The organism is Euryhalocaulis sp., from assembly GCF_013911995.1.
GTDB classification, from domain to species: Bacteria; Pseudomonadota; Alphaproteobacteria; order Caulobacterales; family Maricaulaceae; genus Euryhalocaulis; species Euryhalocaulis caribicus.
On record NZ_JACESD010000016.1, the window covers coordinates 1 to 51,344 of the forward strand.

Annotated in this window: 63 protein-coding genes; 37 read left to right on the forward strand and 26 right to left on the reverse strand. The window is 65.1% G+C overall.

Annotation, left to right across the window (positions count from 1 at the left end):
- The 4 genes from H2040_RS05935 to H2040_RS05950 form a co-directional block, all read left to right on the forward strand.
- Positions 1–319 (forward strand): hypothetical protein (locus tag H2040_RS05935; RefSeq protein ID WP_287155949.1); only part of this gene is annotated, 319 nt, incomplete at its 5' end.
- A gap of 54 nt (positions 320–373) precedes the next feature.
- Entirely contained in the window at positions 374–823 is a 450-nt protein-coding gene (locus H2040_RS05940; RefSeq protein WP_287155950.1) for a VOC family protein, read from the forward strand.
- Positions 824–870: 47 nt separating this feature from the next.
- The gene (rlmN, locus tag H2040_RS05945) at positions 871–2,034 is read left to right on the forward strand and encodes a dual-specificity RNA methyltransferase RlmN (RefSeq protein WP_022698463.1); all 1,164 of its coding nucleotides are present in this window, start codon (positions 871–873) and stop codon (positions 2,032–2,034) included.
- A gap of 68 nt (positions 2,035–2,102) precedes the next feature.
- Positions 2,103–2,438 carry a hypothetical protein gene (locus H2040_RS05950; RefSeq protein ID WP_287155951.1) on the forward strand — a complete coding sequence of 112 codons (336 nt, stop codon included), beginning with the start codon at positions 2,103–2,105 and terminating at the stop codon, positions 2,436–2,438.
- Here H2040_RS05950 and ligD (H2040_RS05955) read toward each other — a convergent pair.
- From ligD (H2040_RS05955) to H2040_RS05965, 3 genes are read right to left on the reverse strand one after another with little or no spacing between them, the layout of a single operon-like run.
- Complete coding sequence (gene ligD, locus H2040_RS05955; RefSeq protein ID WP_287155952.1) at positions 2,435–3,331, reverse strand: non-homologous end-joining DNA ligase; 897 nt, start codon at positions 3,329–3,331, stop codon at positions 2,435–2,437. The genes H2040_RS05950 and ligD (H2040_RS05955) overlap by 4 nt on opposite strands.
- Positions 3,328–4,323 (reverse strand): non-homologous end-joining DNA ligase, encoded by a 996-nt coding sequence (gene ligD, locus H2040_RS05960; protein WP_287155953.1) that lies wholly within the window; start codon positions 4,321–4,323, stop codon positions 3,328–3,330. The genes ligD (H2040_RS05955) and ligD (H2040_RS05960) overlap by 4 nt, the downstream gene beginning before the upstream one ends.
- Positions 4,320–4,997, reverse strand: a complete 678-nt coding sequence (locus H2040_RS05965; protein WP_287155954.1) for a DNA polymerase ligase N-terminal domain-containing protein — start codon at positions 4,995–4,997, stop codon at positions 4,320–4,322. The genes ligD (H2040_RS05960) and H2040_RS05965 overlap by 4 nt, the downstream gene beginning before the upstream one ends.
- On the opposite strand from H2040_RS05965, the gene H2040_RS05970 reads away from it, so the two are divergent.
- Positions 4,996–5,523 (forward strand): GNAT family N-acetyltransferase, encoded by a 528-nt coding sequence (locus H2040_RS05970; protein WP_287155955.1) that lies wholly within the window; start codon positions 4,996–4,998, stop codon positions 5,521–5,523. The two genes, H2040_RS05965 and H2040_RS05970, sit on opposite strands and share 2 nt — an antisense overlap.
- Positions 5,524–5,583: 60 nt before the next feature.
- On the opposite strand, the gene H2040_RS05975 is transcribed toward H2040_RS05970, so the two are convergent.
- The 3 genes from H2040_RS05975 to H2040_RS05985 form a co-directional block, all read right to left on the reverse strand.
- On the reverse strand, positions 5,584–5,892 hold the full coding sequence (locus H2040_RS05975) for a penta-EF hand family protein (protein ID WP_287155956.1): 309 nt from the start codon (positions 5,890–5,892) through the stop codon (positions 5,584–5,586).
- 237 nt (positions 5,893–6,129) lie between these two features.
- Entirely contained in the window at positions 6,130–6,423 is a 294-nt protein-coding gene (locus H2040_RS05980) for a calcium-binding protein (RefSeq protein ID WP_022698469.1), read from the reverse strand.
- Positions 6,424–6,567: 144 nt separating this feature from the next.
- Positions 6,568–7,167, reverse strand: coding sequence for a DNA-3-methyladenine glycosylase I (locus H2040_RS05985; protein WP_287155958.1), 600 nt, complete (start codon positions 7,165–7,167; stop codon positions 6,568–6,570).
- A gap of 48 nt (positions 7,168–7,215) precedes the next feature.
- Here H2040_RS05985 and H2040_RS05990 point away from each other — a divergent pair, with 48 nt between their 5' ends.
- The gene (locus H2040_RS05990; RefSeq protein ID WP_287155959.1) at positions 7,216–7,524 is read left to right on the forward strand and encodes a putative quinol monooxygenase; all 309 of its coding nucleotides are present in this window, start codon (positions 7,216–7,218) and stop codon (positions 7,522–7,524) included.
- Positions 7,521–7,928, forward strand: coding sequence for an HIT domain-containing protein (locus H2040_RS05995; RefSeq protein ID WP_287155960.1), 408 nt, complete (start codon positions 7,521–7,523; stop codon positions 7,926–7,928). Before H2040_RS05990 ends, H2040_RS05995 begins: the two co-directional genes overlap by 4 nt.
- Here the strand turns inward: H2040_RS05995 and H2040_RS06000 are convergent.
- Positions 7,925–8,305, reverse strand: coding sequence for an ArsR/SmtB family transcription factor (locus tag H2040_RS06000; protein ID WP_287155961.1), 381 nt, complete (start codon positions 8,303–8,305; stop codon positions 7,925–7,927). The genes H2040_RS05995 and H2040_RS06000 overlap by 4 nt on opposite strands.
- Positions 8,306–8,372: 67 nt before the next feature.
- Between H2040_RS06000 and H2040_RS06005 the strand changes: the two genes are divergently transcribed.
- On the forward strand, positions 8,373–9,116 hold the full coding sequence (locus H2040_RS06005) for a 3-oxoacyl-ACP reductase family protein (RefSeq protein ID WP_287155962.1): 744 nt from the start codon (positions 8,373–8,375) through the stop codon (positions 9,114–9,116).
- Between the two features lie 110 nt (positions 9,117–9,226).
- Positions 9,227–10,018: an SDR family NAD(P)-dependent oxidoreductase gene (locus H2040_RS06010; protein WP_287155963.1), complete on the forward strand. Its 792-nt coding sequence runs from the start codon at positions 9,227–9,229 to the stop codon at positions 10,016–10,018.
- A 4-nt stretch (positions 10,019–10,022) separates the two neighbouring features.
- Here H2040_RS06010 and H2040_RS06015 read toward each other — a convergent pair whose 3' ends face one another.
- On the reverse strand, positions 10,023–11,801 hold the full coding sequence (locus H2040_RS06015; RefSeq protein WP_287155965.1) for a DUF885 domain-containing protein: 1,779 nt from the start codon (positions 11,799–11,801) through the stop codon (positions 10,023–10,025).
- A gap of 47 nt (positions 11,802–11,848) precedes the next feature.
- A complete protein-coding gene (locus H2040_RS06020; protein WP_287155966.1) occupies positions 11,849–12,727 on the reverse strand; it encodes an SDR family oxidoreductase in 879 nt (292 codons plus the stop codon).
- A gap of 231 nt (positions 12,728–12,958) precedes the next feature.
- On the opposite strand from H2040_RS06020, the gene sdhC reads away from it, so the two are divergent.
- From sdhC to H2040_RS06045, 5 genes are read left to right on the forward strand one after another with little or no spacing between them, the layout of a single operon-like run.
- Positions 12,959–13,366, forward strand: coding sequence for a succinate dehydrogenase, cytochrome b556 subunit (gene sdhC / locus H2040_RS06025; RefSeq protein ID WP_287155967.1), 408 nt, complete (start codon positions 12,959–12,961; stop codon positions 13,364–13,366).
- A gap of 4 nt (positions 13,367–13,370) precedes the next feature.
- Positions 13,371–13,757: a succinate dehydrogenase, hydrophobic membrane anchor protein gene (sdhD, locus tag H2040_RS06030; protein WP_022698479.1), complete on the forward strand. Its 387-nt coding sequence runs from the start codon at positions 13,371–13,373 to the stop codon at positions 13,755–13,757.
- 7 nt (positions 13,758–13,764) lie between these two features.
- On the forward strand, positions 13,765–15,552 hold the full coding sequence (sdhA, locus tag H2040_RS06035; RefSeq protein WP_022698480.1) for a succinate dehydrogenase flavoprotein subunit: 1,788 nt from the start codon (positions 13,765–13,767) through the stop codon (positions 15,550–15,552).
- A complete protein-coding gene (locus tag H2040_RS06040) occupies positions 15,552–16,334 on the forward strand; it encodes a succinate dehydrogenase iron-sulfur subunit (RefSeq protein ID WP_287155968.1) in 783 nt (260 codons plus the stop codon). The genes sdhA and H2040_RS06040 overlap by 1 nt, the downstream gene beginning before the upstream one ends.
- A gap of 39 nt (positions 16,335–16,373) precedes the next feature.
- Positions 16,374–17,021: an RDD family protein gene (locus H2040_RS06045; RefSeq protein ID WP_287155970.1), complete on the forward strand. Its 648-nt coding sequence runs from the start codon at positions 16,374–16,376 to the stop codon at positions 17,019–17,021.
- A 101-nt stretch (positions 17,022–17,122) separates the two neighbouring features.
- Here H2040_RS06045 and H2040_RS06050 read toward each other — a convergent pair whose 3' ends face one another.
- Positions 17,123–18,103 carry a glycerophosphodiester phosphodiesterase family protein gene (locus tag H2040_RS06050; RefSeq protein WP_287155971.1) on the reverse strand — a complete coding sequence of 327 codons (981 nt, stop codon included), beginning with the start codon at positions 18,101–18,103 and terminating at the stop codon, positions 17,123–17,125.
- Positions 18,104–18,212: 109 nt separating this feature from the next.
- Between H2040_RS06050 and H2040_RS06055 the strand changes: the two genes are divergently transcribed.
- The 3 genes from H2040_RS06055 (at position 18,213) to H2040_RS06065 (ending at position 21,764) form a co-directional block, all read left to right on the forward strand.
- On the forward strand, positions 18,213–18,803 hold the full coding sequence (locus H2040_RS06055) for a hypothetical protein (protein WP_152485881.1): 591 nt from the start codon (positions 18,213–18,215) through the stop codon (positions 18,801–18,803).
- Positions 18,804–18,876: 73 nt separating this feature from the next.
- Entirely contained in the window at positions 18,877–20,727 is a 1,851-nt protein-coding gene (locus tag H2040_RS06060) for a cation:proton antiporter (RefSeq protein ID WP_287155972.1), read from the forward strand.
- 44 nt (positions 20,728–20,771) lie between these two features.
- Positions 20,772–21,764: a complex I NDUFA9 subunit family protein gene (locus tag H2040_RS06065; protein WP_287155973.1), complete on the forward strand. Its 993-nt coding sequence runs from the start codon at positions 20,772–20,774 to the stop codon at positions 21,762–21,764.
- Here the strand turns inward: H2040_RS06065 and H2040_RS06070 are convergent.
- Positions 21,759–22,643, reverse strand: a complete 885-nt coding sequence (locus H2040_RS06070; protein ID WP_287155975.1) for a CPBP family glutamic-type intramembrane protease — start codon at positions 22,641–22,643, stop codon at positions 21,759–21,761. The genes H2040_RS06065 and H2040_RS06070 overlap by 6 nt on opposite strands.
- Positions 22,644–22,691: 48 nt before the next feature.
- Positions 22,692–23,489 carry an undecaprenyl-diphosphate phosphatase gene (locus H2040_RS06075; RefSeq protein WP_287155976.1) on the reverse strand — a complete coding sequence of 266 codons (798 nt, stop codon included), beginning with the start codon at positions 23,487–23,489 and terminating at the stop codon, positions 22,692–22,694.
- An 88-nt stretch (positions 23,490–23,577) separates the two neighbouring features.
- Between H2040_RS06075 and H2040_RS06080 the strand changes: the two genes are divergently transcribed.
- Both H2040_RS06080 and fzlA read left to right on the forward strand, forming a co-directional pair.
- Positions 23,578–24,552, forward strand: coding sequence for a cation diffusion facilitator family transporter (locus H2040_RS06080; protein ID WP_287155977.1), 975 nt, complete (start codon positions 23,578–23,580; stop codon positions 24,550–24,552).
- A gap of 33 nt (positions 24,553–24,585) precedes the next feature.
- Entirely contained in the window at positions 24,586–25,254 is a 669-nt protein-coding gene (gene fzlA, locus H2040_RS06085) for an FtsZ-binding protein FzlA (protein ID WP_022698491.1), read from the forward strand.
- Positions 25,255–25,261: 7 nt separating this feature from the next.
- On the opposite strand, the gene H2040_RS06090 is transcribed toward fzlA, so the two are convergent.
- A complete protein-coding gene (locus tag H2040_RS06090) occupies positions 25,262–26,626 on the reverse strand; it encodes a cytochrome P450 (RefSeq protein WP_287155978.1) in 1,365 nt (454 codons plus the stop codon).
- 62 nt (positions 26,627–26,688) lie between these two features.
- Between H2040_RS06090 and queG the strand changes: the two genes are divergently transcribed.
- The 9 genes from queG to H2040_RS06135 all read left to right on the forward strand — a co-directional run bounded on the left by queG (position 26,689) and on the right by H2040_RS06135 (position 34,321).
- The gene (gene queG, locus H2040_RS06095) at positions 26,689–27,831 is read left to right on the forward strand and encodes a tRNA epoxyqueuosine(34) reductase QueG (protein WP_287155979.1); all 1,143 of its coding nucleotides are present in this window, start codon (positions 26,689–26,691) and stop codon (positions 27,829–27,831) included.
- Positions 27,831–28,544: a monofunctional biosynthetic peptidoglycan transglycosylase gene (mtgA, locus tag H2040_RS06100; protein WP_502709329.1), complete on the forward strand. Its 714-nt coding sequence runs from the start codon at positions 27,831–27,833 to the stop codon at positions 28,542–28,544. The genes queG and mtgA overlap by 1 nt, the downstream gene beginning before the upstream one ends.
- Positions 28,545–28,661: 117 nt before the next feature.
- Entirely contained in the window at positions 28,662–28,907 is a 246-nt protein-coding gene (locus H2040_RS06105; protein ID WP_022698495.1) for an aa3-type cytochrome c oxidase subunit IV, read from the forward strand.
- 42 nt (positions 28,908–28,949) lie between these two features.
- Complete coding sequence (locus tag H2040_RS06110; RefSeq protein WP_287155981.1) at positions 28,950–30,077, forward strand: Re/Si-specific NAD(P)(+) transhydrogenase subunit alpha; 1,128 nt, start codon at positions 28,950–28,952, stop codon at positions 30,075–30,077.
- Between the two features lie 8 nt (positions 30,078–30,085).
- On the forward strand, positions 30,086–30,394 hold the full coding sequence (locus H2040_RS06115) for a proton-translocating transhydrogenase family protein (protein WP_022698497.1): 309 nt from the start codon (positions 30,086–30,088) through the stop codon (positions 30,392–30,394).
- A 19-nt stretch (positions 30,395–30,413) separates the two neighbouring features.
- Positions 30,414–31,343: a sulfotransferase domain-containing protein gene (locus H2040_RS06120; protein WP_287155982.1), complete on the forward strand. Its 930-nt coding sequence runs from the start codon at positions 30,414–30,416 to the stop codon at positions 31,341–31,343.
- A gap of 4 nt (positions 31,344–31,347) precedes the next feature.
- A complete protein-coding gene (locus H2040_RS06125) occupies positions 31,348–32,244 on the forward strand; it encodes a sulfotransferase domain-containing protein (RefSeq protein ID WP_287155983.1) in 897 nt (298 codons plus the stop codon).
- Between the two features lie 36 nt (positions 32,245–32,280).
- Positions 32,281–33,690, forward strand: a complete 1,410-nt coding sequence (locus H2040_RS06130) for an NAD(P)(+) transhydrogenase (Re/Si-specific) subunit beta (RefSeq protein ID WP_287155984.1) — start codon at positions 32,281–32,283, stop codon at positions 33,688–33,690.
- 10 nt (positions 33,691–33,700) lie between these two features.
- Positions 33,701–34,321, forward strand: coding sequence for a class I SAM-dependent methyltransferase (locus H2040_RS06135; RefSeq protein WP_287155985.1), 621 nt, complete (start codon positions 33,701–33,703; stop codon positions 34,319–34,321).
- 4 nt (positions 34,322–34,325) lie between these two features.
- On the opposite strand, the gene H2040_RS06140 is transcribed toward H2040_RS06135, so the two are convergent.
- The 4 genes from H2040_RS06140 to H2040_RS06155 form a co-directional block, all read right to left on the reverse strand.
- Positions 34,326–35,300, reverse strand: a complete 975-nt coding sequence (locus H2040_RS06140; RefSeq protein ID WP_287155986.1) for a zinc transporter ZntB — start codon at positions 35,298–35,300, stop codon at positions 34,326–34,328.
- A 51-nt stretch (positions 35,301–35,351) separates the two neighbouring features.
- Positions 35,352–36,299 (reverse strand): sensor histidine kinase, encoded by a 948-nt coding sequence (locus H2040_RS06145; RefSeq protein ID WP_287155987.1) that lies wholly within the window; start codon positions 36,297–36,299, stop codon positions 35,352–35,354.
- Entirely contained in the window at positions 36,296–36,856 is a 561-nt protein-coding gene (locus tag H2040_RS06150; protein ID WP_287155988.1) for a heme NO-binding domain-containing protein, read from the reverse strand. Before H2040_RS06150 ends, H2040_RS06145 begins: the two co-directional genes overlap by 4 nt.
- 96 nt (positions 36,857–36,952) lie before the next feature.
- The gene (locus tag H2040_RS06155) at positions 36,953–37,270 is read right to left on the reverse strand and encodes a TraR/DksA family transcriptional regulator (protein ID WP_287155989.1); all 318 of its coding nucleotides are present in this window, start codon (positions 37,268–37,270) and stop codon (positions 36,953–36,955) included.
- Positions 37,271–37,397: 127 nt separating this feature from the next.
- On the opposite strand from H2040_RS06155, the gene H2040_RS06160 reads away from it, so the two are divergent.
- Positions 37,398–38,348, forward strand: coding sequence for an ABC transporter ATP-binding protein (locus tag H2040_RS06160; RefSeq protein ID WP_287155990.1), 951 nt, complete (start codon positions 37,398–37,400; stop codon positions 38,346–38,348).
- Positions 38,345–39,790 carry an ABC transporter permease gene (locus H2040_RS06165; RefSeq protein WP_287155992.1) on the forward strand — a complete coding sequence of 482 codons (1,446 nt, stop codon included), beginning with the start codon at positions 38,345–38,347 and terminating at the stop codon, positions 39,788–39,790. The genes H2040_RS06160 and H2040_RS06165 overlap by 4 nt, the downstream gene beginning before the upstream one ends.
- Positions 39,791–39,911: 121 nt before the next feature.
- Here H2040_RS06165 and rpsU read toward each other — a convergent pair whose 3' ends face one another.
- Positions 39,912–40,133, reverse strand: a complete 222-nt coding sequence (gene rpsU, locus H2040_RS06170; RefSeq protein WP_027068482.1) for a 30S ribosomal protein S21 — start codon at positions 40,131–40,133, stop codon at positions 39,912–39,914.
- Positions 40,134–40,307: 174 nt separating this feature from the next.
- Here rpsU and H2040_RS06175 point away from each other — a divergent pair, with 174 nt between their 5' ends.
- On the forward strand, positions 40,308–40,976 hold the full coding sequence (locus tag H2040_RS06175) for a COQ9 family protein (RefSeq protein WP_022698509.1): 669 nt from the start codon (positions 40,308–40,310) through the stop codon (positions 40,974–40,976).
- A 23-nt stretch (positions 40,977–40,999) separates the two neighbouring features.
- Here the strand turns inward: H2040_RS06175 and H2040_RS06180 are convergent, their stop codons facing one another.
- On the reverse strand, positions 41,000–42,079 hold the full coding sequence (locus tag H2040_RS06180; RefSeq protein ID WP_287155994.1) for a 5-(carboxyamino)imidazole ribonucleotide synthase: 1,080 nt from the start codon (positions 42,077–42,079) through the stop codon (positions 41,000–41,002).
- Positions 42,079–42,567 carry a 5-(carboxyamino)imidazole ribonucleotide mutase gene (purE, locus tag H2040_RS06185; RefSeq protein WP_022698511.1) on the reverse strand — a complete coding sequence of 163 codons (489 nt, stop codon included), beginning with the start codon at positions 42,565–42,567 and terminating at the stop codon, positions 42,079–42,081. The genes H2040_RS06180 and purE overlap by 1 nt, the downstream gene beginning before the upstream one ends.
- Positions 42,568–42,716: 149 nt before the next feature.
- Between purE and H2040_RS06190 the strand changes: the two genes are divergently transcribed.
- On the forward strand, positions 42,717–43,397 hold the full coding sequence (locus tag H2040_RS06190) for a GGDEF domain-containing protein (protein ID WP_287155995.1): 681 nt from the start codon (positions 42,717–42,719) through the stop codon (positions 43,395–43,397).
- A gap of 20 nt (positions 43,398–43,417) precedes the next feature.
- Here the strand turns inward: H2040_RS06190 and H2040_RS06195 are convergent, their stop codons facing one another.
- Positions 43,418–43,621, reverse strand: a complete 204-nt coding sequence (locus tag H2040_RS06195) for a YdcH family protein (RefSeq protein ID WP_022698513.1) — start codon at positions 43,619–43,621, stop codon at positions 43,418–43,420.
- Between the two features lie 184 nt (positions 43,622–43,805).
- On the opposite strand from H2040_RS06195, the gene H2040_RS14295 reads away from it, so the two are divergent.
- Both H2040_RS14295 and H2040_RS06200 read left to right on the forward strand, forming a co-directional pair.
- On the forward strand, positions 43,806–43,961 hold the full coding sequence (locus H2040_RS14295; RefSeq protein WP_353844809.1) for a YdcH family protein: 156 nt from the start codon (positions 43,806–43,808) through the stop codon (positions 43,959–43,961).
- Positions 43,962–44,056: 95 nt separating this feature from the next.
- Positions 44,057–44,869, forward strand: coding sequence for an SDR family NAD(P)-dependent oxidoreductase (locus H2040_RS06200; protein WP_022698515.1), 813 nt, complete (start codon positions 44,057–44,059; stop codon positions 44,867–44,869).
- On the opposite strand, the gene H2040_RS06205 is transcribed toward H2040_RS06200, so the two are convergent.
- Positions 44,836–45,303: a MerR family transcriptional regulator gene (locus H2040_RS06205; protein WP_287155996.1), complete on the reverse strand. Its 468-nt coding sequence runs from the start codon at positions 45,301–45,303 to the stop codon at positions 44,836–44,838. The genes H2040_RS06200 and H2040_RS06205 overlap by 34 nt on opposite strands.
- 83 nt (positions 45,304–45,386) lie before the next feature.
- Between H2040_RS06205 and H2040_RS06210 the strand changes: the two genes are divergently transcribed.
- The gene (locus H2040_RS06210) at positions 45,387–45,956 is read left to right on the forward strand and encodes a methyltransferase family protein (protein ID WP_287155997.1); all 570 of its coding nucleotides are present in this window, start codon (positions 45,387–45,389) and stop codon (positions 45,954–45,956) included.
- A gap of 32 nt (positions 45,957–45,988) precedes the next feature.
- Here H2040_RS06210 and H2040_RS06215 read toward each other — a convergent pair whose 3' ends face one another.
- Positions 45,989–46,675 (reverse strand): DUF1013 domain-containing protein, encoded by a 687-nt coding sequence (locus H2040_RS06215; protein WP_022698518.1) that lies wholly within the window; start codon positions 46,673–46,675, stop codon positions 45,989–45,991.
- A gap of 187 nt (positions 46,676–46,862) precedes the next feature.
- On the reverse strand, positions 46,863–47,840 hold the full coding sequence (locus H2040_RS06220; RefSeq protein ID WP_287155998.1) for an NAD(P)H-quinone oxidoreductase: 978 nt from the start codon (positions 47,838–47,840) through the stop codon (positions 46,863–46,865).
- A 94-nt stretch (positions 47,841–47,934) separates the two neighbouring features.
- On the opposite strand from H2040_RS06220, the gene H2040_RS06225 reads away from it, so the two are divergent.
- Positions 47,935–48,120 (forward strand): DUF1192 domain-containing protein, encoded by a 186-nt coding sequence (locus H2040_RS06225; RefSeq protein WP_022698520.1) that lies wholly within the window; start codon positions 47,935–47,937, stop codon positions 48,118–48,120.
- Between the two features lie 121 nt (positions 48,121–48,241).
- Positions 48,242–48,763: a protease adaptor protein RcdA gene (gene rcdA, locus H2040_RS06230; RefSeq protein ID WP_353844810.1), complete on the forward strand. Its 522-nt coding sequence runs from the start codon at positions 48,242–48,244 to the stop codon at positions 48,761–48,763.
- Between the two features lie 19 nt (positions 48,764–48,782).
- On the opposite strand, the gene rpmE is transcribed toward rcdA, so the two are convergent.
- Positions 48,783–49,004, reverse strand: coding sequence for a 50S ribosomal protein L31 (gene rpmE, locus H2040_RS06235; RefSeq protein WP_022698522.1), 222 nt, complete (start codon positions 49,002–49,004; stop codon positions 48,783–48,785).
- 108 nt (positions 49,005–49,112) lie between these two features.
- The coding region (locus H2040_RS06240; RefSeq protein ID WP_287156001.1) for a PBP1A family penicillin-binding protein at positions 49,113–51,344 on the reverse strand (2,232 nt) is incomplete at its 5' end.

Consider the following 51,344-nt stretch of genomic DNA (forward strand, 5'->3'; position numbering starts at 1 on the left):
GAACGAGGGCGAGTCTTCCGGCCGGCTGGCGCCGTTCCGTGACGGCCTGCCGCCGGGCGCGGCGCTGGACCGGGCCGTGCGCTCCCTGGAATGCCGCAAGCTGGACCCTGACGATCCCGAACATGACGAGGTCTGCGCGGGGGTGACCCCGGCCGAACTTGCCGACCGCGACATGCCGGTGCGCGTGATCCGCGAGGCCGAGTTCGAGGCCATCCTTGAACAGCGCCGCGAAATGCGCCGCCGCAACGCCGAACAGCCCATGGACATGGCCCCGGAAAAGCCGGGCTGCGTCCTCGGCGTTTCGGGCGCCGATTGCTAGGTGGTTCGAGCGCGCTCATAATCGGGCGCGGCAACCGCGAGCAGGAGACGACCCATGTCCAGCGCACCCGCCCTGACCCCGCACCTGGTGATGACAGACGCCGGAAAGGCGATTGAATTCTACAAGGCCGCCTTCGGCGCCGAAGAGCTGTTCCGCCTGACCGAGCCCTCCGGCAAGATCGGCCATGCGGAGATGAAGATCGGCGGGTCCGTATTCATGCTGGCCGATGAATATCCCGATATGGGCGCGGTCGGGCCGCAGACGCTGGGCGGCACGCCGGTCAAGCTGCACCTGGCCGTGGAGAACGCCGATGCGGCCGCGGAGCGCGCCCAGAAGGCGGGGGCCGAGCTGGTCCGCCCGCCGCAGGACGAGTTCTACGGCGAGCGCACGGCGATGATCGCCGACCCGTTCGGCCATCAATGGTTCCTGGCCCAGCATCTGGAAGACGTGCCGCCGGAGGAGATGCAGAAGCGGTTCGAGGCGCTGATCTCAGGGGGCGACTGAGGCCCCGCCCTCGCAAAATCCCGCGCAAACCGCTATATGCGCGCGCAATGACCGTAACGCTCGACCTTTCCACCGCGCGGCCCGCCGCGCCTGACGCCCGGCCGTCCCTTGTCGGCCTGACGCGCGAGAAGCTGCGCGCAGCCCTGATCGAAATGGGCGTGGACGAGAAGAAGTCGAAAATGCGGGCCAGCCAGCTCTGGCGCTGGATCTATCATTACGGCATGACCGATTTCTCGGAGATGACCGACATCTCCAAGGACCTGCGGGTGCAGCTGGCGGAGCATTTCACGCTGGAGCGGCCGGAGATCGTGGACCGTCAGGTCAGCGTGGACGGCACGCGGAAATACCTGATCCGCATGTCGCCGGGCGTGGAGGCCGAAGTGGTCTTCATCCCGGACGTGGGCCGGGCCGGGGCGCTGTGCGTCTCCTCCCAGGTCGGCTGCACGCTGAACTGCACCTTCTGTCATACCGGCACGCAGGCGCTGGTGCGCAACCTCACCGCCGAGGAGATCGTGGCGCAGGTCATGGTCGCCCGCGACGATCTGGAGGAATGGCCGACCAGCACCGAGAACCGGCGGCTGACCAATATCGTCTTCATGGGCATGGGCGAGCCGCTCTATAATCTCGACAACGTCTCCGACGCCATCGACGTGATCGCGGACGGCGACGGCATCGCCATTTCGCGCCGCCGCATCACCGTCTCCACCTCCGGCGTGGTGCCCAAGATCGTGGAGCTGGGCGAGCGCACGCGCACCATGCTGGCGATCAGCCTGCACGCCACCAACGATCCCCTGCGCGACGAGCTGGTGCCGCTGAACAAGAAATTCCCGCTCGAGCAGCTGATGGACGCGATCCGCGCCTATCCGGATCTCGGCAATTCCAAGCGGGTGACGTTCGAATATGTCATGCTGAAGGACGTCAATGACTCCCCGGCCGAGGCGCGGGCGCTGGTCAAGCTGCTGGAAGGCGTCCCGGCCAAGATCAACCTGATCCCGTTCAATCCCTGGCCCGGCAGCCCGTATGAGTGCTCCGACTGGGAGACGATCGAGGCGTTCGCCGAAGTCATCAACAAGGCCGGCTACGCCTCCCCCATCCGCACCCCGCGCGGCCGCGACATCTTCGCCGCATGCGGCCAGCTGCGCAGCGAGTCGAAAAAGGTGCGCGCCAGCGAGCGTAAGAAGCTGGAACGGGAGCAGGCCGCGGCCTCCTGAATCGGTCCGGAACAGTCGCCGCGCCCGTCCCGTTCATTCTCCAAACGATAAGATGGAGGATGAACCCCATGGCCGATCAGGCGAAACAGCCCAAAAAAGACCTTCGCTATCAGCAGCCGACAACGCGTGAAGAACAGCTTCACAGCGATATTGATCTGGCGGACCAGCCTCCCGCGGGCCAAGGCGGCCGCGCCGGCGGCGAGATGAACCGCGATATCGGCTCGCGTGACGAGGAAAAGCGGGCGTTTGAGCGCCCGGCCGGCGCGACGCGTGTCACCAAGTCCGACGAAAAGCCCAAGGAAGACCGCAATTTCTCCGAGCAGGAGGAATATATGGACGAGGACAAGCCCGATCCGAAGGACAAGGCCGCCGCGCGCTATCACGGGCGCAGCGACGAGGCCTAGCCCGTCAGCTTCAGACGATTGTGAGTTTTTAGAAAATCCGCCCAGGGGTCGGTCTTCTGGCCGAGCCTCTGGCGGATATTTTTTATGGTGTATTGCTGAGGGTGGATGTCGCTGGATTTCAGTTCGTCCCAGTCGAGCGGGCAGGCGATGGGGGCGCCGTCCCTGGCGCGCAGCGAATAGGGGGCGACGCGGGTCTGGCCGTACGCGTTGCGGTAGGTGTCGATGAAGATCTTGCCGCCGCGCTTTTTCTTGCGGTGCTGGGTGGTGGTGGCGTCCGGGCAGTGTTCTTCCAGTTCCTTGGCGATGCGGCGGGACTCGTCCCGCATCTCCTGGAAATCATGATCGCGGCGCAGCGGCACGCAGATATGGAAGCCGCGCGAGCCGGTGGTCTTCACGAAGGATTTGAGATCCCGGTCTTCCAGGATCCCTTTCAGCTCCAGCGCCACCTTGCGGACCGTGTCCGAGTAATCCTCTGACGGATCGAGGTCGAAAACCATGACGTCCGGGTGGTCGGGCTTGTCGGTGCGGGCGAGCGGGGCGTGGATGACCAGTATGCCGGCATTGTTGGCCATCCAGACGAGGTCACCCTCCGCATGGGCGGAAAGCTGGGTCATGGACCCGCCCTCTCGCTTGTCGAAATCGACGCGCTTGATCCAGTCCGGCGCGTAGTCGGGGGCGTGTTTCTGATAGAAGCCCTCGCCCTTCAGCCCGTCGGGATAGCGTTTGAAGGTAAGGGCGCGGTCTTCGAGATAGGGCAGGGCCAATTCCGCGATATCGGAATAATATTCGATGACATCGCCCTTGGTGACGCCCTCGTCCGGGAACAGCACCTTGTCGAGGCTGGAAATTTCCACCTCGTGATTGCCGACCTTCACCGTCTGACTCTTGCTCATTTCGGGCGCTCCCGGACCACCGATTTCGGGTCCTTGTCATCGCGCAGTCCCAGAAAGCGCGGATGACGTAATTTCCCCGAGCCGGTCCATTCAGTGAAGCCGACTTCGCCGACGAATTTGGGCTGCACCCAGTGCACGTCCTTGTCGTCGGGCGGGTTGGCGAAAGGCGAAGTCTTGCGTTCGGCGCTCTTAAGCTTCGCGCCGAATTCCTCCAGGAACTGATCGTCGAAGCCGGTGCCGACGCGGCCGGCATATTTCAGGTCGCCATCCTCGTAATAGCCGAGCAGCAGCGCGCCGAAGCCGATGCGGGAGCCTTCCGGCTCGCTATAGCCGCCGATGACCAGCTCCTGGCCCTTGTCGCACTTGAATTTCAGCCAGTCTTTCGAGCGCTTGAAGCGATAGGGGGCGTTCGCCTTCTTGGCGATCAGGCCTTCCCACCCCTTCCGGCAGGCCTCACGGAAGAAAGTTTCGCCGTCCTCGTTCCTGTGCTCGGTGAAGCGGATCGGGTCTTTGAATTTCAACGCGCCGCGCAGCACGGATTTGCGGGCGCGCAGGGGCAGGCGGGACACATCGGACCCGTCGAAATGCAGGATATCGAAAGCGTAGAAATAGACCGGGACGCCGGAGGCCCTCGCTCGTTCGGCGTCATGGATGCCCATGCGGTCCTGCAGCTTCGAGAAGCTGGTGACATCGCCGTCGAACGTCACGACCTCGCCATCGATAATCAGGTCCGGGCCGCCTTCCAGCGCCTCGGCGATCTCGGGATAGGTATCGTCATTGCGGTTCTTGTTGCGGCTATAGAGTTTCACCTTGCCGTTCTTGCGGAAGGCGAGCAGCCGTACCCCGTCCAGCTTGCGCTCATAGATCCAGTTCTCGTCGGAGAAATACTCATCGGTCAGCACGGCGAGCTGCGGGTCCACCCAGTCCGGGAAAGCCTGATCGCGGACCTTCTCCCGGTCCTCCCCGGAAAGATCGGCGAGCGGGTCGCTCATTCGCTTTCCTCGTCCGCGATCTGTTTCATCGTGCGGCCGGTGAGAGCGGATTTGGTATCCGTGCTCACCGGATTGCGGCGGGCGTCGGCTTCGTCATCGTCGATCTTGGTCAGCAGCCAGTTTTTCTTCTCCCCGCCCAGCTTGGCGTGGATCAGCGCCCAGCCGCCGGTCAGCTTCTCCCCCTCCAGCCACACCTCGACATGGCCCTTGGCGAGCGATTCCTCCATCGAGAGCGGCTCGTCCTTGTCCGACATCAGGTTTTTATAGGGACCGCCATCCCAGACCATGACCGTGCCGCCGCCATATTCATCTTCCGGAATCACGCCCTCGAAATCCTTGTAGTCGAGCGGGTGATCCTCGGTCCGCACGGCCAGGCGCTTGTCGCCGGGATCCATGGACGGGCCTTTGGGCACGGCCCAGCTGACCAGAACGCCGTCAATCTCCAGCCGGAAATCGTAATGCAGGCTGGAGGCCGCGTGCTTCTGGATCACGAAGACCGGGCGGTCGGAGGATTTCGCCTTCGAGCCGTCCGGCTCGGGCGTTTTGCGGAAATCGCGTTTTTCGAGATAGGTCTTGAGTTTGTTCTGGCTCATGGCTGGCGCGATTGCGTGTTCCGGGGCTAGTAGAGTGACGCGCCAGAAGAACGGCGCATCGCCCGGAACGGTTCCCGCCATGGCCTCTTTGCCCGCCCTCGCCACAGACCGCCTGACGCTGCGCCCTCTGGCGGGCGAGGACGGCGCCGCCCTGCATGCCGCCTTCTCCGATCCCGGGGTGATGAAATACTGGTCAGGCGGCCCGCATGAAACGGTGGAGCAGACGCTGGCCTATGCGGCCGAAAACGCGGCCGGGGAGCCCTACGCCACCTGGGCGATTACCGAGGATGGAGGCGAGGCGCTGGGCTGGGTAACGCTGGGCCGGGCGCGGCAAGGCGTGGCCGAGATCGGGTTTATCCTGCGCCGGGACCGCTGGGGCCGCGGCTATGCGGGCGAAGCCGCGCAGGCCGTGCTGGCCCACGGTTTCGCGGAGATGGGGCTGCACCGGGTCTTCGCCGATATCGATCCGGACAATGCGGCCTCGATCGGCGTGGTCGTGCGGCTGGGCTTTCGGCTGGAAGGGCGGCTGCGGCAGGCGTGGAAGACCCATATCGGACTGCGTGACAGCCTGATCTACGGCCTGTTGAAAGATGAATACCGGACATGAAAAACCCCGGCGCGGCGCGCCGGGGTTTCTCTGCAAGGTCTGTTTACGCGAAAGCGAGGCTTATTCGGCTTCGCTGTCGTCGGACATGTCATGGTCTTCCATGCCATCATCCATCTTTTCCGCGTCATGCGCGGCGTGCCAAGCGTCGACTTCATCCTTGCTGAGGTCGCCGCTGCCATCGGTGTCGGCTTCAGCGAAATCGGCTTCGGTTGCGTCTTCCTTGGCGGCCGCAACTTCTTCCCAGGACAGGGCGCCGTTGCCGTCAGTGTCGGCGGCGGCGAACTTGTCCTCTTTCTCTTCGTGATGGTCAGCCATGGCGGCGGACGCGGCGAAAAGGGCGGCTGTGGTGATGATCAGGGTCTTTTTCATAGTGGACGAATCCTCCCATACGCGAAAAGCGCCGAGCGGGGGCGTCAGGCGCGGCTTGTTATTTAGTCTTGCTCCCCAAGCGGGATGAATAGCGCAAATTGAGGTGTCGCTTTCAAGTCTAAAATTGGGCGAAACCGGGGCGGCCCAAATTTTTCTGACCCTATCAACTTGATTGCGCATAGAAAAAACCCCGGCGCGGGCGCGCCGGGGTTTTCCCGATTGGAAAGGCGTGACGCCCTAGTAGGTGTCGTCAGCCTCGGGCTCTTCCATGGAGCCGGAGTCCGACATGTCGTCGGCGCGCTTCTTCTCTTCCTTCCAGGTGTCGAATTCGTCCTCCGACAGGAAGCCGTCGGCGTCCGCGTCATAGGCGTCGAAGTCTTCCTGGGTGACTTCCGGCTTCTCGGCCTGCACCTCGTCCAGCGTCAGCTGGTTGTCGCCATTCGTGTCGACGGCGGTGAAGTCGATATTGCCGGCCAGCGCGGCGGAACCCGCAAACAGGGCGGCGGCGGAAATGATCAGAGCGTTCTTCATGGCTATCAAAGCCTCCTTTTTCCATCCTCGTCCCCGCGGCATTCTTGTTGTTCGTGTCTTGCGGAGACGGGTCAGAAAACGAGGCGGGAGAGCAACAGTTCCCGCGCGGCTGGAGGCCATTTCGTGACCTGAATCGGGCAGGAATCAGGCACCGCCGCCCATCGCTTTTACCGGCGCGTGACGATGGCAATCGGTGGTGTGGTCATTGACCATGCCGACCGCCTGCATAAAGGCGTAAACAATGACCGGCCCGCAAAACTTGAAGCCGCGTTTCTTGAGGTCTTTGGCGATCTGTTCGCTCAGCGGCGTTTTCGCGGGAACCTGGCCGCTGGACGGAAAATCGGTCTGTAGCGGTTTTCCGCCGGCATAGGCCCAAAGAAACTCCGAAAAGTCCTCGCCCGCCTCGCGCATCTCCAGAAAGGCTTGCGCATTGCCGATGGCGGCGGCGGTTTTGGCTTTCGACCGGATGACGCCGGGATCGGAGAGGATGCGGGCGATGTCCTCCTCGCCATAGCGGGCGATGGCCTCCGGATCGAACTGATCGAAGGCGGCGCGGATGGTTTCGCGCTTTCGCAGGATAGTGATCCAGGCGAGGCCCGCCTGCATGCCGTCCAGGATCAGCTTCTCCCACAGCGCGCGGGAATCATATTCGGGCACGCCCCATTCGGTATCGTGATAGGCGCAATAAAGGGTGTCGTTTTCCGGGACCCAGGCGCAGCGGGATAGCGTTTGATCGGCGGGCATGGGGACTCCTATGCTGGACGTCCCACCCGTTAGCCGAAGAGGCGCCCGATGACCATTGCCGTCTTGTATCGCTGGACCGTGAAACCCGGCATGGAGGAGCAGTTCCGACAGGGCTGGGTGGAGGGCACGCGGGCCATCCACGAACATTGCGGCTCCTATGGCGCGCGGCTGCATAGAAACGAAGACGGCGTCTATGTTTCCTATGCCCGCTGGCCGGACGAGGAAACGCGGCAGGCCTGTTCGGGCAAGGTGGATCACTCCAAGGACGGGTTTCCGGAGATGCGCGAAGCGACGGAAGAGTTTCTGGGCGAGGAGCTGTTGCCCGTCACCGACGATCTTCTGGACGAGCCGCAATGAGCGGCTTTGCGCTGGATCCGCGGCTTGAGGCCGACTCGGTCTTTGTCGCCGATCTGGGGCTCAGCCAGCTGCGGCTGCAGAACGACGCGCGCTATGTCTGGTGCGTGCTGGTCCCCCGCCGGGAAAAACTGATGGAGCTGGATGACCTGTCAGCAGAGGACCGCGCGGCGCTGATTGAGGAGGCGGTGGCGGTGGGCGCGGCGATCCGCGCCATTGCGCCCGTCGACAAGATCAATACCGGCGCGCTCGGCAATATCGTGCGCCAGCTACATGTCCATGTGATCGGCCGGCGGGAGGGCGACGCCGCCTGGCCCGGCCCGGTCTGGGGGCATGGCGCCGTGGAGCCGTATGAAGCGGCGGTGCTGGAGGCGCGAATAACGGCGCTCCGCAAGGCAGCCGCCTAGTCAGCCTCGCCTCCGCAATCCTGCGACAGGACTGCGGTCAGAAGGCCCGGAAATCGTTTGTCCAGTTCGTCGCGCCGCAACGTGTTGCGCATACTGACGCCATCGCGTTCGCTGCGCACCAGTCCGGCCTCCCGCAAAATGCGGAAATGATGCGACAGGGTTGAGCGCGGCAGTGACGGGCAGCCCGCCTCCCCGCACGTGCGCGGGCAGGACTCATCTAGATTCCTTACGATCTGAAGACGCGCAGGATCGCTCAGCGCATGCAGCACGCCTTCCAGCGTGATTGCGCCCGCGGCGGGATGATGGAGGCTTCTCATAACAGGAAGATAGATCGACCTTTCACTCGTAAATTTCAATAGTTCAATATTCTTGAACAATGGGAATAGGCTCCCATATGGGGACGCGTTCGCCGCAATCAGACGGCGTTAGACAAGGAATTTTGAAATGGCTCTCCCCCTCGAAGGTAAATCGGCGCTGGTCACGGGCGGCAGCCGCGGCATCGGCGCCGCAATCGCCCATCGCCTCGCCGAAGACGGCGCGGATGTCGCGATCACTTACGCCAGATCCGACGCCGCGGCCGAAAAGGTCGCCGATGCAGTCCGCGCCCTTGGCAGAAAGGCCCTGCCGATCAAGGCCGATTCCAGCGACCCTGACGCCGTGCAGGCGGCCGTCCGGCAGGCCGCGCAAGAACTGGGCGGTCTGGACATCCTGGTGAACAATGCGGGGATTTTCGAGATGGGCGTAATTTCCGATCTCGGCGTGGAAGATTTCGACCGCATGGTTGATGTGAATGTACGGGCGGTTTTCGCCGCCGTTCAGGAAGCCTCCGGCCTGATCAGCGACAAGGGCCGCATCATTACCATCGGCAGCGTAAACGCCGATACGACGCCTTTGGCCGGCATGTCGCTTTATGGAATGAGCAAGGCGGCGGTGCAGGCCCTTACGCGCGGCTGGGCCCGTGACTTCGGCCCCAGAGGCGTGACGGTCAACGTGATCCAGCCCGGGCCGATTGATACGGATATGAACCCGGCCGAAGGCGAGTTCGCCGGACCGATGAAACAGCTGACCGCGCTGGGGCGCTATGGCGAGACCAAGGACATCGCCGATCTGACGGCCTTCGTGGCGGGACCGGACGCCGGCTACATCACGGGCGCCGCGATTGATATCGACGGGGGCTTCCGCCTCTAGGACGCCGGCTGACGCGGCGCCGCCCCTCCCGCGCCGCGTCAGCCGCCCGTCTTGACCCTGTGAAGAAGCGTCCAATCTAACGCGGCAGACTTCCCATGGAGACATCCCGAATGAATATCGATCTATCCGGCAAGACCGTCTTTGTTTCCGGCTCCACCAAGGGCATTGGCCGGGCCATTGCCGCGCAGCTGGCGCGTCAGGGCGCGGCGGTGATGATCAATGGCCGCACCCAGGCCAGCGTCGATACCGCGGTGAACGAACTGCGCGACGCGGACGAGAACGCGGAAGTGTTCGGCGTGGCGGCTGATTGCAGTACGGCGGCGGGCGTGGAAGCAGTGCTGAAGGCGGCGCCGGAGGTCGATATCCTGGTCAATAATGTCGGCTTCTTCGACCCCAAACCGTTCTTCGATCTGGACGATGATGACTGGACCGGCGCGTTCGATGTGAACGTGATGAGCGGCGTGCGCCTGTCACGCGCCTATGCGCCGGGCATGAAGGAAAAGGGCTGGGGCCGGATCGTGTTCATTTCATCCGAATCCGCCCTGAACATCCCGACCGAGATGGTGCAGTACGGCATGACCAAGACCGCCCAGCTGGCCGTGGCGCGCGGCCTGGCCCAGACGCTGCGCGGCACCGGCGTGACCGTGAATTCCGTCCTGCCCGGACCGACCAAGTCGGAAGGCGTGATCGACATGATGGAAGGTCAGAGGAAAGACGGCGAAAGCGTCGATGATGCGGGCGTGCGCTTTGTGCGCGAAAACCGCCCGACCTCCATCATCGACCGCATGGCCGAGGTGCAGGAAGTCGCCAACATGGTCGGCTATGTCTGCTCCCCGGCCGCCAGCGCCACCACCGGCGCGGGTCTGCGCGTCGATGGCGGCGTGGTGGGGTATCCGGTCTAGGCGGCTAGCCTTCGTCGTCGCCGGCCTGCTGCGCCGCGATCCAGCGGTCGATCTTTTCGTCCAGAAGGTCCAGCGGCAGGCCGCCTTCGACCAGGACGGCGTCGTGGAATTCGCGGACGTCGAAATCCGCGCCCAGCGCGTCTTCGGCGCGCTCGCGCAGCTCCCACAGTTTCAGCTCGCCGATCTTGTAGGCCAGCGCCTGGCCGGGCCATGAGATATAGCGATCAACCTCGGTGCGGATATTGTGCTCGGCCAGCGCCGAGTTCTCCAGGAAGCAGGCCTCGGCCTCGTCCCGCGTCCAGCCATACCAGTGGATGCCGGTGTCCACGACCAGGCGGCAGGCGCGCCACATCTCGTAGGACAGACGCCCGAAATGCTCGTAAGGCGTCTCGTAGATGCCCATCTCGACGCCCAGCTTCTCCGAGTAAAGGCCCCAGCCCTCGCCGAACGCGGTGGGGTAGAGCCCTTTGCGGAACTCCGGCAGGCCCTCCAGCTCATTGCTGAGCGCGATCTGAAGGTGATGGCCGGGCACGGCCTCGTGCAGGGTCAGCGCCGGGATATTGTAGAGAGGGCGCTGCGGCAGATTGTAGGTGTTCACCATATAGCCGCCGGCCACGCCGTTCTCGTAATCCCCGCCCCAGTAGCGCCCCGTCGTGTAATTCGGGGCGATGTCCTCAGGCACCGGGCGCACGCCATAGGAATTGCGCGGCAATGTCTTGAAGAAGGCCGGAAGCTGGTCGTCCGCCTTCTTGGCGTAATAGGAGGCGAACTCCAGAAGCTCCTTGGGCGTCTCGGCGTAGAATTGCTCATCGGTGCGCAGATAGTTGAGGAATTCGGCGAACGTGCCCTCGAACCCGGTCTCCGCGATCACCGCGTCCATTTCGCCGCGGATGCGTTCGACCTCGGAAAGGCCAATCTGGTGGATTTCCTCGGGGGTCAGGTCGGTGGTGGTAAAATACTCGACCAGCGCCGGGTAATACTCCTCGCCGCCCGGCATCTCGCGGGCGCCCAGGCTTTCGCGGCTGGCGGGCAGATACTCGTTTTCAAGAAACTCGACCAGCTGGATCGTGGCCGGGCGAACCGATTCATTGATCGCCAGCACAGCCTGCTGTTTCAGGGCTTCCTGACGCTCCGCCGGAATCGTATCCGGCATTTTGGTGAGCGGCAGATAGAAGGCGCTGTCGGCGGCGTCCTCCGCGGGCACCTGCGCCTCGGCGTTTTCCAGAACCCGCTCGGCGATCATGCGCGGCTGAACCCAGCCCGTCTCGATCGCGCGCTCCAGATTGGCGATGTTCTCGTCCATGTAGCGCGGATAGTCGTTCAGACGGGAAATCCACGCCTCGGCCTCTTCGGCGGTGTTCAGCCGGGTCTGGCGGGCCATGCCGCTGAGCATGGTGTGGAAACCCGAATCATTGACGAAGGGGATGCGGTCGGTGTCGTAACCGGCCAGCATGATGCGGCGCTCCAGCATCCACTCCATCAGATCGTAATTCAGGCGCTCGCCCTCGGGCAGGGCGGCGCGGTCGATAGCCTCAAGCTGTTCTAGAAACGCCTCATTGGTCTCCGCATGGCGCGCTTCGGCTTCAGGCGTGACGGCGGGCATGCGGCCCAGCGCCTCGATATCGCCCTTGCGGCCGGCCTCAAGCGGGTTCTCGGAAACGTCGAAGGCCTCGACCTCGTCAAACAGCGCGTGGAGGTCGTCGACCGGGGCCGCAAGCGCTGTGGGCGCGGTCAGGGCCAGCATTGTGAACGCGGCCAGCGCCGCGCGGAAAAATCGTGTCATGGAACTCCCCATCCCGTTCTTGATTTGCGCGGGCCGGGGACGCGCGATCAGCGCTCCAGATCCTCGGGCCGCAATCCGACTTGTTTGACGGTTATCTTGTCGACCATCCGCTCCGGCAGCAAGCGGGGGATGGTCCAGTTCTGCAAACGCTGCGGCACGAGGGCGTAGCGCAGGCGCGGCTTGTCCGCCGTGATGGCGTGTTTCACTTTCTCGCCGATGACTTCGGGTTTCAGCCCGTTGGGCCCGCGCGTCTTCATCCAGTTAAGGACGTTTTTCATCGCCGGCACATAGTCCGTGTCGCGGTATTTATCGATGTCGATATCGTCCGCCTTGTCCCAGATCGGCGTGGCCACAGCGCCGGGGCCGATGATCACCACCCCGATATCATAGAGCGCCAGCTCCTTGCGGAGCGATTTGGAAAGCCCCTCCAGCGCGTGTTTGGAGGCGGCATAGGGGCCGACAAAGGGCATGCCCATCTTGCCGCCGACCGAGGACATCATGACGATCCGCCCCGACGCGCCCGTCAGGGTCCTGTCCGCGCCCAGAAGCGGCGCGAAAGCCTGCGTGGCGCGCAGCACGCCCAGCAGATTGACCTGGAATTGCTGCTCCACTTCCTCCGGATCAATGTGAAGCAGCGGACCGGCCACCGCGATGCCCGCATTGTTCACCAGCCCCGCCAGCGTGCGCCCGTTCAGCCGCTCGCGGACCGTGCGGGCGGCGGCGTCCAATTGGTCCGGCCGGGTGACGTCCATCATCAAGGGCGTAACGGCCCCGCCGAACTCATCGGTCAGCTTTTTGGCGTCCTCGTCCTTCCGGACGCCCGCAAAGACGTGAAAGCCGGATTTGGCGAGCACTTTCGCGCAGGCATGTCCGATTCCGGTGGAGGCGCCGGTGATAACCACGGCGCGGGTGTTGCTGGAAGCCATAGTGCCGGTCCTTCTGTCGTTCCCACAGGAAGATAGGGCGCGGCCGGGGCGCTGACGAGGCGGATTTAATGAGAATTGAAGTTCACATAAATGACGCTGAAAACTTGCGAAACGCTCGCAATGGCAGGGGTGTGGCGGGAAGCGCATTGACACGCTAGGCGCTCAGCCTACCCTTCCGCGCAAAATTAGAACGCACGCTCATATTTTTCTGTCATGAGGGGCTACAACGATATGGCGTCTGACCGGGCCGACTCCCGACCCCTGTCCCCGCACCTTCAGATCTGGCGGTGGCATCCGACGATGGCGACATCGATCCTGCACCGCGCCACCGGCATCGTGAACTATGTCTGGGTCAGCGCGCTGGCGCTGTGGATCACCTATGCGGCGTGGAGCGGCGACGCCGATTTCACCGCCCTGCTGAGCGGCTGGGAAGCGGTCATCGCCTATCTGCTGATCTTCGGCGCGCTGGTTTCCATCGCCTTCCACTTCTTCAACGGCATCCGCTATCTGTTCTGGGATTCCGGGAAGGGGTTCACCCCGTCCCTCGCCAGCAAGATATCGCTGTTCAACATCATCGCCGGATTTGGCGTCGGCATCGCCGCCTTTGTCTGGTTCCTGATCGCGTCGGGGGCGCTGTAGACCGATGGCGAAAGATTTCTCGACACCGCTGGCGCGCGTGCGCCGCGACGGCGCGGCCGGCGAAGGCCCGGGCCATTTCATCGGCCAGCGCGCCAGCGCCGTGGCGCTGGCCATCCTGTCGCCGCTGACGCTGATTTTCGTCCTGACGGCGGCCGCATCCGGACCGGGCGGCGTGACCGATATGCTCTCCACCGGCTGGGGCGCGATCGTCACCATCCTGTTCTTCACCGCGGCGCTGTATCATGGCCGGCTGGGGGCGCAGGACGTCATCGACGACTATATCGCCCGGCAGGGAACGCGGATTGTCCTGCTGCTGGCCAATACGTTCTTCACCGCCGCGCTCTGGGTCGCGGTTACGGTGTCCATCCTGAAGCTTTCTTTCGGAGGTTAAGCGCCAGATGGCTGCTTACGACTGGATCGATCACGAATATGACGTCGTCGTTGTCGGCGCCGGGGGCTCGGGCCTCCGCGCGGCGGTCGGCGCGGCGCAGGCGGGCCTGAAAACGGCGTGCCTGACCAAGGTTTTCCCAACGCGCTCCCATACCGTGGCGGCGCAAGGCGGCATCGCGGCCAGCCTCGGCAATATGGGCGAGGATGACTGGCGCTGGCACATGTACGACACCGTGAAGGGGTCGGACTGGCTGGGCGACCAGGACTCCATCGAATATCTCTGCCGCCATGCGCCGGAAGCGGTGTACGAGCTGGAGCACTGGGGCGTGCCCTTCTCCCGCACCGAGGAAGGCAAGATCTATCAGCGCGCCTTTGGGGGCATGACAAAGAATTACGGCGGCGACTCCGTGCAGCGCACCTGCGCGGCGGCCGACCGCACCGGCCACGCCATGCTGCATACCATGTATGGCCAGTCGCTGAAGCATGACGTGGATTTCTTCATCGAATGCATCGCGCTGGACCTGATCATGGACGAGGACGGCGCCTGCCGCGGCGTCACGATGTGGAATCTGGACGACGGCACGCTGCACCGTTTCCGCGCCCATCAGGTGGTGCTGGCCACCGGCGGCTATGGCCGCTCCTATTTCTCCTGCACCTCGGCGCATATCTGCACCGGCGACGGCAACGGCATGGCGGCGCGCGCCGGCCTGCCGCTGCAGGACATGGAATTCGTGCAATTCCACCCGACTGGCATCTATGGCGCCGGCGTGCTGATCACCGAAGGCGTGCGCGGCGAGGGCGGCTTCCTGACCAATTCGGAAGGCGAGCGCTTCATGGAGCGCTATGCCCCGAACGCCAAGGACCTCGCCTCACGCGACGTGGTCTCGCGCGCCATGACGATGGAAATCCGCGAGGGCCGGGGCGTCGGCAAGGACGCCGACCATATCCATCTGAACCTGTCGCACCTGGACCCCGACATCATTCACAAGCGCCTGCCCGGCATTTCGGAAAGCGCGCGCGTGTTTGCGGGCGTGGACGTGACCAAGGAGCCGATCCCGGTGCTGCCGACGGTCCATTACAATATGGGCGGTATCCCGACGAACTATCACGGAGAAGTGCTGAAACCGACCGAGGCCGAGCCGGACGCGACCGTGCCCGGCCTGATGGCGGTGGGCGAGGCGGCCTGCGTTTCGGTCCACGGCGCGAACCGTCTGGGCTCCAACTCCCTGATCGACCTTGTCGTGTTCGGCAAGGCGGCGGGCGAGCGTTGCGCAGAAACCGTGGAGCGCGGAGCCACGCACCGCGAACTGCCCAAAGAGATCACCGACAAGCACCTGGAGCGCTTCGACCGCGTGCGGAACGCCAATGGTTCGACCACCACGGCCGAGCTGCGCAGCCGCATGCAGAAATCCATGCAGAACCATGTCGCGGTCTATCGCACCGAAGAGGTCATGGCCGAAGGCGCCGAGCAGATTGCGCAGATCTACAAGGACAGCGCCGACATCAAGATCACCGACCGCTCGATGATCTGGAATACCGACCTGGTCGAGGCGCTGGAATACGAGAACCTGATCATCAATGCGGCGGCCACGGCCAATGGCGCGGTGGCCCGCAAGGAAAGCCGCGGCGCGCATGCGCGGGAGGACTATCCGGACCGCGATGACGCGAACTGGATGAACCACACCATCGCCTATGTGCGGGAGGACGGCTCGGTCGATCTCTCCTACCGGCCGGTCCATTCCTTCACGATGACCAACGAAATTTCCTACATCGAGCCCAAGGCGCGGAGCTATTAATGGTTGAGCTCACTCTCCCCCGGAACTCCAAGCTCAAGAAGGGCAAGCGCTACGACGCCTCCAACGGGGCGAAGGATACGCGCACCTTCAAGATCTACCGCTACGATCCGGACGCCGACGATAATCCGCGCTGGGACGAATATGTCGTGCCCACCGATGAGCTGCGCCCGATGATTCTGGACGCCATGCTGTGGATCAAGGACAACGTCGACTCCACGCTTTCCTTCCGCCGCTCCTGCCGGGAAGGGGTGTGCGGGTCCTGCGCCTTCAACATCAATGGCCGCAACACGCTGGCCTGCACCAAGGGCTGGGACGAGGTCGGCGGCGGCGCCATCCAGATTTCCCCGCTGCCGCACCAGCCGGTCATCAAGGATCTGGTGACCGATCTTTCCAATTTCTACGCGCAATACGCGGCCATCGAACCGTACCTGCAGACGGTCACCGCCGAACCGCAGAAAGAGTGGAAGCAGAGCCAGGAAGACCGCGACAAGCTGGACGGCATGTATGAGTGCATTCTCTGCGCCTGCTGCTCCACGGGGTGCCCGTCCTACTGGTGGAATTCCGAGAAATTCTTCGGCCCGGCGGCCCTGCTGCAGGCCTATCGCTGGATCGAGGACTCGCGCGACGAGATGACGGGCGAGCGTCTGGACGCGCTGGAAGATCCGTTCCGGCTTTATCGCTGTCACACCATCATGAACTGCGCGCAGGTCTGTCCGAAGGGCCTCAATCCGGCGGAAGCGATCTCCGGCATCAAGCGCAAGCTGGCGGAACGGGCGGTCTAGCGCCGCCTGTTCAGACCGGCCGGGGCCAGAGGGGGGCTGGTGGCCGAACAAGAAAACCAGGGCGATATCGCCACGGCGGACCCGTCCGCCGAACCCGCTGAACAGCCGGCCCCGGCGCCCGATACGCGGCCCTGGGCGCGCTGGCTGGCGAAGATGACCGATCTGGCGCTGACGTCATTCGTCTTTTTCGTTCTGGTCAGCGGCGCGTCGTTCGTCTTTTTCTTCGTCCTGTCATCGTTGAATCCGGCCAGAGCGGAGCAATATCTGCTCCAGCTCGCCTCGATTCCGTTCATGATCGCCTCGGTCATCCTTTTCTTCATTCTGTTCCTGCTGGGCGAGGCGACCCTGATCAGCGCGACCGGTTCGACGCCGGGCAAGGCCTTGCTGGGCATTGGCGTCATGGACCGTGCCGGCGGGCGGCTTTCTTTTCCCAAAAGCCTGCTGCGAAGCGCCCGCGCCTGGGCGCAGGGCCTTGGCCTCGGAATCCCGCTGGTCTCCATCATCGCGATGATTTTCGGCTATATGGCGCTGTCGGACCGCGGCGACACCGCCTGGGACCGGGACGTCAATGCAGACTACCGGACCCATGAAGTCGGCCCGGTCCGCTGGACCATCGGCATTCTTGTCTGGCTGACGAGCGTCGCCATCGACATTGCGAACCGGGTTCTGACGCAGAACGGATTCTAGCCGCTCTTGTCCCCGGCGCGTTGCGCGGTTTCGGACGCCGCGCTCAGGATAAGGCCGAAAAGCAGCGAATAAGAAACAATCCGCGGCCGCCCTGCCGCCGGTTAGCGGGCGCGCGCCGCGGCGGCCGTGGCCGGGAAATCGGTAAAGACGCCATCGACGCCAATTTCCAGCGCGCGGCGGATTTCCGCCTCTCCGGTCAGGCCGTCGGGCGGCGGATCATCATTGCGGAAGGTCCAGGGGTGGACCGCAAGGCCCAGCGCATGGGCGCGGGCGACAAAGCCGGTGTCATTGCCCGCCCGGTCAATCACCAGAAACTTGTTCGGGCCGACCCCGTCCGCATAGGCGGGGATCTGTTCAAGCGCGACGCTGCTCTCGAAAGGCAGGGCCCGGTCCATCTCGCTTTTCGGGAAGACCAGCTGGATCAGCGGCGCTTCTATCATGGCGTCCAGCCGCACAAGCGATTCCGGCTCGAAACTTTGCACGAAAACCGGCGCGTCCGCGCCGTCCAGATCATGGACCTTCAAAATACGGGCAAGCTCGGGCGCCGGGTCGAGGCCGAGGGCCGCCAGCGCGGCCGGGTGCTTGGTTTCGGGATAGACGCCGATGATCCGTCCCGTCTCTTCAGAGGCCTTGGCGCGCAGGGCCAGCACTTCCTCGAACGCCGGGATTTCGAACTGGCCGTCATAATCCTTGGCGCGTCCCTCGCGCGGCTGTACCGCGCGCAGGGTCTTTATTTCTTCCAGCGTGAAATCCTCCGCCCACCAGTCCTGGCGGCCCTCCTTTTCCACCCGGCGGTCTGCAAACTCCGGATGGGCGGAAACATCCGTGGTGGTGGAAAGATAGCGGTCGTGACGGACGATCAGGACGCCGTCCCTGGTCATGACCAGATCGGGCTCGATGAAGTCCGCGCCCTGCTCGATGGCGAGGCTGTAGGCGGCAAGGGTGTGTTCGGGCCGCTCTCCGCTGGCGCCGCGATGGGCGATAATCACCGGCCGCTCGCCGGTCAGCGTGTTCCATCCGGGAGCGGAGTCTGGGGAAGTCATAAGCGCGCCTGCGAGGATGGCGAATAGTAATCCGGTCATGCCGCTATCCTAGCCTGATCTTTATGTCGGTTTCGATACGCGGCGCAGAGCCCCGCCAGCCGCGATTGGGGGTTTGACGCGCCCTCGCGGCGCGGCGATGGTCGCGGGCATGAGCGCAGATCACACACGCCACCACACGCTGAAGGACACGGCGTCGCGCTATGCGGCGCTGAGCCTTGAAAATTACGCCCATATCCGCGCGCTGGCCGAGCGGATTGCGCGGGAGATGTGCGCCTATCTGCACCCCAATAACCCGCCCTGCGTATTCCTGGTGCCGCCGCAGGGGCCGTTCCAGCCGCGCGATTATGGCGGGCGGGCCTTCACGGTTTCAGGGCGGGGTTTCCTGCCGCTCGGCCCCATCGGTTTCGGGCTGGCCGTGCGGGTGTCGGACCACGCAGACTTCCTGCGCGTGGGCCTGTCCTGCGCCAAGGAGGGCGAGGAGCTGGTGGTGCGGATCAAGGATGGCGGGGCCTATGAATTCCACGCCGGAGAGGCCGACGCCGATCTCAGCGACTTCTTCGAACACCTCTACCAGCACATCCTGAACTGGTACGAGGAACGCATCCGCCTTTACGAGGAAGGCCATTATGGCGGCGGCGGAATGGGGTTCGAGATGGTGCGCATCGGCGATGAACAGCCTGATGAGGACGCCGACCGGCCCGACCCCGATCACGCCACCGCGCCAGTAAGCGACTACTGAGCCGGAAATCGCGCCCCGCGCCTAACATCGTCTCTTGCCGCCGCGCCGCGCCGCGTTACAACCCTTCAACTATATGGCTATCGAAACCGCCGCCGCCCTGCTGCCCGCCAAGATCGCGCTGATCGGCGCGCTTGGCATTGGATCCCAATGGCTTGCATGGCGCACCAACTGGCCCGCGATCGTTCTGATGAGCGTGGCGGGCCTCATTGTAGGCCCGTTCTGGGCGATGGCGGCCGGCGAGCCGCTGATCAACCCGGAAGCTGATTTTGGCGCCCTGTTGCGGCCCACCATCGCTATCGCGGTGGGCATCATCCTGTTCGAGGGCGGCCTGAACCTGAACTTTACGGAGCTCAGGGGCGCGGGACAGGCCGTGCGGCGGCTGATTTTTGTCGGCGCGCCGGTGGGCGGCCTGCTGGGGGCGCTGGCCTCCCACTATGTCGCCGGGCTGCCCTGGGACATCGCCTTCCTGTTCGGCGGCCTGATGGTTGTAACCGGGCCGACAGTAATCATTCCCCTGTTGCGGCAGTCCAAGCTGGCCGGGCGCAGCGGCGCGGTGCTGCGCTGGGAAGGGATCGTCAACGATCCCATCGGCGCGCTTCTGGCCGTGCTGGTCTATGAAGTGATCCGCTTCCTCAGCGAGGGGCGGACCTGGGTCGACGCGGCCACCTGGATCGCGCTGTCGGCGGTGGCGGGCGCGGTTCTGGGCATTGTGGCGGGCTGGCTTCTGGCCTGGGCCTTCCGCAAGGGGCATGTGCCGGAATTCCTGAAAGCGCCGGTCGTGCTGGCCGCGGTTCTGGCCGTGTTCGTGACGGCGGACCTGATCGCCCATGAAACCGGGCTGCTGGCGGTGACGGTGTTCGGCGTGATGATCGCCAATAGCCGTATTGCCTCCATCGAGGAAATGCGGCGCTTCAAGGAATCCATCGCGGTCATACTGGTGTCGGGCGTGTTCGTGATCCTGACGGCGTCCCTGACGCCGGAAGTCATCACCTCGGTCGATCTTTCGATCCTGCTATTCGTCGTCACGATGATGTTCGTGGTGCGTCCGATCACGGTCTTCGTTTCCACCGTCGGAACCAAGCTGACCTGGGCGGAGCGGTCTCTGGTCGCCTGGATTGCCCCGCGCGGCATCGTGGCCGTCGCGGTGGCCGGCTTTTTCGCGTCTGAGCTGACGGCGCTGGGCCGGCCGGAGGGGGCGCAGCTCGTGCCGCTGGCTTTCGCCATGGTGTTTGCCACCGTCGTGGCGCACGGCTTCACCATCAAGCCGCTGTCGCAACGCCTGAACCTGGCCACCAAGGGCCCGGAGGGCGTGCTGATCGCCGGGGCCAATCCGTGGAGCCTGGGTCTGGCCAAGGCGATACACGAGCTGGGCGTGCCCGTGGTCATCGCCGATTCCAACTGGCGCCGTCTGCGCGCGGCCCGGCTGGAGGGGCTGAAAGTCTATTTCGGCGAAGTCTTGTCCGAACACGCCGACCACCGGCTGGACCATTCCCAGCTTGGCCACCTGATCGCCTCGACGCCCAATGACGCCTATAATTCGCTGATCTGCGTGGAATACGCCCCGGAATTCGGCCGCCACCGCGTGTGGCAGCTTTCGGGGCTGGAGAAGGAAGACCGCGACGCCAAGGCGATTTCCTTCACCGCGCGCGGCCGCACCCTGATCGGTCCGGGCCGCGGGTTCGATGCGGTCAGCCAGGACTGGTGGCGCGGCTGGCGTTTCCGCGCCACGCCGCTGACCGCGGAATACAAGCTGGAGGATTTGCGCAAGGACCGCCCGGACGCCGATTTCATCATGGAGCGGCGCCCGGACAATTCCATCGCCTTCATCGGGGCCAATTCGCCTGCGCGCGGCGGTCCCGGCGCTGTAATTGTCACCTATGGTCCGCCGCGCCAGGAGGATAAACCCGAGGAAGCGGCGGACTGAGCCAGACAGGCCAGTTCGGCGCGCATCACGGAGATTGAAGACCCATGACCCTGCGCCCTGAAATCATCACCGTCTTTGGCGGGTCCGGCTTTGTCGGCCGCTATGTCGTTCGCGAGCTTTGCAAACAAGGCTTCCGCGTGCGCGTGGCCGTGCGCTATCCGCATTCTGCGCAGGACCTGAAAGTCGCCGGCGAACCGGGCCAGATTCAGTTGCTCCAGGCCAATGTGCGCAACCGCCCCTCCGTGGAGCGGGCGGTCGAGGGCGCGTGGGGGGTCGTGAACCTTGTCGGGATACTGTTCGAGGAAGGCCGCCAGAAATTCGCCTCAACCCAGTCGCGCGGTGCGCAGTTGATCGCGGAGGCGGCGGCCGCGGACGGCGTGCAGCGCTTTGTCCATGTCTCGGCCATCGGCGCCGACGAAGATTCAGAATCCAGCTATGCACGCACCAAGGCGCAGGGCGAAAAGGCCGTGCGGGACGCCTTCCCTCAGGCGGTGATTGTCCGGCCCTCCATCGTGTTCGGCGCGGACGATGATTTCTTCAACAAGTTCGCTGCGATGACGCGCCTGTCGCCGGCGTTGCCGCTGATAGGCGGCGGCAAGACGAAATTCCAGCCGGTCTATGCCGGTGACGTCGCCACCGCCATCGCCAATGCCCTGACGCGGGATGACGCCGCCGGAAAGCTGTATGAGCTGGGCGGCCCGCGCGTTTACAGCTTCAAGGAGCTGATGCAGACGATGCTGAAAGTCATCGACCGCAAACGCGCCCTGATCCCGGTGCCGTTCTTCGCGGCCGGCCCGATGGGCGTGGCCGGCGGAATCGTCGGCGCGCTGCCCTTTATCCAGCCGCCGATCACCGCCGATCAGGTGAAGCTGTTGAAGAGCGACAATGTCGTGACGGATTCAGACGCCGTAGGGACCATTGAGGATCTGGGCGTGACCCGCATGGCGACTGTCGAATCGATCCTGCCGACCTATCTGTTCCAGTACCGGCACGGCGGCCAGTTCCACGAAGTCGCGCCCGACCCGCGCAGCTCATAGAGCCTGACCGGTCTCGGGCGGCGCGTTCGCGGCGCGCTTCCGGATTGCGAACACAATCCCGCATAGGGCCAGGCCTGTAACGAATCCGCCTACGCCAAGCGTTCCCTTGAACGGGAATTCCAGGCCCGTCAGCGCCAGCAGGCCAAGGCCCGCCCCGGCGTTCAGGGTTCCGTGGAAGAGACCGGCGTGGAACACCGTTCCCCCGGCCTCCCGCACCCAGCCGATCAGCGGTGAAATCACCAGCATCAGCGCGGTCATCGCCACCGGCCCCCAGACGGGCAGTTCCGGATAATTATAGCCCTGCGCGATCAGCGGCGCGTGCCAGAGGCCCCAGAACAGCCCGATCAGCAGATTGCACCGCCAGAAGCCAAGGCCGCGCCAGCGGTCCCAGAGCCAGCCGCGCCAGCCCAGCTCCTCGGAGAGCGTCAGGAACATGTTCAGGAACGCGCCCAGCGTCAGGCCGGACGCGACGCCGAACCAGTAGAGAGAGACCGGGTCGACCGGGGAACCGGTCAGGTCCTGGCCTTGCGATTCCAGCAGCGCCCGGTAATTCGCGCCCGGGTCGAACATGGCGGGCGAGAAGACCAGGTCGATGGCGAGCGCGCCCAGGATCAATGAAACCGGGATCAGCCACGCCCAGACCAGTGCGCGGTTGAACGGCTTGGCGACGCCAAGGCTCTGACGCATCCGGCCCCGGTCGAACCGCGCCGCGCAGACCAGCGCGGCGATGGCCGGGCCGCACATGTAGATAAAGGCCAGGCCGGTGAACAGAAGCTGGCGCTCCATGGCGCCGGTCGCATGGATCACGCCGCCGATGGCGCCGCTTAACGCAAAAGCGATCAGCATGAAAAGCCACACGCCATTACGAAAGATCGTCATAACCGCTCCCCCGGATCATTTCTTAATTAGGAAATATCCGAAATAAGATCAGACCACAAGGAAAAGCAGGGCCGCGCCCAGAAGCAGGCGATAGATCACGAAGGGCAGGAAGCTCATCCGCTCCAGCAGCTTCATCAGAACCGCAATGGCGGCCAGCGCGGAAATGAAGGACAGGCACATCACGATCAGGCCGTCCGTCAGGCTGGCTTGCGCGCCCTCCACATAGAGGTCGATTCCGGCCACGACGCCGAACGCGGCGAGGACCGGAATGGACATCAGCATGGAAAAGCGCGCCGATTCGGGCCGCGTCATGCCAAGCGCGCGGCCCGCCGTCATGGTGATGCCGGAACGCGACGTGCCGGGGATCAGCGCCACGGCCTGCGCCAGACCGATCAGGAACGCATCCCGGAAGGTCAGAGATTCCGTGTCCCGTTTCTCCGGCATGAAGGAGTCTGCGACCCACAGGGCCAGCGCGAACACGATGGTCGCCCAGGCGATCAGGCGCGGATCGCGCAGGAATTCGGTGGAATCGGTCAGGAAAAGGATCGCCCCGCCGATCAGAACCGGCGGCGTGGCGGCCCCGACCAGCAGCGCCAGACGCCCCCCCGGCGTCATTTTGCCTTTCAGAAGCGCCAGCTTTCCGGCCGCGACCTGCGCGATATCGCCCCTGAAATAGACCAGAACGGCGAACATCGTGCCCAGATGCGCCATCACGTCGATCAGCGCGCCCTGATCAGCCCAGTCCATCAGGACAGGCAGCAGGATCAGGTGCGCCGAGGAGGAGATCGGCAGAAATTCCGTGATCCCCTGAATGAGCGCCAGAAGGATCAGGTGAAAAAGACTCATGAAAAATCGCCCGCGCCGGTGAGGCCCGCACTTAACCGCCCGCTATCGCCAAGTGCAATCGGCGGGTGCGTCTGCTATTCCCGAAATCATGCCGCATGACGCCGCTCAAGCCGGCGGTCCCGGGCGCCTGCCGCCCGCCGAGTCCGCCAAGATCACCCGCACCGTCGCCCGCCTTTCGGTGGCGACCGCGGTGGTTCTGACGCTTTTGAAAATCGTCGCCTGGGTGATGTCGGATTCCGTGGCGCTGCTGTCCTCGCTGGCCGATTCGGCGCTGGACCTCACCGCCTCGCTGGTGACGCTGTTCGCGGTCGGTTACGCCGCCACGCCGCCCGATGCGGAGCACCGCTTCGGTCACGGCAAGGCGGAAGGGTTCGCTTCCCTGTTCCAGGCCATGCTGGTGCTGATCTCGGCCACGCTGGTGGCGCGGGAGGGCGTGGTGCGCCTGATTGACCCTGAACCGATACAGCGGTCCGGCGTGGCGCTGGGCGTCATGGTCATCTCCATCCTGCTGACCACCGTCCTTGTCCGGGCGCAGGCGCGTGCCGTCGCGAAAACCGGCTCCGTCGCGGTGGCCGGCGACCGGGCGCATTATATGAGCGACCTTCTGGCGAACGCGGCGGTGATCGTGGGCGTCGCCGTGGCGGCGTTCACCGGCTTTGAGCGGGCGGACGCGCTGGCCGGCCTCGCCGTGGCGCTCTGGCTCGGCTGGGCGGCGTTCGAGGTGTTCCGGGGCTCCTGGGACCTGCTGATGGACCGGGAGCTTCCGGACGATGACCGCGCGCGCATTCTGGAGCTGGCGGCCGATGACGACCGCCTGCTGGGGGTGCATCAGCTGCGAACCCGCGCCATGGGGCCGGGCGTCCAGATCCAGTTTCATGCCGATCTGGACCCGAACCTGTCGCTGGAGGCCGCGCACGCCATCATCGTCGCCGCGGAACGCCGCATCATGGCGGAATACCCCGCCGCCGACGTGCTGATTCACGCCGACCCCAAGGGCCGGGCCGAACCGCACGGGCCGGAAACGCTGCGCGCTCTGCCGGAAGATGCAGAAGAGGGCGCTTAAAACCGCGGCCAAGCCGGTGTAAGCCTTGAATCCATGCGCACGTTACATCACTGGACGCTCGACCCGCTCTGCCGTCAGGTTCGCCTGGCGCTGGGCGAGAAGAAGCTGGACTTCAAACTGGCCGACGAGACGCCGTGGAATCCGCGGCCGGAATTCCTGGCCGTCGATCCGGGCGGGCTTGGCCCGGTCCTGACGCGCGACGAGGCCACGCCCGTCATCGGCTCGCGCGCTATCCTGGAGTATCTGGAGGAAGTGCATCCCGATCCCGCGCTCTACCCGGCCGATCTGGAGGCGCGCGCCGAATCCCGCCGCCTGATCGAGTGGTTCGATCGCAAGTTCGCCACCGAATGCGGCGCGGTGATCCTGCAGGAAAAAATCGTCAAGCGCGCCGCGGGCCTTGGCTCGCCCGACATGGAGGCGCTGCGCGGCGCCCGCGAGCGGGTGCGCTGGCACATGGATTACATGGCCTGGCTGCTGGAGCAGCGGGACTGGCTGTCGGGTCCGAAAATGTCCCTGGCCGATCTTTGCGTCGCGGCGCACCTCTCCGTCACGGACTTTCTGGGGGAGGCCCCGTGGGATGATTTCGAGGGCGTGAAGGACTGGTACGTGAAGCTGAAATCGCGCCCCTGCTTCCGCCCGCTCCTGACCGACCGCGTACCCGGTCTGACCGCCCCGCCGCATTACGCCGATCTGGATTTCTAGAAAGCCTTCAACGCGGGCTGACAAAGAGCGGCATACCGCCTTTCGGGCGTAGCGTGATGCGCAGGACCGGGTGGAAGCGATGGTCCGGCTGTGGCGCGAAGCGGCAATCGCGGACAAGGCGGGCCAGAATCACCGCCGCCTCCATCATCGCGAACCGCATCCCGATACAGATATGCGGCCCGCCGCCGAACGGAATATAGGCGTAGCGGTCCCGCGCTTCAGCGTTTTCAGGCAGGAAGCGGTCCGGATCGAACCGGTTCGGGTCGTCCCACCATTTCACATGGCGGTGCAGCGGATAGATCAGGGCATTGACCATGTCGCCCGGCACCAGATGCTTGTCGGCGACCTCGAAGGGTTCGGTGACCATGCGCGCCGCCACCGGGGCGGGCGGGAACAGGCGCATGCTCTCCTGAAGCACGCGATTATGCAGCGGCAGCCTGTCGATATCGTCGGCGGCCACATCCGCCTCGCCGCATACGCTCCGTGCTTCTTCGGCCAGCCGGTCCTGAAGCTCCGGCAGGCGCGCGAGGATCCCCAGCGTCCATGTCAGGGCCAGCGCCGTGGTCTCGTGCCCGGCGGCCACGAAGGTCAGCAGGTTATCCACCAGCTCCGTCTCGGTCAGGCGCTCGCCGGTTTTCGGGTCCGTGGCCCGCAAGAGCTGCCCGCTCAACGTGTCGCTCGGTTCGTCCCGCGCCGCCTGCCGCCGCACATTCTCCCGCACGGCCGCCCGCATCCGTTTCGCCGCGGCGATCCCTTTGCGATTGGCCAGACGGGAGGTCCAGAGCGGGGCGTCGAAAATATCCAGAACCCCGACATGGCCCTGCGTAGCGAGATAGAGCGTGATGTCGTCCAGCACGCCCTGCGCGTCGAACTCTCCGCCATCCTCGAACAAGGCGGCGACGATGATGTCGAACGTGGCGTGCATCATTTCCGGCATCACGTCCTGCGCGCGATCCGCCGGGCCGGCCAGAAGACGGCCCGAAACGTCCCGCGCCGATTGCGCCATGGCGGGAACCAGCGATTCCAGCGCCTGATGCCGGAAAGCGGGGGATGCGGCGCGCCGCTGCGCCCGCCATTTCGACCCGTCCGCCATGATCAGGCCTTCGCCCAGCGCGGGCTCCAGCGTGCGGCGTTGCAAATCGTGCTTGATGACCTTGTCGGCCTGGTCTTTCAGGATGATCCCGATCAGCGTCGGGTCGACCAGATTCATCACCGCCTTGCCGCGGAATTTCACGTAAGTGTAGCGCCCCTCATAAAGATGGCGCGGCCAGGTCTGGACCGGATTGTCCGCCAGCGCCGGAATGCCCCTGATCCAGCCCAGCGGCCGGTCGGGCGGGGTTATGGTTTCCGGATAATGCGGGTCTATGCCCATGGGGTGATCCTGACTGCGGTCCTGACGGTTCTATTAAACGCGGCATCGATTATCTTGCCCATATGACCAATGCGCCCCCCGATAACGCGGTTACGCCGGACGATCTGCGGCGCATGGCCGGCGAGGCCGGGTTCGACGCCGTGCGTTTCTGCCGCGCGGACGAGGACTGGGCGGCGGAGGCGCGGCTGAACGAATTCATCACGCTGCAGCGCCATGGCGAGATGGGCTGGATGGAAACCACCGCCGCGCGCCGCGCGCGCCCCACTGCCATGTGGCCGGACGCCAGAAGCGCCATCGTTCTGGGCATGAATTACGGGCCGGACAGCGACCCGATGGAAAGCCTGAAACAGCGCCGCCGCGCCACGATCAGCGTCTATGCGCGGAACGAGGATTATCACGACCTGGTCAAGAAGCGCCTGAAACAGGTGGCGCGCCAGTTTGCCGACAAGAGCGGCGAAGAAGTGAAAGTCTTCGTCGATACGGCGCCGTTGATGGAAAAGCCGCTGGCGGCGAAATCCGGCCTCGGCTGGCAGGGCAAGCACACCAATCTGGTCAGCCGAGACTATGGCTCATGGCTGTTCCTGGGCGTCATCCTGACCACGGCGGACCTGCCCGCCGACGAAGCGGGCGAGGATATTTGCGGCTCCTGCCGGCGCTGTCTGGATGTCTGCCCGACCGACGCGTTTCCCGCACCTTACCAGCTGGATGCGCGGCGCTGCATATCCTATCTGACGATCGAACATGCCGGCCCGATCCCGCGCGAATTCCGCGAAGCCATGGGCAACCGGATTTATGGCTGCGATGATTGCCTCGCCGTGTGCCCGTGGAACAAATATGCCCGCACGGCCCGGCAGAGCGCCTTCCACTCACGCCCGGAGCTGACCGGACCGCTGCTCAGCGAGCTGGCGGCGCTGGACGACGCCGCGTTCCGCGAAGTGTTTTCCAAATCGCCCATCAAGCGGATCGGACGCGACCGTTTCGTGCGCAACGTGATGATCGCCGCCGGGAACTCCGGCGACCCGGACCTGATCGAGTCTGCACGGGCGCTTCTGGACGATGAAGCGCCGGTGGTGCGCGGCGCGGCGGTCTGGGCGCTGTCGCGGCTTCTGCCGGCGAACCGCTTCGCGGACCTTGCCGCGGCGCGCCTTCCCCGCGAAGGTGACGCCCAGGTTCGGGACGAATGGCGGGGCGGGGACGCGGCTTGATGCAATCGACAGGGTTTTGGGCAGGCGCCGGGCGCTGGGCCGGTCGCGCGGGGGTGGCGTTGCTCAGCCTGATCGCGCTGGGCATCGGCGTGTCGTTCCTGATGGTGGCGGTCTATCGCTTCGTCCCGCCGCCCGCCACGGCGCTGATGGCGTGGCGCGGGATACAGGGCGAAACGATCCGCTATCACTACGCGCCTCTGGAAGAGATTTCGCCTTATCTGGCGCGCAGCGTCATCGGCGCGGAGGATTCCCGCTTCTGCCAGCATAACGGCTTCGATGTGGAGGCGATCCGCAAGGCGATCCGGGAGGCGGAGCAGGGCGCGCGCCTGCGCGGCGCCTCCACCCTGTCGCAGCAGACCGCGAAAAACGCCTTCCTGTGGCCCGGCCGCGACTGGGTGCGCAAGGGGGCGGAGGCGTGGTTCACCCTGTTGATCGAGACGGCCTGGCCCAAGCGCCGGATCATGGAAGTCTATCTGAATATCGCCGAATGGGGCGATGGCAATTTCGGCGTGGAAGCGGCCGCCCGCGCATGGTTCGGCAAGACCGCGGCGGACCTTTCCCCGCGTGAGGCGGCGATGCTGGCCGCGGTTCTGCCCAATCCGAACGAATGGCGGCTGGACCCGCCGGGTCCGTATGTTTCGGGCCGGGCGGGAACGCTGCAAAGTCGGGCCGGAACGGTGCGCGCGCAATCGCTAGACGCCTGCCTGTTCTAGCGGCGCGCCAAGGGGTGCGGCGCCGTTGCGCGGCCTCAGGCGCTTGCCGGATTCGCGCGGGCCGTGCTAACCGCTCCCTGACCTCAGAAATTATCCTTTCGACGGAGCAACAGGACGATGGCGGCGGAAGATCACTACGTGCATGGCGAAATGGACGTCTCCCAGCACAACATGACCTATCGGGGCTTCATGGCCGCCTGTAAGTGGCTGTCCCTGATCATCGGCGCGCATATCGTGTTCTTCACTGTCTGGTTCGGCGTGGGCGCGGGTTTCATCGCTGCCGCCGCTTCGACGGTGATCATGGTGGTCGCGGGTTACTTCTTCATCAGATTTTTCTTTCCCCCGCCCTCTGACTCACACTAGGGTCTGACGCCTGACACGGGAGCAAGGGGTCCTGACAGGCGAATGAAGATTGCGGTTTTCAAGGAAACACGGAACGCGGAGACTCGCGTCGCCGTCACCCCGGACACCATAAAAAAGCTGGCCGGCGCAGGCCATGAAATACGGGTTGAAGCCGGGGCGGGCCTCGCCGCGGACTTCCCGGATGAAGCGTTCCGCGAAGCCGGCGCCTCCATCGCCGAAACCGCGCAACAGGCCGCCGCGGGCGTGGACGCCGTCTTCTGCGTGCGCCTGCCTGAAGGCGGATCGCTCGCCGCCATTCCCGACAATGCCGCCCTGATCGGCCTCGTCGCCCCGCACGACAATGGCGAGGAAATTCGGCAACTCGCCGCGCGCGGTGTGGAAGTCTTTGCCTGCGAATTCACGCCCCGCATCACGCGGGCGCAGTCCATGGACGCGCTGTCCTCACAAGCCAATCTCGCCGGCTATCGCGCGGTGCTCGAGGCCGCGCACGCCTATGGCCGCGCCTTCCCGATGATGATGACCGCGGCGGGCACGATCGCCCCGGCCCGGGTCTTCGTGATGGGGGCGGGCGTCGCCGGGCTTCAGGCCATCGCCACGGCCAAGCGTCTGGGCGCGCAGGTCAGCGCCACGGACGTGCGCCCGGCCGCGAAGGAACAGGTCGCCTCGCTGGGCGGCAAGTTCGTCGCGGTTGAGGACGAGGAATTCAAGGAGGCCGAAACGGCCGGCGGCTACGCCAAGGAAATGAGCGACGAATACAAGGCCAAGCAGGCCAAGCTCGTCGCCGAGCACATCACCAAGCAGGACGTGGTGATCACCACGGCGCTGATCCCCGGCCGCCCCGCCCCCCGCCTGATCGATGCGGAGATGGTCGCCAGCATGAAGCCCGGCTCGGTCCTTGTGGATCTAGCGGTTGAGCGCGGCGGCAATATCGAGGGGGCGGAACTGGACCGCATCGCGCAGAAGGACGGCAAGTCGATCATCGGCTACGCCAATCTGCCCGGCCGCCTGCCCGCCGACGCCTCCTCTCTCTACGCCAAGAACCTCCTCGCCTTCCTGCCGCTGGTCACCGCCGAGGACGGGGCCTACGCCCCGGACTGGGACGATGAAATCGTCTCCGGCATGGTCCTGACCAAGGGCGGCGAGGCCGTGCATGACGCCGTAAAAGGATAGGGTTTCCCATGGAACACGCCGCGATTGATCCGTTCATTTTCCGGCTGGCGATTTTCGTGCTGGCCGTGTTCGTCGGCTATTACGTGGTCTGGTCCGTCACCCCGGCGCTTCATACGCCGCTGATGGCCGTCACCAACGCCATTTCCAGCGTCATCATTGTCGGCGCCCTGCTGGCCGCCGCGGCGGGCGGCGCGAGCGGCGAGGCCGGCGTCTCCACCTGGCTGGGCGCAGTGGCCGTGCTGCTGGCCAGCGTGAATATATTCGGCGGCTTCCTTGTCACCCAGCGCATGCTGGCGATGTACAAGAAGAAGTCGTGACGCGGGCGCGACACCCTTCGTGACACAGGCTGCATCCACGCTCGAAACAGACGCGCCGCAGGCGGAAACGCAGATCGCCCTGCCGCCCTCGCCGCGCGGGCCGGAAGGCTTCCGCGCCGTAGCGCGGCGCACGGGCGTGACGATTTCCGGCGACTGCGCGGTCGTCGCGTCCTATCCGCGCAGCGGCAACAAGATGACCCGCACCTTCCTGCATTTCTATGCGGGCAATCCCGACCCGGCGGCGCTGGAGCGCCTGCGCGCGGATGAGGGGCGGTTTCTGGACTATCTCGGCCGGTTCAAGTCCGCTCTGGTCACGCCCAAGGGCCGCGTGCTCTGCCACCGCATCGCGCCCGAGGATTTGAAGGACATTGATCTGATGGGCCGGCCGGGCGTGCTGGCCAAGACGCATGCTCCGGACTGGCCGGAACGCTGCGTGCTGAAACCCTTCGTCCATATCTATCTGGTCCGGCACCCGCTGGACGTTCTGGCTTCCTCGCTCAATTTCCTGTTCAGCCGCAAGCTGGCGGAGGGCTTTGCCCACAGCGCCCCCAAACCGCTGGACGCCCTGATCGAGAGCGGAGAGATCGCCGCCTATATCGACGACTTCATCGCGAAAGAGGGCGTCGCGCATTTCACGCCCAGCTTCGGGTCGTGGCTGGACCATGTGATGACGTGGCCGGATCGTGAAAGCGGCGCGCCGGTGGCCTGCCTGAAATATGAGGATGTGGTCGCCGACCCGGCGGGCCAGTACGCGCGGGCATTCGCGGCGGCTGGCGCGCCTTTTGACGCTGCGCGCGCGGGCCGGGCGCTGGCGCTGGCCGACCAGTCGCGCGGGATCGAGCTGAAGCGCGGCGGCGGCTATCTGGGCGATGTCCTGACCCCGGCCCAGAAAGCGGCGGCGAAAGACGCCTTCGGGCCTGCGCTGGACCGGTTCGGCTATGAGATCTGAGACGATGACCGCGCCCCGCCCGACCAAGGCCGCAAGCAACCGCGAGACGGCCGTGCTGTTTCCGGCCGCCAGCGCCGGCCCGGCGGGCTTCGAGGCCGCGCGCCGCGCGGCGGGCGCGGATATCTCCGGACAGGCCATCGCCGTCGCCTCCTATCCGCGCAGCGGCAACAAGATGACGCGCACTTTCCTGCGCGCCTACGCCCTGCACGTGCAGCCCGAATTCGACGTTGAAAATCACGACGATCCGGCGCGGCAGGCCTTCCTGAACGCCTATTTCGAGGCGGCGGTGAACCCGCGCGGAGAAGTGGTCTCCAGCGTGACCTCGGCGCGGGAACTGACCGATGTTTCCCTGTTCGGCCGCCGCCTTGTGATTGCCAAGACCCACGCCGCGCGCTGGCCGGGCAAGTGCGTGCTGGACCCGGTTTTCCGCCTCTATGTCGTCCGCCATCCGCTGGACGTGCTGGCCTCGTCCCTGAATTTCCTGATGCGGCGCGAGCGCGGCGGCGGCGCGCTGGACGCCCTGATCGCCAGCGGCGAGATCGCCGGCCATGTCGACGATTTCATCACGCGCCGGGGCGTGGCGCATTATCAGCGCCCGTTCGGCTCCTGGCTGGATCATGTCACGGGCTGGACCGATGCGGACGGCGAGGCGGCCTTCTGGCTGCGTTACGAGGACATCGTCCGCGACCCCGTCGCCAAATATGGCCGCGTCTTCGCCGCCATGGACGCGCCGTTCGACCGTGAGGCGGCTCAGGTCGCGCTCGGCCCGGCAAATGCCGTCACCGAAATCGAGCTGGGGCGCGGCCGGGATTATCTCGGCGCTGTCCTTACCGAAGATCAGAAACAACGCGCGCGGGACGCCTTCGCGCCCGCGCTGGAGCGGTTCGATTATGAGATCTGAAACCGCGCATTTCCCGCCGCAGGAAAAGGGCCTGTCATGAACGCCAATCTCGTCGCGCTGCTCTATCTCGTCTCGGGCGTCCTGTTCATTCTCGCCCTGCGGGGCCTGTCGAACCCGGAGACCGCCCGGCGCGGCAACCAGTACGGCATGATCGGCATGGCCATCGCCATCGGCGTGACGCTGACGCTCTTGACCTTCAATCCCATGATCATCGGCCTGATCGCGAGCGGCGCGCTGATTGGCGGCGGCGCAGGCGTGGTCATCGCCCGGCGCATCCCGATGACGGCGATGCCCCAGCTGGTCGCCGCCTTCCACAGCCTGGTGGGTCTGGCCGCCGTGCTGGTCGCCGCCGCGTCGGCTATCCCGAACGCCTCGGGCGAGAGGAAGGCCGCGGCGGGTCAGATCAAGGCGATCAGCCGGGTGGAAATGGCGCTGGGCGCGGCCATCGGGGCGATCACCTTCTCCGGCTCGGTCATCGCGTTCGCCAAGCTGAACGGCAACATGTCCGGCGCGCCGATCCTGTTGCCCTTCCGCCATGTCATCAATATCGCCATTGCGCTGGCGATGGCCGGGCTGACGGTCGCCTTCGTGCTCAGCGACGGCGCGGCCTCGGGCGGCGGTCACCTGCTCTGGTACATCACTGCGCTGGCCTTTCTGATCGGCTTCCTGCTGATCATCCCGATCGGCGGGGCGGACATGCCGGTCGTGGTCTCCATGCTGAACTCCTATTCGGGCTGGGCGGCCGCGGCGCTCGGCTTCACGCTGGAAAACACCGCCCTCCTGATCACCGGCGCGCTGGTCGGGTCTTCGGGCGCGATCCTCTCCTACATCATGTGCAAGGGCATGAACCGGTCCTTCATCTCGGTGATCCTGGGCGGGTTCGGCGGCGATACGACCGCGGCCAGCGGCGAGACCGAAACGCGCCCTGTCAAACAGGGTAGCGCGGACGATGCCGCCTTCATCATGAAGAACGCCGGCCGGGTCATCATCGTGCCGGGCTACGGCATGGCTGTGGCGCAGGCCCAGCACGCGCTGAAGGAACTGGCCGACGTGCTGAAGGAGGAAGGCGTGGACGTCGCCTACGCCATCCACCCGGTGGCGGGGCGGATGCCCGGCCACATGAACGTGCTGCTGGCCGAGGCGAACGTCCCCTATGACGAGGTGTTCGAGCTGGAGGACATCAATTCCGAATTCTCCAACGCCGACGTCGCCTTCGTGATCGGCGCCAATGACGTCACCAACCCGGCGGCGGAGGACGATCCATCCTCTCCCATCTACGGCATGCCGGTGCTGAAGGTCTGGAACGCCAAGACCGTGTTCTTCATCAAGCGCTCGCTCGGTTCGGGTTATGCCGGGGTGGAGAACCCGCTCTTCTTCCGCGACAACACCATGATGCTGCTCGGCGACGCCAAGAAGATGGCCGAGGAGATCGTGAAGGCGCTCTAGGACGCGCGCCATGTCCTTTTACGAGAACCGCATCCTTCCGCACCTGATCGGCCTGTCCTGTTCGCAGAAGCCGATCATGATGGAGCGGGCGAAGGTCCTGCCCCATGCGGAAGGCCGCGTTCTGGAGGTCGGGTTGGGCGCCGGGCCGAACCTGCCGCTCTATAACCCGGCGAAGGTGACGAAGGTGATCGGGCTGGAGCCGAGCGCCGGGATGCGCCGCAAGGCCGCGCCGGCGATTGCGGCCTCCCCCGTGCCGGTGGAGCTGATCGGCCTGCCGGGCGAGGAGATTCCGCTGGACGATGACAGCGTCGACACCGTGGTTCTCACCTACACGCTCTGCACCATTCCGGACTTCAACACCGCGCTGGCCCAGATGCGCCGTGTCCTGAAGCCCGGCGGAAGGCTGCTGTTTTCCGAACATGGCGCGGCCCCGGATCCGGGCGTCGCAAAGTGGCAGCGGCGGATAGAGCCGCTCTGGAAGCGGATCGCCGGCGGTTGCCATCTGACGCGGCCAATACCGAAGCTGATTGAGGAATCAGGCTTCGCCATCGGCGATATGGAGGCGTGGTATTTGCCGGGCGCGCCGAAGATCGCCGGCTTCAACTATCGCGGCTTCGCGTCGATCCGCTGAGCGGTCAGATCCATTTCGCCCATTTGAAAAAGGCCAGCTCGATCACGCAGATCAGCGTCAGCAGGCCGGAAACGATCCAGAACCCGTTCGGATGATCGGACAGCGGCACGCCGGCGACATTCATCCCCAGCATCCCGGCGATCAGCGTCACGGGCAGGAAGATTCCGGCGGCCAGCGACAGCACCATGGTGTGCCGGTTCATCCGGTCGGCCTGCTGGCTGACCAGCAGGTCATGCAGCACCATCGCGCGTTCCCTTAGGGAATCCAGATCCTCGGTCAGGCGCGCCATTGCCTCCGCCGCCTCATGGAAGATCCGGTGATCCTCCTCCCGTATCCATCCGGCCTCGGTGGCGGCCAGCGCCCGCAGCGCCTCGCGCTGCGGGGCGATATAGCGGCGAATCTGCGCCGCTTCGGATCGCGGTTCGGTCACCGCGATCCGCTCGATGCTCTTGCCGTCGTCAAAGACGTCGTCTTCCAGCTCGTCAAAGATATCCACCATCTCCGCGATCACCGGTTCGATCCGCAAGGAAAGCCGCAGCGCCAGACGGGCGATCAAATCGCCGGGCGTGACCGGCGCATCGCCCTTTTCAATATCGTCGCGCAGGTCGCGGACAGCCATCAGCTTGAAACGACGGGAGGTGATCACCCGCGTCGGCGTCACCCACATCCGGACAGAGACCATGTCTTCCGGCTCCGCGCCCGGATTGTGATTCACGCCCCGAAGATTGACCAGCGCGCCCTGCTCGGCCGGTTCGAAGCGCGGCCGGGTTTCCTCCGCCGTCAGGGCGGTCACGGCGAAATCGGGCGCGCCGGACCTTTTCGCCAGCCAGTCGCAGGCGCGCGGATCGTTCGCGTCCAGATGTATCCAGTCAAAGCCGGGGGCATTTGCGGGATGATCGTCCAGCGCCAGCTTTACCGCTCCGCCGGCGCCGTCCATGCGCCAGGCGCAGATCAGCGCGTCGCCAAGGGAATCGTTCATGGTCATGGGGTGCGAGAATAAGGCGCGGCGGCCGCGCGGCAAACCGGCCGGTCAGGCGACGGCGGCTTCCGCGTTTGCGGGGCGGGGGAAATGCAGGCGGACCGCCGTTCCCTCGCCAATACGGCTCTCGATCTCCAGCCGCCCGCCATGCAGCTCCGCGAAGCCGCGCGCCAGGGGCAGGCCCAGGCCCAGGCCATCATGGCTGCGTGTGGAGCTCTGCGAAGCGGTGGAAAAGGCGGTTGCCGCGCGCCGGGCCATTTCCTCATCCATGCCACACCCGGAATCGATAATTTCCATGACCGCGCCGTCATCGCCGCTCCGGGCCGCCAATCGGATGGTTTCACCCTTGTCCGAGGCCAGAGCCGCATTCTCGATCAGACCGGCCAGGGCCCGCGCCGCAATACGGTTATCCAGGTCCAGAAGCAGCCCTTCTTCACACTGGATTTCCAGCGTGACCTCGCGCGTGGTCAGGGTGTCGGCGGCAAAGGCCGCCGCCTCCGACGCCAAAGGGCCGATATCGGTCGGGGCGGTGATGATTTCCGCCTGCCCCTGGGAGGCGACCTGTATGTAGAGGAACAGATCATCCACCATGTCCAGAAGCCGCCGTCCGCTCTGGTCGATGATGTCCGCCGCGGCCTTTGCCTCCGGGGACTCCACATTCCGCAGCAGGTGAACCCCGCCCAGCACGCCGTTCAGCGGAGTGCGGAATTCATGGCTGACGACGGACAGGAAACCGGTCTTGGCGCGGTCGGCGTCCTCGGCCCGTTCCTTGGCGGCCATCAATTCATGCTGCTGGGTTTCATAGGCGTCGATGGACCGGCGGACATTATCCAGCAGGAAATTGACCATAAGGGCCAGCTTCTGGACCGCCGGGTTGGGGTCCGTCACCGCAATGCGCACATTGAAGTCGCCGTCGACGGTCGAGCAGAGCTGATCCGCGATCGTCTCGACCGATTGCAGCGGATTCGGCACGCCTTCATTTCCCGGCTTGCCGGTCATGCCGCAGCCTCGCCGGCGCCGGCCCAGCGTATGGCGACCCGGCAATCGGCGGAATCCGGATCGTCCAGGGCCTCAACCTCGGCGGTTTCCCCGTAATGATCCAGAAGCGCCCGCGCCAGCGCCATATAGAGGCGGGCCAGCCGGTTTTCCGATCGATAATGCGTGATCAACCCGTCTTCGGTTTCCGTCACGCCAAACTTGTCGCCCAGACGGCTGTCGCCGCCCGTAACGCCGGAGCCCATGGAATTGTGGATCGTGGGCTGACGTTTCAGGAAGTCGCGGGCCGTCGGCGCCATGGCGAAGAAGACCGGAAAGCGCGATTGCACGTCTTTCAGGAAATGAACCGCATAGGCGTCATAGGCCTGCTGCGGTGTCAATTCCAGAACATCGCAGGCATGCCCGATAAGGGCTCTCGCCTCTTCATCGGGATAGTCCGTGTCGATGCGGAATTCGAAATCATCCGGCAAGCCGCCCCGGCGGCGGACCTCGGCCAGTTTGTCTTTTCCCCCGGCCTGCTCGACCAGGTCGAGAAGAACGAGCTGTATCAATCCAATCATGGCGGCGCTCACTATATCGCAATGTGCGAAATAACTAACACCGGGTTCGATAAAGAAAGCCTAAAATTCTAGCGCTTGTTTGCGTTATAAATTTACCTAGGCGGCCGTTGCGCACTGTACGCAGCCCGCCGTGGCCGGATCCAGGCCCAGCCGCTTTGGCGGAATTTCCTCGCCGCAAACGGTGCAAAATCCGTATTCGTCTGCCGCCATTCGCGCCAGCGCCGCATCGATTTTGCGGATTTCGGCGCGGCGTTTGGCTTCGGTCGCCTGATCCATCGCCTGCGCCCGCATGGCGTCCATGCGCGACAGCCCCCCTTGCGTCTGCTGGTCCAGCTCCACGGGTTTGCGGCCCTCCGCGCTGCCAGCGGACAGGGCCTCCAGCTCCGCTTTCAGGGCCTCCAGGCGGCCTCGCATTTCTTTTATTCCGGCGCGTGTCGGGGCCATTAGCAGAAACTCGGCTCGTTACGGGCTGACGAGTATGAATCGAGCCTCTATCGTGACGCCAGATGCACAATCAGTTCAGCCGCGACGGGGACAATTCATGAATAACGGGCCGGACGCCCCGCCGCTTTCGCTTGAGGCGGTTTCCAAGAGCTTCAGCGGCAAGCCCGCCGTGCGGGATCTGAGCTTCACGGTCCGCCAGGGCGAAATTTTCGGCTTTCTCGGTCCCAACGGGGCGGGCAAGACCACGTCCCTGCGCACGGCCCTTGGCATCATGACCCCCGATCAGGGCCGCGTCATGCTGTTCGGCGCGCCGCCCAGCCAGAAAAACCTGCGCCGGGTCGGTTTCCTTCCCGAAGAACGCGGCCTCTACAAGAAAATGACGGCGGAGGCGGTGATCGTCTTCTTCGCCCGCCTGAAGGGTATGGGCCGCGGGGAGGCGCTGAAGAAGGCGCGCGCCCTGCTGGACCAGTACGGGCTTGGCGACGTGGCGCAGAAGAAGCTGAAAACCTTTTCCAAGGGCATGGCCCAGAAGGTCCAGATTCTGGCCGCCATCGCGCACGATCCAGAGCTGGTCATCCTGGACGAGCCGTTTTCCGGCCTCGACCCGGTGAACCAGCGCACGCTGGAATCGCTGGTCCGCGGCCTGGCCGACGGCGGCGCGACGGTGATCTTCTCCACCCATGTGATGGAGCACGCCGAACGGCTCTGTGACCGCATCCTGCTGCTCTCCAAAGGCCGCACGGTGTTTGAGGGCGCGGTCTCCGCCGCGCTGGACGCTGCGCCGCGCCGGGTCTTCGTGGAAACCGACGCGGACGTGGATGTGGCGGCGCTGACCGCCGCCATCCCCGGCGCCTCCGCGGCGCGCGAGGGCGAGGCGGAGACGGAAGGCGTGCGCTGGCGCGTCGATCTTCCTGAAGGCGCCTCCACACAGCCCGTGTTGCACGCTTTCGTGGACAAGGGCGCGCCCCTGCGGATGTTCGAACCGATGCGCACCCATCTCCATGACGCCTTTGTTGAACTGGTTGAGCGGGAGGACCGCCCCTCATGAATCGTCTCTTCCTGATCGCCCGCCGCGAATATCTCTCCTATGTCGCCACCTGGGGTTTCTGGATTTCGCTGGCCACCGTGCCGCTGTTCATGGCGGCCGGCTTCATCGTGCCCCAGCTGTTCGAACGCTCAACGCCTGAGCGCGCCTATGTCGTGATTGCCGATGATCCGGCGGTCGGGACGGCGATCGAGGATTATCTTGACGCCGAATACGCCGATGAGGTGGACGCCGTTCTGGGGGCCATGGTCTCCGCGCAGGGCGGCGATGCGGCGGGCGACGCCTATGACGCGGCGCGCGAAAACGGCGCTGCGCCGCTGGATGCGGCCATGGAGGCCGGTCTGGCGCCGGAAGCGGCGCAGGCCGCCGCGGACCAGACCCGCCGCAACTATGTGCGCGTAGAGGCCCCTGAGCGGACCGTGGAGGGCTTGCGGCCCTATCTGACGGGCGCGCGCCAGCTGGACACGCCCGAAGGCCCCCGCGACCTCCACGCGGCCCTGTTCGTGGAAGGCGATGCGCAGGCCGGATATTCGCTGGATTACTGGAGCGCCAATCTGTCCAATCAGGATCTGATGGACGAGGCGCGCCGCGCGCTGGGCGCGGACATGGCGGACGCCTATCTGCGCGACGCCGGGGTGGACCCAGCGGTGGTGGCCGAAGCCGAGGACCGGCGCCCGGAAACCCGCGCGCTCAGCCCGGAAAAAACCGAAGGCGCGGAAGAGGTCACGTTCGAGGACCGCCTGCCTTATTTGTTGGGCGTCGGGGCCGGATTCGTCCTGTGGTCGATCCTGTTCTCGGTCGCCAACATGCTGCTGACTTCCACCATCGAGGAAAAGGGCAACAAGATCCTCGACTCCCTGCTCGCCTCTGCCCGGTTGACGGAGATTCTGGCCGGCAAGCTTCTGGGCGTGGCGGGCGTCAGTTTCACCCTGCTGGCCGCATGGATCATGGCCGGCCTGGGCTTTGTCACGGTCGTGCAATTCGTGGTCGGCGGGGATGAGCCGCTGGCGCCGATCTTCGGCGCGGTGCTGGATCCGGGGCTCCTTCTGCCCTTCGCCTTCTATTTCGTGGTTGGCTATCTGATGTATGGCGCGGTGTTCATGGCCATCGGCTCGCTCTGCGAGACGATACAGGAGGCGCAGACCTTCATGAGCCCGCTGATCATCATTTTGATGATTCCGCTCGCCTTCCTGGTGTTCGCGGCGCAGAATCTGGATTCTTCGCTGCTGGCCATTGCCAGCTGGATCCCGCCCTTCACGCCCTTCCTGATGATCGCGCGCCTGCCCACCGATCCCCCGCTATGGGAGATCGTGGCGACCTCGGCGCTGATGCTGGTGACGATGCTGGCCATCCTGCTGGCGGCCTCCGCGGTCTTCCGCATGGGCGCGCTGGGGCAGGCCGGGATTGGCAATCTGCGGCGGCTGGTGCCGGGCATGAAAAGCTAGGGAAGCCGCAATTTCCGGCATTCCGGAAACACAAAGCGCCGCGCGGAGGTCAGCCCCCGCGCGGCGCTTTTTTATTCAGGTCGCTGTCGCGCGCTCCGGCAGGGCGCCGGAGCCGTCGCGCCTAGCGGCGCTTGGTGGTGAGACCTTCGCGCTGAGCCCGTTTACGCGCAAGCTTGCGCGCGCGGCGAACCGCTTCGGACTTCTGGCGAGCGCGCTTTTCTGAAGGCTTTTCGTAGAAGGCGCGCCGCTTCATTTCGCGGAACGTCCCCTCGCGCTGCATTTTCTTCTTCAGCGCCTTCAGCGCTTGCTCGACATTGTTGTCGCGAACATAGATCTGAACGATGGCTCTCGCCCTCCTAAACGCATGTTTGTTGACGCGGCGGTCGATGCCGCTACCAGCGCCAAACACGAAACCCGTGGAAGGCGCGCGATATAGCGGAGCTAAAAGGGCCTGTCCAGATACAAGCCGCATCGCCGCATGGCTGTTTCTCACCAGATTAGATAGTGTCTTTTCGCGATGATTGAAGAGTTTCCCCATCTGGACGCCGCCCGCCGGGCCATTCTGGAGGCCGCGCTGCCCATCGCCGCCTTTGACGGCTGGACTCGCAAGACCCTGATCGAGGCGGCGCGCGACGCCGGCCTGCCCGATGGCGCGGACGAGCTTTACCTGCCGCGCGGCCCTGTCGATCTGATCGATTTCTGGGGCAGGGAGTGCGATCTGGCGATGGAAAACGCCTATGCGGCGGCCGATACGGCGGACATGAAGGTGCGCGACCGCGTCACCTTCGCCGTGATGGCGCGGCTGGAGCCGATGCGCGGCGACCGGGAAGCGGCGCGGCGCGCGGTGGCGCGGCTGTCCCTGCCGGACGCCGGCGGGACCGCGCCGCGCATTCTGTGGCGCGCGGCCGACAGCATCTGGCGGGCGATGGGCGACAAGTCCACGGACGGCAACTGGTATTCCAAACGCGCCACGCTTTCGGGCGTGATCGGATCCACTTTCGCGGTGTTTCTGGAGGATCAGGACCCCGAAATGGCCGAAACGCGGGCGTTTCTGGATCGCCGGATCGGCAATGTGATGGAATTCGAGAAGGCGAAAGCGAACTTCCGGCGCTTCAAATCAGCCCTGCCGGACCCGCTGAAGACGCTGTCGAAACTGCGTTATGGCGGCGTGAAACGCTACAACTAGGCCTTAAAAACAGGCCCAAAACCTTACGATTTCAGCGGTGAAACGCGCGTCACGTGGCCCATTTTGCGGCCCGGGCGGATGTCGTTCTTGCCGTAAAGATGGATGTGCGCGCCTGATTCCCGCGCCAGATCCGGCCAGGTTTCCGCGTCCTCGCCGATCAGATTGACCATTTGCGCGCGGCCCAGCGGCGCCGGATCGCCCAGCGGCCAGCCCGCGACGGCGCGGATATGCTGCTCGAACTGGCTGGTTTGCGAGCCTTCGATGCTCCAGTGCCCGGAATTATGGACGCGCGGAGCGAATTCATTGACCAGCAATGCGCCGTCTTCGCACTCGAAAAGCTCCACCCCGATCACGCCGACATAGTCCAGCGCCTCCAGAATGGCGCGCGCGATGCGGTTTGCCTCGTCATTGACGGCCGGTTTGGTCTCCGCCGGCGAGGTGCTGCGCCACAGAATGCCGTCGCGGTGTTCATTTTCCGCCAGCGGATAGGGCACGAAATCGCCGTCCAGAGACCGCGCGGCGATCACGGAGACCTCCCGCACGAAGCCGCACATCGCTTCCAGGATGCAGGGGCGGCGGCCCAGCGAATCGAAAGCGCTTTCCAGTTCAGCCGCGGAGCCGACTTTCGCCTGCCCCTTGCCGTCATATCCGCCGTGGCGTGTCTTCAGGATGGCGGGAAAACCGACCGATTCCGCCGCGCCCGCAAAGTCATCGGGGGATGAAACAGCGGCAAAGGCCACGGTCGCCGCGCCGGACTCATTGACGAAGGTCTTTTCCTTCAGGCGATCCTGCGCCACTTCCAGCGCCTTCGCGCCGGGCCGAAGCGGAACGCCGGCGCGCTCCACGGCGCGGGCGGTGTCGGCGGGGACGTTTTCAAACTCGTAAGTGACCACGTCGCAGCCGCGCGCGAACGCCTCCACCGCGTCCAGATCGTCATATCCGGCCACCGTAGCGCCAGCGGCGGTGCGTTCGGCGGGGGAATTGTCCTGCGGAACGAAGATTTGGACGTCAAAACCCAGCGGCGCGGCGGCCATGGCCAGCATGCGGCCCAGCTGACCGCCGCCCAGAATGCCGATCGTGGAGCCGGGAGGGAGCGCCGTCATCAGCCTTCGGGCGACTCCGGCACGGAATCACGTTGCCGGTCGCGCCACGCCTGCAGCTTCTCCGCGACAGCTTCATCCTGCAGGGCGATCACGGCGGCGGCCAGAAGCGCGGCGTTCTTGGCCCCGGCCTTGCCGATGGCCAGCGTGCCGACCGGAATCCCGGCGGGCATCTGGACGATGGAGAGGAGCGAATCCAGGCCCGAAAGCGCCTTGCTTTCAATGGGAACGCCGAAAACGGGCAGCGGCGTCATGGCGGCGGCCATGCCGGGCAGATGCGCCGCCCCGCCGGCGCCGGCGATCACGCACTGGAAGCCCTCGGCCTTCGCGCCCTTGGCGAAATCATACAGACGGTCAGGAGTCCGGTGGGCCGAAACCACGCGCGCATCATAGCTGACGCCGAGTTCGTCCAGAATCCCGGCGGCTTCGGAAAGGGTCGGCCAGTCCGAGGTCGATCCCATGATTATGGCGACCCGCGGCGCTTTGCTCATGTCGCTGCCCCAGTTGAAAGAAGCGCGGGAGAATAGGCGCGAAGTCTATCGCGTCAAGCGTGGCCGTCATTGACGCTTTCTTAACCGTGAAACGCGATTTTCTATTTTGATTAACCATGATCCGCTGCAAGAGGCCCGGACAAGCCGCAATGAAAATCGCGCCCGTTACCCGGAAAAGCCCCGAGCAATTCGAGCCGGATTCGACACAGCGTCCGAATCTGACCATCGCCGCGGACAATGATCCAAAACCCGATGACCGGTTCAACCGCCTGCTTTCAGAAATCCGCCGCCTGCACGCCGAATCGGAACGGCTGCGCGGCCGGATACAAGAGCTGGAGGACCTGGCCGACACCGACGCTTTCCTGCCGATCTTCAACCGCCGCGCTTTCGAGCGCGAGCTGGAGCGGGAAATCGCGCTGGCCGACCGCCACCGCACGCCGCTGTCCGTGGTCTTTATCGATCTGAACGGGTTCAAGCAGATCAATGACCGCTTCAGCCACGCCGCGGGCGACGCGGTTCTGATGAATGTCGCCGATATCCTGCGCCACAGCGTCCGCGACACCGATGTCGTCGGCCGGCTGGGCGGGGATGAATTCGGGGTGATCCTGCACCGCTCCGCCTATGACGACGCCGCCGCCAAGGCGGAGCGTCTGGCGCACGCTATCGCGGGCCAGCCCATCGTGTTCGAGGGCAATCACTGTGAAGTGGGGGCCGCGGCCGGGGTCTGCGCCTGGCGCAAGGGCGAATCGGCCCCGGAAATCCTGGCCCGTGCGGACGCGGCGATGTACGCCAACAAGGCTGAAAGCAAGCGCGCCGAACCGGCGGCCTGAAATCGCGCTCTTCCGCCTGTCTAGGCGATGATGTCCGGCGTCAGCTGGTCTTCCAGAAAACCGATCCGGTCTTTCAGGGCCAGCTTGCGCTTCTTGAGGCGGGCAATCTTGAGCGGATCGGAATTGGCCGAACCCTGCATGGCCACAACCTCGTCATCCAGTGAGCGGTGCTCGCGCCGCAATTCGTCGAGAGCCTGAAGAATTTCCTCGTTTTCGCCCAGCACGGCCGCGCGCCTCCCGTGAGTTCCGCTGATCAGTGATTATACGTCATTCCCGCTGAGGGGGAAAATATCAAGCCCGCCATATGGGCGTGATTGTGATGTGACGACCGCCCCCGACTGTGTTCTTATGGAGTCATTGTCAATCATTCCACCGAGAGGAGATTGGGATATGGCGAGTGAAGTCCGTATGCAGGACCTTGATCAGAAACACCGTTCCGTCGACATGAAGCTTCAGGCGGAACTCAAACGACCAACCTGCGACGACCTTATGGTAGCTGAACTCAAGAAACAGAAACTCGCCCTAAAGGATCAGATGCGCGCCCTCAGACACGGCGGCCACTGAAACAAGCTCCCGCTGACATCAGCCTGGGAGCTTTTTTAATTCCGGAAAGAAAATAGGGTCCGCCGACAGGCAGCGGCGGATCACAGGGAGCCCTGATGGCTGAAGAACGCGTGGCAATCGTCACAGGCGCGGCGCGCGGCATCGGACTGGCGTGCGCGCGGCGCTTCGCCGCCGATGGCGCAAAGGTCGTGCTGGCGGACCGTGACGACAAGGCGGGCCGCGAGGCGGCCAAGGAACTGGGCGACGAGAAGACCGCCCTTTATGTGCATTGCGACGTCTCGTCACGGCTGGAGGTTCACAACCTCATCGCCGAGACGCTGTCGGCCTTCGGGCGGATTGACGTGCTGGTGAACAATGCCGGCATGATCTCGACCGGCACGATACTGGATCTGGAAGAGGACGCCTTCGACAAGGTGATGGGCGTCAATCTGAAAGGCGCGTTCCTGGTGGCCCAGGCCGTCGCCCGGCAGATGGTGAAACAGGTCGAGGATTCCGACGAGCGTGTGCGCGATCTTCGCCGCCGCCACGCCATCATCAACATGTCCTCGATCAACCAGACGGTCGCGATTCCCAACCAGCTGGCCTATTGCGTTTCCAAGGGCGGCATGGGGCAATTGACCAAGGCCATGGCGCTGGCGCTGGCACCCTACAATATCCGGGTCAACGGCATCGGGCCGGGCAGCGTGCAGACCGACATGCTGGCCGCGGTGAACGAGGACAAGGCGGTGATGAAGAAGCTGCTGTCCCGCACGCCGATGTCGCGCATGGCGGACGCGGACGAGATTGCCGGCGTGGCGGCGTTCCTCGCCTCCCCGGATTCGTCCTACATCACAGGCCAGACCATCTATCCCGATGGCGGGCGGCTTGCGCTGAACTATACGGTCCCCGCGCCGGGTGAAGAGGAATAGCGTAAGTCCCCGTGGTTCCGGACGCGGCAGTTTTCATGGTCCGAAAGTGATTCCATGACGGCGCAGGCGGCGATTTCTCCGCCCGCGCAAACCGCCGCCATGCGCTTCAATTCCTTCTCCAGCGCGCGAAGTTGGCGCATCCGTTCACGCACGTCAGCAAGCTGGCGGCGGGCGATTTCGTCGACCGCCTCGCAGTCGTTTCCCGGCTGAGTCTGCAACTCGATCAATTCTCGGATCGCGGGGACGGGAAAGCCCAGTTCACGGGTGTGGCGGATGAACGCCAGGCGCCGGACCGCCGCATCGTCATAGACGCGCTGACCGCTGACCGTCCGGTCTGGCGTGGGCATCAGGCCGATGGATTCGTAATAACGGATCGTCGTGATCTTTACGCCGGCGTCTTTCGACGCGCGCCCGATTGTTCGCGTGCGGGCCATCCCGGAATGCTCCTTGCCTCTACAGTGGCTGTAGACATTAGACGTCTTTGCGAAGTTTCAAAATTCGCAAGGAGACACCCGGCATGCTTCCCGAAACAGACCCGAAAACTGTCGTGGCCGCCGCGATGGCGGCGAACGCCTTCCTCACCGCGCCTCTGGCGTTGCTGATAAAGCGGGATTTCCGGCGTCTGGGCCGGGCCTCGTGGGCGACGGCCGTCTGGAGCGGGATCGCCATGCACGGCCACGCTTTGACGACCTTCGCAATCGCGTGGCTGGACCGGGGCTCGCTCTATGCGCCCGCGGCGTGGAGCGCGGCGGCGGGCGGGGCGCTGGCCGGTACAGGGCTTTTCATTATCGTACTGGGACGCAGGGCCTATGCCTCGCGCGCCCGGGTCTACGGCCTGAGGGAGGACGAACTGATAGAGCGGGGCGTCTATCGCAGGACGCGCAATCCGCAATATGCCGGTTATGGCGTCATGTTCGCGGGCGCCGCCATTGCGGCGGGCTCATCGCTGGCGTTCGTCTTTGCAGGCGTGTTCGCTCTGCTGATCCATGTCTACATCACATGGGTGGAGGAGCCGCACCTCAAGCGCGCGTTCGGGGCCGAATATGACGCCTATTGCGCGCGCGTGGGGCGGTATTTCCGCTTCTAGCGCGGCTCCTCTGCAAGTTTGCGGCGAAGCCGTCAGTCCTTCTTGGGGGACTCGCCGAACAGTTCCTCGACCGTTTCGGGGGCCTTGCGGACCGGCTCGGGGTCGCGCATGGCGCCGCCGGTCTCGGTCGCGGGCTTCAGCGTATCGCCTTCGTCTTCCGGCTTGATGCCCTTGGCGGCGTCCTCGCGGCGCTTCTTCTCGGCCGCTTTCTGGACGATGGCGTCCAGTTCGGACTGCGCGCACAGGCCCAGCGCCACCGGGTCGACCGGCTTGATGTTCTGGGTGTTCCAGTGGGTGCGGTCGCGCACGGCGTTGATCGTGGTCTTGGTCGTGCCGATCAGCTTGGCGATCTGGGAATCGGGGATCTCCGGATGATTGCGGACCATCCAGGCAATGGCGTCCGGGCGGTCCTGACGGCGCGAGAGCGGCGTATAGCGCGGCGCTTTCTTCTTGTTGTGGCTGAGCTTGTCGGCGTGTTCGTGCTCGACCGCGGTCAGCGCGTAATTCCCGTCATTCTCGGCGCGGCCGATTTCGTCCCGCGTCAGCTGACCGTTGGAAATCGGGTCCGCCCCGCGCACGCCGGCGGCGACGTCGCCATCGGCGATGCCCTTCACCTCAAGCGGGTGCAGGCCGCAGAAATCGGCAATCTGCTTGAAGCTGAGCGAGGTATTGTCGATCAGCCAGACAGCGGTGGCTTTCGGCATCAGGATTTCGGTCATCGAAGGGCTCCTTAAAGCAAGGCGTAAAAACAAAAACCCGGCGCTGCGGCGCCGGGCTTTGGAACTCAAAACGGTCGTCCGCCGCCCCGGCCGTGGAGCGAGCGCGTTGAAAACGGCTCAGCTGCAACGCGGACGGTGCGTCTTAACAGGCACCATATAGGCGAGCGCCGCGCGTTTGAAAACACCTTCACACTGTCAGCAGGATCTTTCCGGCGTGATCGGCGCTGTCGATGCGTTCATGGGCCTTTTCAGCCTCTTCCAGCGGAAAGACGCTGTCGATTACCGGTTTAAGCTTGCCCGCCGCAATCATCGGCCAGACATGGTCGCGCACCTGCCCCGCGATGCGCGCCTTTTCCTCCGCCGGGCGGGCGCGCAGGGTGGAGCCGGTGAGGGTCAGCCGCTTGAGCATCAGACGCATCAGGTCGAGCTGCACTTGCGAGCCGTTCAGATAGGCGATCTGCACGCAGCGGCCGTCCATGTTCAGAAGGTCGAGATTTTTCTGAACATAGTCGCCGCCGACCATGTCCAGCACCACGTCCGCGCCGCCGGCCTCCTTGACGATCTCCGCGAAGTCTTCTTCGCGGTAATTGACGCCGCGCTCGGCCCCCAGGGTCTCGCACAGCGCCGCCTTGTCCGGCGTGCCGGCGGTGGCGAACACGCGCGCCCCGCGCGCCGCGGCCATCTGGATGGCCGTCGTGCCGATCCCGCTCGCCCCGCCATGCACCAGCAGGGTTTCGCCCTCCTTCAGGGCGCCGCGCTCGAACACATTGGTCCAGACGGTGAAACAGGTTTCGGGAAGCCCCGCGGCCTCCTGCAGGGTCAGGCCATCGGGTACGGGCAGGACGCTGCCGGCGTCCGCGAGGGCGTATTCAGCGTAGCCCCCGCCGCCCAGCAGGGCGATCACGGCGTCGTCCTCGGAGAAGCCCTCCACGCCTTCGCCGATCGATGCGATACGGCCCGAGACCTCCAGGCCCAGAATATCGGTGGCGCCGGGCGGGGGCGGATAGAAGCCCATGCGCTGTATCACGTCGGGGCGGTTCACCCCGGCGGCGGCGACGCGGATCAGGACCTGTCCCGGTCCGGGGCGGGGGATTTCGCGGGATTCGAGAACCAGCGCCTCCGGCCCTCCCGGCTCCGGCGCTGTGACCGCGCGCATCGATTCCATAATCAAGACTCCGAAAAACCTGCCTGATCCGCTACAATGACGGTTTCGCGACGCGCCGGAAAGGCGCGCGGGTGAAGCTTGAGGAGGAGAGGCCATGTTCGACGATCTGGAGCCTGCGAAACCGGCTGGCGCGGTGCTGGGGGAAGACCTTTCCCGACTCTCCTGCGAGGAACTGGAAGAGCGGCTGGGCGCGCTGGACCAGGAAAAGGATCGCGTCAGCGCGGAGCTGAAGTCCAAGCGCGCGGGACGCGACGCGGCGGATTCGATTTTCGCCCGATAGGGGTATGGCCCGGGCGTTGCTAGGGACGTTACAAGTTCGCCGCCTTCGGGGCGGAAATCTGTAACGCTCCGCATGAATGGGGGAGCGCGGCCTGATGAGGGCTGCGCGCAATCTTGTAAATATGACCGAACCGGCGATTGACCCGCTTGACGATTCCACGAATGCACGCGCGCGCCGCGTGCGGGATTTTGCTTCCTCTGAAATGTTCTCCCGCGCCTTCGAGGAAGGCATGAACCTGGTCGAGGAGACCGCCGCCTATCTGGACGGGCCGGGCCGCGAGGAATCGCGCCAGCTGTCCCGCGCCGGGGCGGTGGCCTATGCCAGCGAGAGCATGCGCCTGACCACGCGCCTCATGCAGGTGGCCTCATGGCTGCTGGTGCAGCGGTCCGTGCGGGAAGGGGAAATGACGCCGGAAACCGCCGCGCAGGAGAAATTCCGCCTGGCGGAAGAGGCGAAAGGGCGGGCCAGCGCGGAGGATCATGAAATTCCGGCGCGGCTGAAAGACCTTCTGGCGCGGTCGCGCAAGATCTATGAGCGCTCACAGCGCATCGACCAGGGCCTCTACAAGACCCTGAAATCAGCCAATCCGGTTGGAAAACAGGTCGACCGGCTGCGCGAGGCGTTTGAAGCGCGCCGGCCCTGACCAAAGCAAATGGCGTTGCTTAAACGCCGAAGCCCTTGAACTTGTCCTTGAAGCGGGAAACGCGGCCGCCGCGGTCCATCAGCTTCTGGTCGCCGCCGGTCCAGGCCGGGTGCGTCTTGGTGTCGATGTCCAGCTTCAGGACATCGCCCTCTTTGCCGTAGGTCGAGCGCGTCTGATAGGTCGATCCGTCCGTCATCTCGACGGTGATCATGTGGTAATCGGGATGAATATCCTTTTTCATCGCACGCGCTCTTTCAGCCAAGGTTGTGGAGCCCTTGCGGCCCCGTTCAATAGGAAGGCGGGCGATATATAGCCTATTCGCCCGGGCGTAAAGCCGCGGCGCTGCGCTTTACTCGCCCCAGACGCCGCGTCCGGCGCGCCTGGCCTTGCGTTCGGCGTCCTTCAAGAGGCCCGGCGCGTCGTCCGCCGCCTTGCCGCCGCCATTGAAGATCACCGCTTCGGAAAGGTCCACGCCGCCCGCCTCGCACCGCCAGGCTTCCAGCCGCGCGGGGCGGCAGACAACCTCGCCATTGCCGCGATTGTCGATATAGGCGCCCATATTGGCGGCATAGGGATCGCCCAGACCGTCCACGCCTTCCAGCCGCACGATCTGGCCCTCGACGCGCAGCGTCCCGGTGTCCAGCACCTCCGCCGCGCCGGCCAGCGGCTGTGAGGAGCCGCGTTCGCGCACCACCGGCACGGCGCCGGAGCGGGCCCTGGTCATGAAGGCTTTCCAGGTGCGGGCCGGCAGGCCGCCGCCGGTCACCTTCGCCTCCATCGGCGAATTGTCGTCATTGCCCATCCAGACGCCGACCACCATGCCGTCGGCAAACCCGATGAACCACGCATCGCGATAATCCGAAGTGGTGCCGGTTTTCCCATAGACGCGCGCGCCGGGAATCTGCGCGGCGCGCCCCGTGCCGCTGGCGACGACGGAACCGAGCAGAGTCAGCGCCTGATTGCGCGGCCACGCCGCCTGATCGGCATCGCCCACGGGGGGCGAGAACACCGCGCCGCCGGGCGCGGCCGCCAGGCTGGCGGCGCCGGAGAAGCGCTGTTCCTGATTGGCGGCGATCACGGTGATCATGTGCGGCGAGACGCGCTCCCGGTCCGCGGCGACCGCGGCATAGGCCGAGGTCAGCTCCAGCAGGGTCGCCTCGCGCGCGCCCAGCGCCAGGGAGGGTTCGGGCTCCAGCGGGCCCTGCAGGCCCAGACGGCGGGCGACGCGAATGACATTCTCCCGTCCCACCGCCTCCTGCACGCGCACGGCGGCGGCGTTGTAGGAATTGGCGAAGGCCTGACGGATCGTCACCCGGCCATGGAAGTCGCCGCCATAGTTTTGCGGCTCATAGCCTTCGATATTGATCGGGGCGTCGTCGATGGCCGATTCCGGCGTAAAGCCCTGTTGCAGGGCCGTCAGATAGACAAACAGCTTGAAGGTGGAGCCGGGCTGGCGTTCGGCCTGCGCGGCGCGGTTGAAGGCGCTGGCGGTGTAGTCGCGCCCGCCGGTCATGGCCAGTATCGCGCCGTCATAGCTCATCGCCACCAGCGCGGCCTGATCGGGGCCGCCCTCGCCGGCGTTTTCCAGCGCCTCGTCGATGGTCTGGTCGGCCAGGATTTGCAGGCGGGGGTCCAGCGTGGTCTCGACGCGGAAATCACCGCCCGTGCCGCCGATCAGCACCCGCGCCTCGGACGCGGCATAGTCGGCGGCGTAGCCATAGACCGGCGCTTCGGCCGGCGGGCGGGCCAGATGCGCAGGCTCTCCGCGGGCGGCTTCCGCCTCCTCGGCGCTGATCGCGCCGGCATCGACCATGGCGCCCAGCGCAACGTCCGCGCGCTGCACGGCGGCGTCATAGGAATGCAGGGGCGAATTGCGGGACGGCGACTGGATCAGCCCGGCCAGCATGGCGGATTCGGACAGCGTCAGGTCGGCCGCGTTCTTGCCGAAATAGCGTTTGGACGCGGCCTGCACGCCATAAGCGCCGCCGCCCAGATAGACGTTGTTCAGATAGCGCTCCAGGATCTCGTCCTTGGACAGCCGGGCTTCCAGCCACAGCGTGATGACCGCTTCCTGCGACTTGCGGGCGAAAGTGCGGTCAGCGGAGAGATAGGAAATCTTGGCCAGTTGCTGGGTGATGGTGGAGCCGCCCTGTTCGACCCCGCCTTCCTGCACATTCACCCAAAGCGCGCGCGTGATGCCGCGCGTATCGATGCCGCCATGGGCGTAGAACCGGCGGTCCTCCATGGCCAGAACGGCGTCGAGGAGATGCTCGGGAAAAGCTTCCAGATCGATATAATCGCCGCGCGAGACGCCGCGCGTGGCGACGATCGCGCCATTATTGGCGGCGATGTCATAGGCGGCTTCGGAGGCCGGCCGGCCGTCGCCAGGCGGGGGCAGCGTCCACAGAACAGCCAGCGCGACAATGGCGAACGCCGCGATGGCGGCGAACGCTGCGCCCAGCGCAATCAGTCCGCGCCTTATTGCCGCCGTCCGCGAACGGTTCGATGATGGCGTCTGGTCATCGCGCCCGTTTGGGCGTTCAATCTGAGTGTCGTTCATCTGGAGGTTCGGTCCATGATC

Bases quoted from the DNA above. Each gene is read 5' to 3' on its own strand.
- H2040_RS05940 (WP_287155950.1), top strand. From the start codon at position 374: ATGTCCAGCGCACCCGCCCTGACCCCGCACCTGGTGATGACAGACGCC.
- rlmN (WP_022698463.1), top strand. From the start codon at position 871: ATGACCGTAACGCTCGACCTTTCCACCGCGCGGCCCGCCGCGCCTGAC.
- H2040_RS05950 (WP_287155951.1), top strand. From the start codon at position 2,103: ATGGCCGATCAGGCGAAACAGCCCAAAAAAGACCTTCGCTATCAGCAG.
- ligD (WP_287155952.1), bottom strand. From the start codon at position 3,331: ATGAGCAAGAGTCAGACGGTGAAGGTCGGCAATCACGAGGTGGAAATT.
- ligD (WP_287155953.1), bottom strand. From the start codon at position 4,323: ATGAGCGACCCGCTCGCCGATCTTTCCGGGGAGGACCGGGAGAAGGTC.
- H2040_RS05970 (WP_287155955.1), top strand. From the start codon at position 4,996: ATGGCCTCTTTGCCCGCCCTCGCCACAGACCGCCTGACGCTGCGCCCT.
- H2040_RS05965 (WP_287155954.1), bottom strand. From the start codon at position 4,997: ATGGCGGGAACCGTTCCGGGCGATGCGCCGTTCTTCTGGCGCGTCACT.
- H2040_RS05975 (WP_287155956.1), bottom strand. From the start codon at position 5,892: ATGAAAAAGACCCTGATCATCACCACAGCCGCCCTTTTCGCCGCGTCC.
- H2040_RS05980 (WP_022698469.1), bottom strand. From the start codon at position 6,423: ATGAAGAACGCTCTGATCATTTCCGCCGCCGCCCTGTTTGCGGGTTCC.
- H2040_RS05985 (WP_287155958.1), bottom strand. From the start codon at position 7,167: ATGCCCGCCGATCAAACGCTATCCCGCTGCGCCTGGGTCCCGGAAAAC.
- H2040_RS05990 (WP_287155959.1), top strand. From the start codon at position 7,216: ATGACCATTGCCGTCTTGTATCGCTGGACCGTGAAACCCGGCATGGAG.
- H2040_RS05995 (WP_287155960.1), top strand. From the start codon at position 7,521: ATGAGCGGCTTTGCGCTGGATCCGCGGCTTGAGGCCGACTCGGTCTTT.
- H2040_RS06005 (WP_287155962.1), top strand. From the start codon at position 8,373: ATGGCTCTCCCCCTCGAAGGTAAATCGGCGCTGGTCACGGGCGGCAGC.
- H2040_RS06010 (WP_287155963.1), top strand. From the start codon at position 9,227: ATGAATATCGATCTATCCGGCAAGACCGTCTTTGTTTCCGGCTCCACC.
- H2040_RS06015 (WP_287155965.1), bottom strand. From the start codon at position 11,801: ATGACACGATTTTTCCGCGCGGCGCTGGCCGCGTTCACAATGCTGGCC.
- H2040_RS06020 (WP_287155966.1), bottom strand. From the start codon at position 12,727: ATGGCTTCCAGCAACACCCGCGCCGTGGTTATCACCGGCGCCTCCACC.
- sdhC (WP_287155967.1), top strand. From the start codon at position 12,959: ATGGCGTCTGACCGGGCCGACTCCCGACCCCTGTCCCCGCACCTTCAG.
- sdhD (WP_022698479.1), top strand. From the start codon at position 13,371: ATGGCGAAAGATTTCTCGACACCGCTGGCGCGCGTGCGCCGCGACGGC.
- sdhA (WP_022698480.1), top strand. From the start codon at position 13,765: ATGGCTGCTTACGACTGGATCGATCACGAATATGACGTCGTCGTTGTC.
- H2040_RS06040 (WP_287155968.1), top strand. From the start codon at position 15,552: ATGGTTGAGCTCACTCTCCCCCGGAACTCCAAGCTCAAGAAGGGCAAG.
- H2040_RS06050 (WP_287155971.1), bottom strand. From the start codon at position 18,103: ATGACCGGATTACTATTCGCCATCCTCGCAGGCGCGCTTATGACTTCC.
- H2040_RS06055 (WP_152485881.1), top strand. From the start codon at position 18,213: ATGAGCGCAGATCACACACGCCACCACACGCTGAAGGACACGGCGTCG.
- H2040_RS06060 (WP_287155972.1), top strand. From the start codon at position 18,877: ATGGCTATCGAAACCGCCGCCGCCCTGCTGCCCGCCAAGATCGCGCTG.
- H2040_RS06065 (WP_287155973.1), top strand. From the start codon at position 20,772: ATGACCCTGCGCCCTGAAATCATCACCGTCTTTGGCGGGTCCGGCTTT.
- H2040_RS06070 (WP_287155975.1), bottom strand. From the start codon at position 22,643: ATGACGATCTTTCGTAATGGCGTGTGGCTTTTCATGCTGATCGCTTTT.
- H2040_RS06075 (WP_287155976.1), bottom strand. From the start codon at position 23,489: ATGAGTCTTTTTCACCTGATCCTTCTGGCGCTCATTCAGGGGATCACG.
- H2040_RS06080 (WP_287155977.1), top strand. From the start codon at position 23,578: ATGCCGCATGACGCCGCTCAAGCCGGCGGTCCCGGGCGCCTGCCGCCC.
- fzlA (WP_022698491.1), top strand. From the start codon at position 24,586: ATGCGCACGTTACATCACTGGACGCTCGACCCGCTCTGCCGTCAGGTT.
- H2040_RS06090 (WP_287155978.1), bottom strand. From the start codon at position 26,626: ATGGGCATAGACCCGCATTATCCGGAAACCATAACCCCGCCCGACCGG.
- queG (WP_287155979.1), top strand. From the start codon at position 26,689: ATGACCAATGCGCCCCCCGATAACGCGGTTACGCCGGACGATCTGCGG.
- mtgA (WP_502709329.1), top strand. From the start codon at position 27,831: ATGCAATCGACAGGGTTTTGGGCAGGCGCCGGGCGCTGGGCCGGTCGC.
- H2040_RS06105 (WP_022698495.1), top strand. From the start codon at position 28,662: ATGGCGGCGGAAGATCACTACGTGCATGGCGAAATGGACGTCTCCCAG.
- H2040_RS06110 (WP_287155981.1), top strand. From the start codon at position 28,950: ATGAAGATTGCGGTTTTCAAGGAAACACGGAACGCGGAGACTCGCGTC.
- H2040_RS06115 (WP_022698497.1), top strand. From the start codon at position 30,086: ATGGAACACGCCGCGATTGATCCGTTCATTTTCCGGCTGGCGATTTTC.
- H2040_RS06125 (WP_287155983.1), top strand. From the start codon at position 31,348: ATGACCGCGCCCCGCCCGACCAAGGCCGCAAGCAACCGCGAGACGGCC.
- H2040_RS06130 (WP_287155984.1), top strand. From the start codon at position 32,281: ATGAACGCCAATCTCGTCGCGCTGCTCTATCTCGTCTCGGGCGTCCTG.
- H2040_RS06135 (WP_287155985.1), top strand. From the start codon at position 33,701: ATGTCCTTTTACGAGAACCGCATCCTTCCGCACCTGATCGGCCTGTCC.
- H2040_RS06140 (WP_287155986.1), bottom strand. From the start codon at position 35,300: ATGAACGATTCCCTTGGCGACGCGCTGATCTGCGCCTGGCGCATGGAC.
- H2040_RS06145 (WP_287155987.1), bottom strand. From the start codon at position 36,299: ATGACCGGCAAGCCGGGAAATGAAGGCGTGCCGAATCCGCTGCAATCG.
- H2040_RS06150 (WP_287155988.1), bottom strand. From the start codon at position 36,856: ATGATTGGATTGATACAGCTCGTTCTTCTCGACCTGGTCGAGCAGGCC.
- H2040_RS06155 (WP_287155989.1), bottom strand. From the start codon at position 37,270: ATGCGAGGCCGCCTGGAGGCCCTGAAAGCGGAGCTGGAGGCCCTGTCC.
- H2040_RS06160 (WP_287155990.1), top strand. From the start codon at position 37,398: ATGAATAACGGGCCGGACGCCCCGCCGCTTTCGCTTGAGGCGGTTTCC.
- H2040_RS06165 (WP_287155992.1), top strand. From the start codon at position 38,345: ATGAATCGTCTCTTCCTGATCGCCCGCCGCGAATATCTCTCCTATGTC.
- H2040_RS06175 (WP_022698509.1), top strand. From the start codon at position 40,308: ATGATTGAAGAGTTTCCCCATCTGGACGCCGCCCGCCGGGCCATTCTG.
- H2040_RS06180 (WP_287155994.1), bottom strand. From the start codon at position 42,079: ATGACGGCGCTCCCTCCCGGCTCCACGATCGGCATTCTGGGCGGCGGT.
- purE (WP_022698511.1), bottom strand. From the start codon at position 42,567: ATGAGCAAAGCGCCGCGGGTCGCCATAATCATGGGATCGACCTCGGAC.
- H2040_RS06190 (WP_287155995.1), top strand. From the start codon at position 42,717: ATGAAAATCGCGCCCGTTACCCGGAAAAGCCCCGAGCAATTCGAGCCG.
- H2040_RS14295 (WP_353844809.1), top strand. From the start codon at position 43,806: ATGCAGGACCTTGATCAGAAACACCGTTCCGTCGACATGAAGCTTCAG.
- H2040_RS06200 (WP_022698515.1), top strand. From the start codon at position 44,057: ATGGCTGAAGAACGCGTGGCAATCGTCACAGGCGCGGCGCGCGGCATC.
- H2040_RS06205 (WP_287155996.1), bottom strand. From the start codon at position 45,303: ATGGCCCGCACGCGAACAATCGGGCGCGCGTCGAAAGACGCCGGCGTA.
- H2040_RS06210 (WP_287155997.1), top strand. From the start codon at position 45,387: ATGCTTCCCGAAACAGACCCGAAAACTGTCGTGGCCGCCGCGATGGCG.
- H2040_RS06215 (WP_022698518.1), bottom strand. From the start codon at position 46,675: ATGACCGAAATCCTGATGCCGAAAGCCACCGCTGTCTGGCTGATCGAC.
- H2040_RS06220 (WP_287155998.1), bottom strand. From the start codon at position 47,840: ATGGAATCGATGCGCGCGGTCACAGCGCCGGAGCCGGGAGGGCCGGAG.
- H2040_RS06225 (WP_022698520.1), top strand. From the start codon at position 47,935: ATGTTCGACGATCTGGAGCCTGCGAAACCGGCTGGCGCGGTGCTGGGG.
- rcdA (WP_353844810.1), top strand. From the start codon at position 48,242: ATGACCGAACCGGCGATTGACCCGCTTGACGATTCCACGAATGCACGC.
- rpmE (WP_022698522.1), bottom strand. From the start codon at position 49,004: ATGAAAAAGGATATTCATCCCGATTACCACATGATCACCGTCGAGATG.